The 57,671-nt window shown below is 69.2% G+C and carries 42 protein-coding genes (1 of these 42 only partly in view); 15 read left to right on the top strand and 27 right to left on the bottom strand.

The features are described from left to right. From IT371_02655 to IT371_02645, 3 genes are all read right to left on the bottom strand, one after another. Positions 1–1,169, bottom strand: the 5' portion of a protein-coding gene (locus tag IT371_02655) for a sigma 54-interacting transcriptional regulator (protein MCC6746528.1). It extends 523 nt beyond the left edge of the window; only the first 1,169 of its 1,692 coding nucleotides appear in the window; it begins with the start codon at positions 1,167–1,169; the stop codon falls past the left edge of the window. A 227-nt stretch (positions 1,170–1,396) separates the two neighbouring features. Continuing rightward, positions 1,397–2,821, bottom strand: coding sequence for an outer membrane protein transport protein (locus IT371_02650; protein MCC6746527.1), 1,425 nt, complete (start codon positions 2,819–2,821; stop codon positions 1,397–1,399). A gap of 36 nt (positions 2,822–2,857) precedes the next feature. Next, on the bottom strand, positions 2,858–6,271 hold the full coding sequence (locus IT371_02645; GenBank protein ID MCC6746526.1) for a hypothetical protein: 3,414 nt from the start codon (positions 6,269–6,271) through the stop codon (positions 2,858–2,860). 337 nt (positions 6,272–6,608) lie between these two features. Between IT371_02645 and IT371_02640 the strand changes: the two genes are divergently transcribed. Together IT371_02640 and IT371_02635 are read left to right on the top strand one after the other, a co-directional pair. Next, positions 6,609–8,360 carry a protein kinase gene (locus IT371_02640; GenBank protein MCC6746525.1) on the top strand — a complete coding sequence of 584 codons (1,752 nt, stop codon included), beginning with the start codon at positions 6,609–6,611 and terminating at the stop codon, positions 8,358–8,360. A gap of 36 nt (positions 8,361–8,396) precedes the next feature. Then, on the top strand, positions 8,397–9,977 hold the full coding sequence (locus IT371_02635; protein MCC6746524.1) for a protein kinase: 1,581 nt from the start codon (positions 8,397–8,399) through the stop codon (positions 9,975–9,977). Between the two features lie 30 nt (positions 9,978–10,007). Here the strand turns inward: IT371_02635 and IT371_02630 are convergent, their stop codons facing one another. Further along, positions 10,008–10,940, bottom strand: coding sequence for a hypothetical protein (locus IT371_02630; GenBank protein ID MCC6746523.1), 933 nt, complete (start codon positions 10,938–10,940; stop codon positions 10,008–10,010). A gap of 116 nt (positions 10,941–11,056) precedes the next feature. After that, positions 11,057–12,448 (bottom strand): hypothetical protein, encoded by a 1,392-nt coding sequence (locus IT371_02625; GenBank protein MCC6746522.1) that lies wholly within the window; start codon positions 12,446–12,448, stop codon positions 11,057–11,059. 360 nt (positions 12,449–12,808) lie between these two features. On the opposite strand from IT371_02625, the gene IT371_02620 reads away from it, so the two are divergent. Continuing rightward, a complete protein-coding gene (locus IT371_02620) occupies positions 12,809–13,486 on the top strand; it encodes a hypothetical protein (GenBank protein ID MCC6746521.1) in 678 nt (225 codons plus the stop codon). On the opposite strand, the gene IT371_02615 is transcribed toward IT371_02620, so the two are convergent. The 7 genes from IT371_02615 to IT371_02585 all read right to left on the bottom strand — a co-directional run bounded on the left by IT371_02615 (position 13,449) and on the right by IT371_02585 (position 20,714). Beyond that, complete coding sequence (locus IT371_02615) at positions 13,449–14,855, bottom strand: AI-2E family transporter (GenBank protein ID MCC6746520.1); 1,407 nt, start codon at positions 14,853–14,855, stop codon at positions 13,449–13,451. The genes IT371_02620 and IT371_02615 overlap by 38 nt on opposite strands. Then, entirely contained in the window at positions 14,852–16,036 is a 1,185-nt protein-coding gene (locus IT371_02610) for a tetratricopeptide repeat protein (protein MCC6746519.1), read from the bottom strand. Before IT371_02610 ends, IT371_02615 begins: the two co-directional genes overlap by 4 nt. Then, a complete protein-coding gene (locus IT371_02605) occupies positions 16,033–16,500 on the bottom strand; it encodes a LapA family protein (GenBank protein MCC6746518.1) in 468 nt (155 codons plus the stop codon). The genes IT371_02610 and IT371_02605 overlap by 4 nt, the downstream gene beginning before the upstream one ends. Then, complete coding sequence (locus IT371_02600; GenBank protein MCC6746517.1) at positions 16,497–17,024, bottom strand: HIT domain-containing protein; 528 nt, start codon at positions 17,022–17,024, stop codon at positions 16,497–16,499. Before IT371_02600 ends, IT371_02605 begins: the two co-directional genes overlap by 4 nt. Positions 17,025–17,102: 78 nt before the next feature. Further along, positions 17,103–18,899, bottom strand: a complete 1,797-nt coding sequence (locus IT371_02595; GenBank protein MCC6746516.1) for a 30S ribosomal protein S1 — start codon at positions 18,897–18,899, stop codon at positions 17,103–17,105. 127 nt (positions 18,900–19,026) lie between these two features. Further along, positions 19,027–19,692, bottom strand: a complete 666-nt coding sequence (locus IT371_02590; GenBank protein ID MCC6746515.1) for a phosphoribosylglycinamide formyltransferase — start codon at positions 19,690–19,692, stop codon at positions 19,027–19,029. Then, the gene (locus tag IT371_02585; protein ID MCC6746514.1) at positions 19,689–20,714 is read right to left on the bottom strand and encodes a phosphoribosylformylglycinamidine cyclo-ligase; all 1,026 of its coding nucleotides are present in this window, start codon (positions 20,712–20,714) and stop codon (positions 19,689–19,691) included. Before IT371_02585 ends, IT371_02590 begins: the two co-directional genes overlap by 4 nt. A 128-nt stretch (positions 20,715–20,842) precedes the next feature. Here IT371_02585 and IT371_02580 point away from each other — a divergent pair, with 128 nt between their 5' ends. The 4 genes from IT371_02580 (at position 20,843) to IT371_02565 (ending at position 25,649) form a co-directional block, all read left to right on the top strand. After that, positions 20,843–21,016, top strand: coding sequence for a Trm112 family protein (locus IT371_02580; protein MCC6746513.1), 174 nt, complete (start codon positions 20,843–20,845; stop codon positions 21,014–21,016). A gap of 118 nt (positions 21,017–21,134) precedes the next feature. After that, on the top strand, positions 21,135–23,204 hold the full coding sequence (locus tag IT371_02575; GenBank protein ID MCC6746512.1) for a (Fe-S)-binding protein: 2,070 nt from the start codon (positions 21,135–21,137) through the stop codon (positions 23,202–23,204). A gap of 88 nt (positions 23,205–23,292) precedes the next feature. Then, positions 23,293–23,877: a hypothetical protein gene (locus tag IT371_02570; GenBank protein ID MCC6746511.1), complete on the top strand. Its 585-nt coding sequence runs from the start codon at positions 23,293–23,295 to the stop codon at positions 23,875–23,877. Next, complete coding sequence (locus IT371_02565; GenBank protein ID MCC6746510.1) at positions 23,877–25,649, top strand: HEAT repeat domain-containing protein; 1,773 nt, start codon at positions 23,877–23,879, stop codon at positions 25,647–25,649. The genes IT371_02570 and IT371_02565 overlap by 1 nt, the downstream gene beginning before the upstream one ends. A 17-nt stretch (positions 25,650–25,666) precedes the next feature. On the opposite strand, the gene IT371_02560 is transcribed toward IT371_02565, so the two are convergent. The 3 genes from IT371_02560 to IT371_02550 all read right to left on the bottom strand — a co-directional run bounded on the left by IT371_02560 (position 25,667) and on the right by IT371_02550 (position 28,681). After that, on the bottom strand, positions 25,667–27,520 hold the full coding sequence (locus IT371_02560; protein MCC6746509.1) for a GMC family oxidoreductase: 1,854 nt from the start codon (positions 27,518–27,520) through the stop codon (positions 25,667–25,669). A 139-nt stretch (positions 27,521–27,659) separates the two neighbouring features. Continuing rightward, positions 27,660–28,196, bottom strand: a complete 537-nt coding sequence (locus IT371_02555; protein ID MCC6746508.1) for a hypothetical protein — start codon at positions 28,194–28,196, stop codon at positions 27,660–27,662. Positions 28,197–28,261: 65 nt separating this feature from the next. Continuing rightward, a complete protein-coding gene (locus tag IT371_02550; GenBank protein MCC6746507.1) occupies positions 28,262–28,681 on the bottom strand; it encodes a Smr/MutS family protein in 420 nt (139 codons plus the stop codon). Positions 28,682–29,015: 334 nt separating this feature from the next. Between IT371_02550 and IT371_02545 the strand changes: the two genes are divergently transcribed. Next, on the top strand, positions 29,016–29,546 hold the full coding sequence (locus IT371_02545) for a hypothetical protein (GenBank protein ID MCC6746506.1): 531 nt from the start codon (positions 29,016–29,018) through the stop codon (positions 29,544–29,546). 47 nt (positions 29,547–29,593) lie between these two features. Here IT371_02545 and IT371_02540 read toward each other — a convergent pair whose 3' ends face one another. Continuing rightward, positions 29,594–30,571 (bottom strand): hypothetical protein, encoded by a 978-nt coding sequence (locus IT371_02540; protein MCC6746505.1) that lies wholly within the window; start codon positions 30,569–30,571, stop codon positions 29,594–29,596. A 439-nt stretch (positions 30,572–31,010) separates the two neighbouring features. Between IT371_02540 and IT371_02535 the strand changes: the two genes are divergently transcribed. Next, complete coding sequence (locus IT371_02535) at positions 31,011–31,949, top strand: hypothetical protein (GenBank protein MCC6746504.1); 939 nt, start codon at positions 31,011–31,013, stop codon at positions 31,947–31,949. Positions 31,950–31,982: 33 nt separating this feature from the next. Here IT371_02535 and IT371_02530 read toward each other — a convergent pair whose 3' ends face one another. The 4 genes from IT371_02530 to IT371_02515 all read right to left on the bottom strand — a co-directional run bounded on the left by IT371_02530 (position 31,983) and on the right by IT371_02515 (position 40,880). Then, on the bottom strand, positions 31,983–32,801 hold the full coding sequence (locus IT371_02530; GenBank protein MCC6746503.1) for a hypothetical protein: 819 nt from the start codon (positions 32,799–32,801) through the stop codon (positions 31,983–31,985). Between the two features lie 71 nt (positions 32,802–32,872). Next, positions 32,873–38,812 carry a tetratricopeptide repeat protein gene (locus IT371_02525; GenBank protein ID MCC6746502.1) on the bottom strand — a complete coding sequence of 1,980 codons (5,940 nt, stop codon included), beginning with the start codon at positions 38,810–38,812 and terminating at the stop codon, positions 32,873–32,875. Positions 38,813–39,085: 273 nt separating this feature from the next. After that, positions 39,086–40,276, bottom strand: coding sequence for a serine/threonine protein kinase (locus IT371_02520; protein ID MCC6746501.1), 1,191 nt, complete (start codon positions 40,274–40,276; stop codon positions 39,086–39,088). Between the two features lie 73 nt (positions 40,277–40,349). Next, a complete protein-coding gene (locus tag IT371_02515) occupies positions 40,350–40,880 on the bottom strand; it encodes a PAS domain-containing protein (GenBank protein ID MCC6746500.1) in 531 nt (176 codons plus the stop codon). Between the two features lie 270 nt (positions 40,881–41,150). Between IT371_02515 and IT371_02510 the strand changes: the two genes are divergently transcribed. The 5 genes from IT371_02510 to IT371_02490 are packed head-to-tail and all read left to right on the top strand — an operon-like array spanning position 41,151 to position 46,955. Then, the gene (locus IT371_02510; protein MCC6746499.1) at positions 41,151–41,969 is read left to right on the top strand and encodes a hypothetical protein; all 819 of its coding nucleotides are present in this window, start codon (positions 41,151–41,153) and stop codon (positions 41,967–41,969) included. A gap of 48 nt (positions 41,970–42,017) precedes the next feature. Then, positions 42,018–43,127, top strand: coding sequence for a sn-glycerol-3-phosphate ABC transporter ATP-binding protein UgpC (gene ugpC / locus IT371_02505; GenBank protein MCC6746498.1), 1,110 nt, complete (start codon positions 42,018–42,020; stop codon positions 43,125–43,127). Then, the gene (locus tag IT371_02500) at positions 43,109–44,329 is read left to right on the top strand and encodes an extracellular solute-binding protein (GenBank protein ID MCC6746497.1); all 1,221 of its coding nucleotides are present in this window, start codon (positions 43,109–43,111) and stop codon (positions 44,327–44,329) included. Before ugpC ends, IT371_02500 begins: the two co-directional genes overlap by 19 nt. Next, entirely contained in the window at positions 44,326–46,101 is a 1,776-nt protein-coding gene (locus IT371_02495; GenBank protein MCC6746496.1) for a sugar ABC transporter permease, read from the top strand. The genes IT371_02500 and IT371_02495 overlap by 4 nt, the downstream gene beginning before the upstream one ends. Then, positions 46,098–46,955 (top strand): carbohydrate ABC transporter permease, encoded by an 858-nt coding sequence (locus IT371_02490; GenBank protein MCC6746495.1) that lies wholly within the window; start codon positions 46,098–46,100, stop codon positions 46,953–46,955. The genes IT371_02495 and IT371_02490 overlap by 4 nt, the downstream gene beginning before the upstream one ends. A 33-nt stretch (positions 46,956–46,988) precedes the next feature. On the opposite strand, the gene IT371_02485 is transcribed toward IT371_02490, so the two are convergent. Genes IT371_02485 through IT371_02460 form a run of 6 tightly spaced genes read right to left on the bottom strand, consistent with a single transcriptional unit; the run spans position 46,989 to position 53,697 of the window. Further along, positions 46,989–47,618 (bottom strand): deoxynucleoside kinase, encoded by a 630-nt coding sequence (locus tag IT371_02485; protein ID MCC6746494.1) that lies wholly within the window; start codon positions 47,616–47,618, stop codon positions 46,989–46,991. A gap of 4 nt (positions 47,619–47,622) precedes the next feature. Next, positions 47,623–48,627 carry an alpha/beta fold hydrolase gene (locus tag IT371_02480; GenBank protein ID MCC6746493.1) on the bottom strand — a complete coding sequence of 335 codons (1,005 nt, stop codon included), beginning with the start codon at positions 48,625–48,627 and terminating at the stop codon, positions 47,623–47,625. Between the two features lie 30 nt (positions 48,628–48,657). After that, positions 48,658–49,941 (bottom strand): histidine--tRNA ligase, encoded by a 1,284-nt coding sequence (locus IT371_02475; protein ID MCC6746492.1) that lies wholly within the window; start codon positions 49,939–49,941, stop codon positions 48,658–48,660. Position 49,942: 1 nt separating this feature from the next. Continuing rightward, complete coding sequence (locus IT371_02470) at positions 49,943–50,956, bottom strand: DNA integrity scanning protein DisA nucleotide-binding domain protein (protein MCC6746491.1); 1,014 nt, start codon at positions 50,954–50,956, stop codon at positions 49,943–49,945. Positions 50,957–50,968: 12 nt separating this feature from the next. Then, positions 50,969–53,218 carry a serine protein kinase PrkA gene (locus IT371_02465; GenBank protein MCC6746490.1) on the bottom strand — a complete coding sequence of 750 codons (2,250 nt, stop codon included), beginning with the start codon at positions 53,216–53,218 and terminating at the stop codon, positions 50,969–50,971. Beyond that, the gene (locus IT371_02460; GenBank protein ID MCC6746489.1) at positions 53,215–53,697 is read right to left on the bottom strand and encodes a hypothetical protein; all 483 of its coding nucleotides are present in this window, start codon (positions 53,695–53,697) and stop codon (positions 53,215–53,217) included. Before IT371_02460 ends, IT371_02465 begins: the two co-directional genes overlap by 4 nt. A gap of 125 nt (positions 53,698–53,822) precedes the next feature. Between IT371_02460 and IT371_02455 the strand changes: the two genes are divergently transcribed. Next, complete coding sequence (locus IT371_02455; protein ID MCC6746488.1) at positions 53,823–55,199, top strand: serine/threonine protein kinase; 1,377 nt, start codon at positions 53,823–53,825, stop codon at positions 55,197–55,199. A gap of 30 nt (positions 55,200–55,229) precedes the next feature. Here IT371_02455 and IT371_02450 read toward each other — a convergent pair whose 3' ends face one another. Next, a complete protein-coding gene (locus IT371_02450) occupies positions 55,230–57,560 on the bottom strand; it encodes a carboxypeptidase regulatory-like domain-containing protein (GenBank protein MCC6746487.1) in 2,331 nt (776 codons plus the stop codon). Between the last annotated feature and the right edge of the window lie 111 nt (positions 57,561–57,671).

Raw genomic sequence — 57,671 nt, 5'->3', positions numbered from 1 at the left:
CCCCGCTCGCACATCTCCTCGAGGTCCCGATGCGTCGCCGCAAGCACTCGCACGTCCACCTCGAGCTCCTTGGTCGAGCCGACGCGACTGAGGCGCTTGCTCTCGATGACGCGCAGCAACGCCGCCTGCGTGGCGAGAGAAAGCTCGCCCACCTCGTCGAGGAGCACGGTCCCCTTGTCCGCCTCCTCGAAGAGCCCCTTGCTCTGCGAGACCGCCCCCGTGAACGCCCCCTTCTCGTGGCCGAAGAGCACGCTCTCGATGAGCTGCTGCGGAATCGCGCCGCAGTTGATGCACCGTAGCGGCCCCCGCCGCCTGCGCCCGGCCTCGTGGATCATGCGCGCCACGACCTCCTTGCCCGTCCCCGTCTCGCCCTGGATCAGCACCGGAATCACGGAATCGCCGAGCCGCAGAGCGGTCTCCGCGACGCGCTTCATCTCAGGATCCAGCACCACGGGTCCGTCGCCCACCTGCTCTGCCGCGAGAGCGGGCGAGGCCACCTCGGCCAGGCGGACGGGCTGACTCGCCCTCGCCCCCTGGACCGCGAGCCGCGCCTGGGCGAGGAGCTCCTCGGCGGAGGCGGCCGACCCGGGGTAGAGGGCGAGGCCGCAGATCAAGGCCGGCTCTCGCTTGTCGCGTCGCTCGACGGTGGCCTGCGCCAGACGAACCGCCTCGGCCTGGCCCACCTCGGGAAGTGCGATGAGGACCGTCGAGGGCCCGTAGAGCGCGATGCGATCCACGGGACGAAGGAGCTGCCGGACGCGCGGGCACCAGACCGACAGATGTCCATCCTGTGGCTTGGCGGTCTGGACCATCAGGAGGGCCAGCCCCCGCCCGAAGGTGCGCGACCGAACGAGCTCGTCCTCGAGCGCCTGCATGAAGCGGTCGTGGCCCTCGATACCTAGCGGCTCGGACGCTGCCGGCGCCAGCACGTGCACCGATACCGTCACGCCCCCGAGGCTCACCTCGTCGTCGAGGCGAAGCTTCGCGCGATGGATCTTCTTGCCGTTGACCCGCGTGCCGTTGGTGGAGCCGAGGTCTTCCACCCAGACGGCGTCCTCGAGGAGCTCGAAGCGCGCGTGCTGGCGCGACAGACTGCCATCCCGAATCGGCAGGTCGGAGGGGCGCGACCTCCCGATCACCACCGGGTGGTCCGGCTCGAGCGGCACCATCTGCCCCCCATCGCGGTGGAAGACGAGCAGCGACACGCGCCGCGCGGGCTCCCGCTCGACGGTGTCGGTCCAGGTGAGCGTGTTTATCGTTACGCCTTCGTCGTCGCGGGGCACCCGACGGCCCTCCGAATCCTTGTCTGTGTGGGGGGACGACGGCCGCGCCGCGTCGCCCTGCGAAGGAGCTTACCATAGCGGCGGCGCCGCCGAAGCGCCCGCGACGCAGCCGCTCAGAAAGCCTTGCTCACCCCGAGCCCGAGGAGGTGCGACGCCGTCTCGTAGTGCCCGCCACCCACCCCCACCGCTCCGGCGGGACTGATGGGGTTGATCTGCAGCGCTCGGCTATCTCGATGATCCACCTCGCGAGACGGGACGAGCACGAACCCGTAGAGCGCATCCAGGCGAAAGCCGCGCAGCGTCAGGCTCGCACCCGCGGTGAAGAGCTGCTTGTTGTGGTCGAGCAGCAGCACGGAGGCGTACGCGTCCTCCACGGCGCCCCTCTCGAAGACGTACCCCGCGCGCACCGCCACCGGCGCCCGCGGGATGAAGTACTCCACCCCCAGCCGCACCGAAAGCGCGTCTCTCAGGTGCAGCACCTCCGCCATCTCGGGGACCTTGTAGCGCCCGATGCCCGGCACGTTGCTGATGTAGATGTCGTCCGGTACGAAGGAGAGCCGCTCGGTCATGGACCAGCTCTCCCAGTGCAGATCCAGCTCGAGGCGCAGCCGCGGGATGGGCCGCACCTCCACCCCCGCCCCCACCATGAGCGGGAAGGTGGCGGTGATGTGTCCGTCGGTGCCCTCCACCGAGGAACGCGAGTAGAGCGGGCTGGCCGGGAGTTGCACGTCCACGGCGCCGGCGGCGCGCACCCAGACGGGAAGCTGCACCGCGAGTCCCAGCTTCACCCTCGGGTGAGGCTGGTACTTCAGACCCACCTTCGCCGAGGGGTTCACGAACCCGAGCATCCGCGTCTGCGTCAGCGTGTCGAACTCGGGATCCTCCGGGCCGCTGCTCAGCGCGCCGTTGTAGCTCGTGGCGGCCTTGAGCGTGTAGAGCCCGACGACCTGATTTTGAAGGGAGATTCCAATTGCGAGCTGCGGCAGGAGCTGGAAAGCCACCGCCAGGTCGAGCTGAACGAAGAGCGTCCCCTTGTACGAGATGAGCGAGTACCTCTGCGGCGCGTCGGTGTGGGCGGTGTCCAGGCAGCCCACGGGCTGCGCCCCGGCCGGACACGCGTCGTAGCTCGGACGAGGAAAGGCCGGCAGCGCGGCGGTGGGCGCACTCAGCGAGGCGCCGATCCACAGCCGCTTGTGGAACGCCCGCATGGCGAAGGCCAGGGTCGGAATCGGCAGGAGCGGGCCTTCGTTCCGCACGCTCGGCAGGAGGTTTCCGCCCGAGTCGACGCGCGTGTACGTGGCGCTCTGCAGCACCAGCGTCCCGTCCACGAGGACGTGGACACCTCGCAGGCCGGCGATGGCCGCCGGGTTGTACCAGATGGCCCCCGCGTCATCGCCACCGGCGACGAAGGCCCCGCCGCGTCCGAGGCCCCTCACCCCGTGCCCGGGGAGAAAGAACCCCCCCGCCTGCGCGAGGCTCGGCCAGAGCGCCGCCAGGAAGGCGAGCCAGCGCGAACGTCGACCTATGAGGATGATCACGGGCTGGGCGGTCCTCGGCCGAGACGTACCGGGCGACTACTCCTCGGTGCACGGCCCTCCACACCGATTCTTCACCAGGTCGAAGAACTTCGCCAGCCCGGTCTCCTGACTCCCCACGAACTCCCTCGCCGCGCGGAACGCCTCGGCGAAGTCCTCCCCGCTGTACGAGGTCCCGCGGCCCGGTTGTTTCCGGTGCATTTCGGCGCACAGGTCGAGGAGCGTCTGCACCGGAGATTGCCCCGGAGCCTGCTCCTTGTAGGCGTTCCGCAGAAGCTGCGTGAAGACCCCCTTGCGGTCGAGCTCGACGGCGGGTCGCAGGAAGCGCAGCGCGGCCGGAATCAGGCCGGCCTCCGGCTGCGCGGCGCGACCGAGCCACCGCGCGACGGGGACGAGGTCCGCGTCGTCGAGCGCAAACTGAAACAGATCGGCGAGCGCCGTGAGCGAGGCGTTGAACGACTGGGTGCTGTTGATCTCGTCCACCAGGTACCGAAGCAGACCGTAGATGGCCCCGCGCGCCCGCGCGTCACGATGGACGATGCCCATGAGGTCCGCCGCGGCCGCCACCACGGGGCTGCTCAGCCAGCGTTCCAGGTCGGCCGGCAAGCTCTGGCCGAGCCACTGATGGAGGTCGCCCGTCTTGCCGTGCACCTTGAGCCGCCCGCGCAAGAAGTCGAGCAACACGGTCGCGGCAGGCACGATGCGCCGATTGCGGAACCGATACGTCCCGGACTGCTCCTCGACGGCCAGAAAGACGTCGAGGAGATTTTTCGTGGACTCCCGCCAGGCCTCGCGAATCGTCAGGTCACCGCGCTGCTCGGCCCGCGTGAAGGCCCTGTCCGCGGCTGACAGCGCGTCAGCGAGAAGATAGATAGCCGACACTCCCCCCGGCACGGGCGTCTTGCCGTCGGACATGTACGCGACGGCCTGGCCGCCCCGGTATTTCAACCCCGGAAGCCGTCGCGGGTCGGTCAGGTCGGCGAGGAGGTTGACCAGCACGGCGGTCCCCGACCGTCCCCCCGAAACGGTGAGGCCGTTGAGGATGGGGACGAAGCCCACGAGGGCTGGCCACAGGTCGGTCTGCTCGAGGATCTGCACGAACAGCGGCTCGTAGCGCACGAAGGCGCTCCCGAAGCTGAAGTTCCGCTGCGTGGGAGCCGTGAATTGATGGTCCTTGCTCTCCTTCGTCGCCCAGTGACGGTGGAGCAGGGCCAGACTGTCGACGAGGAGCTGCTCCGCGCCGTGGTCGGCGAAGGCCTGCACGAGCGGCCTGAAGGCGTCGAGGAACATGCACGGCTCGGTGGCGCTGCAAGAGAACCCGGGGTGCGGCACCTCCCAGGCCAGGAGCGACCCCTGGTGCTCGCGATTGAGGCGATGCCCGTCGATGCAGACCGCCGGATCCTGCGTGTCGCTCACCGCCAGGGGGGGCGGGTCGAGAAACATCATCCGATTGACGCCCCCGGGGGTGGGATGCACACCCCACCCCTGAACGCCGGTCATGATGCCGAGAACCCGGTCCTCTCCGACGGTGTTGATCACGCTGCGGAGCAGACTGGGCATCTTGTCGAGCTTCAGGTGGAAGGAGGCCTTGGAGGTATTCGTAAGATTCCCGTTGCCGTCGCGCTGCCGCGCGATGCTCTGCGTGTAGAAGAGCGCGCCGTTCTTCACCTCGAACAGGTCGCAGGCCTTGAAGGGACCGGCGAGGTCGACGCCGAGGACCGCCAGCTTCACCACCGCGCCGTCCTTGTTGCACATCTGCATGCCGTTCGAGTCATGCATGATGTGGAAGAGGCGCTGCATGATGCTCCGGTTGGTCGAGCTGTCGGGCTGTTTGCGGTCGACGAGGTCGCGGAACACCGGGTTCGCGACGGCCTGGGTGCTCGGATTGAGGATCTGCACGTCGCGGTACTTCATGTAGTTCGCGAGCATCGCGCCGACGGGGCGCACGCGGGGGTCCCCTAGCGCGCGCAAGATGTCCTGCATGAGTCCCGGCGTGTCCAGGATCTTGCGCAGCAGGAGCAGGAGCTCGTCGAAGACCATCGAGCCCGGCTCCAGCTTGGCCTCGGGGTGCTTGGACGCGATCTCCATCGCCTTGCGGAACTCCCGTACGAGTCGCGCGGTGGGGCCCTCGTAGGTGGAGAGCAGGGCGCGGCCGAGCTGGAGCGTGTCGTCCATCGACGAGGCACGCAGCACCTGAAGACCCGCGTGGGCCAGGTCGAGGAGGGGCGAGCTGTCGGTTGCGAAACCCCGATACGCCAGCATTTCGCTGTCCTCGCCCTTCTTCTGCACGTCGCGGCGCTCTCCGAGCACCGTCGCCAGCGCCATGAGCAACCGGACCGGGATGTCCTTGTCCGGATCCATGATCGAGACCGCATCCCGCGCCAGCGCGCCGATGAGCGTCGTGTCGAGGTCCAGGTACTCGAAGAGGGGCTTGCCGCCCGGGTCCACGGCCCGCCCCTGCGCGTCGCGCCCCGGCGCGCTGTCGGCCTGCCGGAGGTCGTGCTGGAACGGCTGCGGCGGCACCCCGGACGCGACCGAGAGCTGCCCGTGCACATCCAGGTCGGCCAGCCCGTCCTTGTCCGCATCCACGAAGGGCGGCGGGACAGCGGGGGCAGCCGGGTCGGATCGCACCTGCGCCACGCCCCGGTGGTCGCGGCGCACGATCCAGCGGGGCCGGCCGGTGCCGAAGGCGGCGTTCTGCGTGAAGAGCAGATCGAGGAGCACGCGGAGCGGTCGGTCCTTCGCGCCCGGATGGTACCGCGTCCCCGACGCCGGATCGTCCACGCGACGGAGCGTCCGCAGCTCGAGGCTCAGCCCCGCCATGAGGTCCCGGAAGGCCGGCTCCCCCTTCCCGCGCTCCCCGACGACGGCGAGCAGCGCGTTCAGGACCTCGCGGATGTTCGGGTAGCTCACGAGCTCGCGAACGGCGCCGAGCGCCACGGCCCGTGGCCGATAGCCCATGTGCTCGCTGAGGCGGGCGATCGCGCGCGTGAGTTCCTCGTCCTGCTCGGCGAGACGCAGCACGTCGGAGGTCTTTGCCACCAGGTCGGGGAACGCCCCGCTGTCGGTCAGGGGCAGGATGGAGACCATGTAGTCCTGCAGGTCGGACAGCTCGTCGCCGGGGAAGACGAGGTCGATCGCCTGCACGAAGGGACGGTGAGCCTCCATGAGGACGGCCACCTTGGGGTCGCTCTCGGCGGCCCATGGCGGCAGGAAGCGGGGCCCGTACCGGCACGCGAGGCGGTAGCGGCTTCCGGACACGTCCACCGGTCGGTCCGGATCCATGGTGCCCGCGGCCAGGCTGGAGGTGTAGGCCACGCGCTGGCACGCGATAGTGAAGAATTTCTGGCCGAAGGTGGTCTCGTCCGGAGAGGGGGCGGGGGCCCCTTCGAGCGGCGCGGCGCACGCGCCAACGGCGAGCGAGAGCAACATCGCGCCGGCGCGGCGTCGCACTGCGGCCGCCGGGTAACGTGCTGGGGCCTGCGGGAGTGCCCGCCGGCATGGGGAGCGTCTACGCGGGAGAGACATCGGCTCCGACGCAAAGCAAAGCAAGGGTCATGCCTCTCACAATCTAGCGTGGAGAGGGCGCTCCAGAAAGGGGCGAGCGGCGGATTGCTCCTCTACCCTTCACGCGTTCCGCTCGCGGGCCACGCAGCGCGCCGCGTCACACGGCAGGGTCTGGAGACCCCAGCGCACGGGGCACCTGCCCTTCGCCACGGACAGCCGCACGGGAGGCGTCGCCGGACGTCGCGATGCTTGCGCCAGAACTTCCCACGGCAATAATGGGGGGGTGCAGCCCATCCCCTTTGGCCGCTACCTCCTCCTGGAACAGCTTGCACAGGGCGGGATGGCCACCGTCTATCGGGCCGTCCTTCGCGGTGGTCCCGGCTTCCAGAAGCCAGCGGCGCTGAAGCGTGTCCTGCGCGCGCTGTCGGAGGACCCCGAGTTCGTGGCGCGCTTCGCCGATGAGGCGCGAATCGCGTCCACCCTCGCTCACGGCAACATCGTACAGGTCTTCGACTTCGGCAAAGTGGAGGGCGAGTACTTCCTGGCCATGGAGCTCGTGGATGGCCCGGACCTCGGTACGCTCGTCGAAGCCGCGCAGCGACGCGGTCAGCCGATCCCCATCCCAGCCGCCCTCTTCGTCTGCGCCGCTCTCGCGCGCGGTCTCGGAGCCGCCCACCGTCGCACCGACGAATGGGGGCAGCCCGCGCCGGTCGTGCACCGCGACGTGAGCCCTCAGAACGTCCTCGTCTCGCGCGCCGGCGAGGTGAAGGTAGCGGACTTCGGCATCGCGAAGGCGGCGGACAAGGTTCTGCGAACCCGCACGGGACTGGTGCTGGGGAAGTGCCGCTACATGGCTCCGGAGCAGGCTGCGGGCGAGGGGGTGACGCCGCGAACCGACGTCTTCGCGACCGGCTGCGTGCTGTTCGAGTTGCTGACGGACCGCCCGGTGTTCGAAGGAGAGGGCCCGGAGGCGATCCTGCGCGCCGTGGTGGGCCAGCCCATCCCCGTCGCGTCCACCGTGAATCCCGAGATCCCGCCCGAGCTGGACGAGATCCTGACGCGCGCCATGAACCGGGTCGCCGCCGCGCGGTATCCCGACGGGGACGCGCTTGCCCGCGACCTCGAGCGCCTCCTCCACACGATCGCGCCGGAGTACTCGCGCGACGACCTGTCCGCCCTGGTGACCGCCCTCGCCCCCGCCCGACGCGAGACCCGACGAACGGGCGAGGCCGAGCCGCGCCCCGCGGCCCCCGGTCCGACGCCGAGCGCAGAGGGACCCTCGCTCGACGCCCTCCGCGCGGGGTTCGGGCAGGCCCCTACGGTGCCGCAAGCCGTCCCCGAGCCGGCCACCCGCCCGATGCCCTCCTCCCCCCTTGCCAGCCTTGCGACCTCCACGGCCTCTCCGACCCACCCGCGTGCCGCGCCACCCCCGCCCTCGCCCACGGACGCGGCGCTTCTGCCCTTCGCCACCACGCGGCTCCTCGACCGCGGATCGGACGTCTCGCAGCCGAGCATGCCGAGCATGCCGAGCGTGCGCACCGGACCCGCGGCCATCCAAGCGGTCACGGAGCGCGCCGCGTTGGACGCCCCCCCTCGCCTCTCGCGAACGCTGCGCTGGGCCCTCCTCTCGGCGGCAGCCGCAGCCGGGCTCCTCGTCGGCGTGGCGCTCCGCCGCGGAATGGCGGCCCCCGACGACGCGGGGCACAGCGTATGGGTCCCGGGGACCAGCCTCGAGGGCGGACCGTGGCGGCTCCGCTTGCGAAGCGCTCAGCGCGGAAGAGGAGGACGTTCCTCGGGGTCGATGGTCTGGGTGGAGCTAGACGTAGAACACGCCAAGGGGACCGCTGGCGACGCCGGACGCTACTTCTTCCTCGGCCGGGCGGGCGACCCGGGAAAGAGTCCCCGCGTGTACCGCATCCCGAGCGGCCCCGGCGAGGCGTGGACCCTCGGATTCGACGGCGCGGCCGAAGCTACCCCGGCCCTCGAGTTCGTCCCGCCCGATGCGGCTCCGCTGCGTCGCCGCTTGCCCCTCTGACGCCTCGCGCCCCCGCATGAGCGACGCGCACACACCATGGCGGTAGGGTCGAGCCCGCAGATGCTGGTCTGCCCCACCTGCCAAAGCGCCTACGCGAGCGACGCACGGTATTGCCCCGAGGACGGCTCCCCACTGGAACGCTCCGACCCGTATCTCGGCCGCACGCTCCAGGGACAGATCGAGGTGCAACGCCTCTGCGGGCGAGGCGCGATGGGCAGCGTCTATCAGGCCTGGCAGCGCACGACCGAACGGCAGGTGGCGGTGAAGATCCTGCGCTCGGACCTCCTCGGGGACGAACGGATCGTCCGCCGCTTCATGCGCGAGGCCCGCGCGGTAGCTGCGCTCAACCACCCGAACATCATCACCGTGTTTCTCGTCGGGCACACGACCGAGGGCGTCCCCTTCATGGTGATGGAGTACGTGGACGGTCCCAGCCTCGAGGAGGTCTGCGCCCCCGCCGAGCCGCTACCGCTCCCGCGAGCGCTCGCCATCGGGCGCGAGATCGCCCTGGCGCTCGGTGAGGCGCACGCGCACGGCATCGTGCACCGTGACCTCAAGCCGGCGAACATCTTGCTCGCGCGGCGACGCGGGCTCCTAGAACAGGTGAAGGTGGTGGACTTCGGCATCGCCAAGATCCTGCGTGCTGCCGGCGACAGCCATCTAAGCCAGAGCGGCGCGCTCTTCGGCACGCCCTACTACATCTCCCCGGAGCAGGCCTCGGGGGCGAGCGTCGACCATCGCGCCGACCTGTACGCCCTCGGGGTCATTCTCTTTCGCATGGTCACCGGCCGACTGCCGTTCGCCCGCGGCACCGGCATGGAGGTGGTCGTGCAGCACCTCAAGGAGCCTCCGCCGCGCGCGGGCGAAATCGTCCCCCACCTGCCCCCTGCCCTGGATGCCGCGATTCTGCGCGCCCTCGAGAAGGATCCCGCGGCGCGCTGGCCGACCGCCGAAGCGCTGCACGCGACCCTTCTCGCGATCGAGCGCGACGTGGTCGCTTGCGGAGCTCCGACCACGCTGCGCCCCACCGCTCCGGGACCGCTCGCACCGGAGCCTCCCGCCCCCGAGATCGGTTCAGGCGTCGACGTACCGCCGTCGGCCGCCGTGACAGCTCCCTCCGTCGACGTCCCCGCGACGAAGCTCGCCCCTCCGCTCCCCCGCCCTCCACGTCGCGTGCGAAGGCGCGCCAGGCTGGCCGCGGTGAGCGCCATCGTGTCGGTAGCGATCGGGAGTGCGCTCGGAGGCGGCATCTGGCTCTTGCAGCGAGAACCCGCCGCCAGCCGGAGTGCGAAGGCGCGACCGGATGGCGGCGGCGCCCCGCGAGAGGCGGCGGCATCAGGTCGCGGCGACGCATCCTCGCCGGACGCGACGCCTGCCGCGAGCGCCGACAGAGAGGCTCCATCCCCGGAGGCCCCGCGCGCTCACGCGCCCACGCCGGGGGACGCTCAGGCGCTCCCCGCAAGAAAGGCCAAGCACCCGCCGCGCAAGGGTCGCGGCAAGATGCGCGCCCCCCGCAGTCGAACGGCGCCACCTCCCGAATCGGACCACGATCTGCCCGCACCGGAGGCCCCCGCGACCCGCCCCAAGGAGGACGATCTCTACGAGCCGGTGGACTGACGATCTGCGGCCCTGGCGTCGTCCACGGCGTCAGTTGGGCTGTGGAGAATAGCGCACCCAGCACACGGCCTGGGATCCGAGCGGGACGCATTCGTACTGCCCCCCTCGCGCCTCGTCCCTACAGCCATCGCTCTCCGTCGGAGCCCGCGGATTGCACCCCGTGGCGAGGCACATCGACAGCGCCTGAGAGCTGCCGAGGACCACGCAGGTGCTCCCGGTTGGGCACCCCCACGGCGCACCGTGATGACAGCCGATGACGGTGCAGTAGCCTCCCGCGGCCTCGAGCCCACCCGTGGCCACGTGCCGCTCGCCGAGACAAAACTGACCGCGTCCGCACTCCCCGCTGACGCGACACGAAGCGCCCACCTTTGCGTTCTCCGTGCCGCGGGGAAAGCAGAGGCCGAGGAGCGGGTCGCACACCGAGTCGGGCTTCACGTCGCTCCCATTGCCACACTGGCCGTCCCGCTGGCACGCGGCGAAGAGACAGACCGGCCGGTGCCCGTTGTAGAGGATCGACGCGGGGTCGCAGGCCAGCCGCGGGTGCAGGTCCTTGCACGGGTTCGAGGTGGACGAGGGAACGCAGGTGCGCAGGCAGAACGCTTGCGTCGTCGGGGGGCTCCCCGGCGGCGAGACCAGCACGCGCGTGCACGCCGTCCCCGTGGGGCAGTTGTCCTCGATCTGCGGCGTGGTCAGGTCCTCCACCGTGCACCCGGGGAGCGCGCAGACCCCCACCCCGAGCCCCACCGTGAGACAGACCGACTGGCCGCTGCATCCCGTCCCCGAGTCCAGATTGCAGGGGGTGCCCGGAGAGCCGCTCCAGCCCGCCTCGGTGATGCGGATGTCCGGAGGGAGAATGCCGTCCCGCCGGCCCGCCTCGAGCAAGCCCCCGTCCGCCGGCGCGGGGGCGCGGGGGCACCCGCTCAGGGCGAAGGCGCAGAGCGCGAGGCGCGCCATGGAACGCATGGTGGCGAGTGTACAACGGGGCGCGCGCTGGAACGAGGGCCGCGGGTCGCGGCGAGGGCAGGTGAAGGGAAGCAAGGGGCGACGGGCGCTCGGCCCGCCGCCCGCAGGACGCGGCGCTACGGCGTGCGCTTGTCCGTGCCCGAGGCCGTGTCGTCGAGGCAGAAACCCTCGGGGTCGGTCCCGGAGGCCTTCTTCGTGCCGTCGTAGATGCTCCGGCAGGCCATGTTGGTCGGGTTCTCCATCGTACCGCTCGTCGCGGGGTCGTCCGCGCCGATGCTGTCACAGCCGACGGTCGCCTTCGGACCGAAGAAGTCGCAGGTCACCGTCGGACCGAAATCGCAGACCGGGTCGGAGACGATCGGCTTGTTGTTGATCGACAGGGCGTTCCAGCCCCGGCACTCGTAGTCGCCGTACTTGTCGACCTTGCCGCCCGTCAGCACCTCCTTGCGGCAGGTGTCCGCCTTGGTGAGATCGCACTTCTTCATGCAGATACCGCCGTAGAAGAGGGTGTGGCAGGCCGCATCGGCCGGGCACGCGGCCTCCTTCAAGGTGGAACCGAAGGCGCAACCGGAGATGTTGCAGTAGCCGTTCCGCGCGTGCACCGTGCACACGCCCGGGTCACACTTGCCGCCCGTGCAACCGCCCGTGCAGCACTCGCCCGCCGTCTTGCAGGCCGCCCCGGCCTTCAGGAGCTTGGTCCGGTCGTACTCCATCTCGCAGCGCATGTTCCCGGCGCAATCCTTGTCGGAACCGCAAGGAGAGCCGATCTTCGCCGCCGCGTTGCCCTTCGAGTGCGGGGCGCAGAGACCGCTCGCCGTGTCGCACTTGCCGGGCTCGGTGCAGACCCCCGCCGTGCCCGTGTCGGTCAGCGGCTCGCAGGTCTCACCCGTGGCGCAGTCCTTCTTGGACGTGTCACAGGTCTTGCCGTTGGTGATGGGGCACTCGTCGTCCTTGGTGCAGCCGAAGCGCAGGCAGACGGCCTGGTCGGTGACGCGCGTGATCGACGAGCTGCGCGGATGGCAGGCGAAGGGCGACTGGCACTCGTTCTTGCCGAGCTGCGGAGCGCAGTTCTTCAGGCAGAGGCTGATCGTCTTGCCGCTCGTCAGCTCGATGCCGTAGCACGCGTTCTTCGGCCGGTCGGGGCAGCTGTCCTCGTTCGCGAGCGGGGTGGCCGGGTTGTCCGGCTTGCACTCGCAGGTACAGATTCCGCCCTGGGTCTGCGAGAGGAGGAGGCAGGTCGCGTTCTGGCCGCACTCCTGGCCCTTCTCGGTGCACTTCTTCCCGATCACAGCCGGATCGCAGGTGGCTGTGCCACCGTCCGCCTTGGGACCCGCCTCACCGCCGGGACCGCTGTCTCCCGGAATGACGCTCTCGCCGCCGCCACCGTCGAGCGTCGGGCCCCCCCCTTCCTTTTGGGAGCCGCCGTCCGCCGGCGTGGTGGAGCTTTTGCCGCAGGCGCCCAGCGTGGCTGCGCCCGCGAATGCGAAGACCAATGCCAACCGTCTCATGTTCCTAAGGCCTCCATCGGCGATGGGTTTCTGCAGGTCCAACACCTACAGTGCAAACCAAAGTGTGGACGCGCTTAACGCAGTCTTTGCGCGCCTGTCAAGGGGAAACGGGGTCAGTTCATGATTAACTGCCGGAGATTATTGGAGCTGGTCTCAGTCCAGCAAGCCTCGCGCCATCCCCTCGTGCGGCAAAATCTCCCATGATGTCACACATCCGTGCCGCGCCGGCCCTCGCAGAGCCTGACAGCGCTGTCAGGCCCTCTCTCCCCTTGAGAGACTCCTCACGGTGCCCCGCTCCGTCGCTCACGCCGCCAAACCGCACGGCGTGACAGGCGGCGCCGCGGGCGTTAGCCTCTCCCCATGCCCACGCGATGCGTTCTCCGGTCCGCGACACGCTATCGGTCGGCCGTCGCCCTCGGAATCCTGCCGTGGCTCCTCGGCCTCGAATCCCTCGCCGTCGGGCGCCCCCCTCCGCCCGTGCCGCGCGTCGCCCCCCCGATCCCCCGCCCCCCTCCTCGCACCGGGCGCGCCCTGCCCTCCGCGCGCCCGCTCCCCGCACAGCCGGGGGACCCCGCGCCGCTCGTCAGCGAGGAGTACGCGGACGCCGTCGTGGCGCTCGCCAAGGGGAAGCTGCGCGTCGTCCGGCTGCGCAAGGGCCGCCTCGCGAAGCCCGAGCACCTTCCCCGCTTCGTAGGTCGTTATCAGGTGCGGCTCTACGCCGAGAAGACCCTGCGGGACCTCGTGCGCTTCAACTTCCCCCTCACGGCGCCGGCAGGTGAACCCACGCTGCCGAACCTAGATCTCAACCGATCGATGGCGCGCGGGGTGAACGCCGAGGCTACGGTCCGCATCCCCATCGTGCCGGGGCTGACCCACCTGGAGATTCTGGACAGCCGGACCGCCGCCCGCGTCTCGTTCAGCCTGAAGGGGATCGCGCCGGCGCTCCCGCCGCTCGCACCCGCGGTCAGGAAGGGAGCCTTCGGGCTCGAGCCCACCGCGCCTACTCCTTCGAAGGCGCCTGCGCCTGCGGGACGCTGACCTCCTCGCCCCGCACCTTGGCCCGGATGTACACGAAGGTGGCCTGGATGGCCGACACGATGGGTACCGCCAGGAGCGCTCCCATCGGCCCGTAGGTCCGCTCGCCCGCCACGACCGCGAAGATCACGATCACCGGGTGGATCTTCGCCGCAGAGCCGATGATCTTCGGGTTCAGGACGTTCGCCTCGAGGAGGTGAATGCCGATGATCCAGCTCAGGATCAGGAAGCCGCGCGGAAGGTCCACCCCCTCCTTGCCCGACACCAGCGCCACCACCACGATGGGGATGCTGGAGAGGATCGAGCCGAAGATCGGGATCAGGCTCATCGTCCCGGCGAGCAGGGCGAGGAGGAAGGAGTACTTCACGCCGAAGACCTTGAGCCCGATCCAGGTCAAGACCGCGTTCACCACGCAGATGAGAAGCTGACCACGTATCGCCCCCGAGAGCCCCCGGTTGATTCGCGCGAGCACCTCGTCGAAGTCGTGGTGGTACTTCTTCGGCGCCAGCCCTCGGATCCCACCGAGGATGCGTGCCGTGTCGAGCAGCAGGAACGCGCTGATCATCAACACCAGGATGAAGGTGGTGATGGCGTGCAGGAGTCCCACCACGGCGCGCTGACCGAAGCGCAGGACCCGATTCATCCGCGACTCCGAATCGCGCACTGACTCCTGGATGAATCGATTGATCGCATCCTCGAAGCGGCCGGCGCCGAGGGATGGCGGGCGCCGGACCTCCCCTGGGCCGACGACCCACCGCCCGTCCTCGAGCCGCGACACCTCGAGGCGCATCTGCCGCACGTCGAGCTCGACCGTCCCGTCTGGAAGGCGCTTGACCGAAATGCGAGACGACGGCCCGTGCTCCTCGGGGGGCCGCGCGACGGCAGGCCCACCGAGCAGGTCACCTTCCAGGTTGGCCTGCAGCCAGCCCGCGACGCGGGGCACGTACTCGGTCTTGGCTTTCTCCCAGATCGCCGGCGCCTCCCGGACCAGCCGCCGGAGGTCCTGGCTCACCCTCGGCACGAAGGAGGTGAAAAAGAGCACGGCCAAGCCGAGCAGCACGAGGTAGAGCACGATGAGCCACGCGAAGCGCGGCAACGCTCGCCCCCCGATCTTCCACCGCCCGAGAAACGACAGCACGGGGGAGAGGACGTAGGTTACGAGCACCGCCAGCACGAACGGCAGAACCACCTGACGGAAGACCACCAGCACGAGGAGCACGAAGGCCAGAAAGCCCCAGAGACGCGCCGTCTCACGGAACCAGGCCCAGAAGCCGAGCCGTGCCGCGGCGGCCGCGGCGGCGGCGTTCGCGTCTCCTCGCCCGTCGGGCGCGGGGTGTTTTCCCGTCTGGTCGATCGGTCGTTCGTCGCTCACGCGCTCACCCGCTCTCCGGCGCGGCGTCCCCACGCGACCCCGGCCACCCCCCACCGCTTGCAGGAGGTGCACCGCCAGAACATCTCGGCTGCCGCGTGACCGCACGCCGCGCAGCGGTACCCGCGCTCGGCCCGTCCGAGCACCGCGAGCAACTCCTCGAGGTGCCGGCGCACCTCCTGGTGCGTCCCGCTCTTAAGCACGAGGCGCGCCGCCTCCCGGCGCGCAGGCACGAGCCCCGGGTGTTCTTCGACGAGCCGCTCGAGGCGCACGAGCGCCGTCGCCGCATCCTGGCCCGCGAGCAGTCGCGCTTGCGCCAGCCGCAGCTGGACGTCCCCCGGCCGCGCGGTGAGCAGGGTCTGCAGCGTCTTGCCCAGCTCGTCCGCGCTCCCCGCCCGCGCGTGCGCAGCCTCGAGGTGCGGCTGCAGGAACGCGATGAGCTCGGGCTTGAGCGTCAACGCCCGCCGGAAGGCCTTGGCCGCGCTCGCCGGACTCCCGCGCTCGAGCTGAAACTGCCCGAGCTCGAAGAGCGCGTGGATCGAGGTCCCATCCGCTGACAGGGCCCGCCGAAGCGCGCGCCTCGTACCGTTCAGGTCCTTCTTCGCCAGGTGCTCGTGGGCGAGCTGCGCCCAGAGGTGGGCTACCAGTGCCCCGCAGTCGGTCCCGGAGAGCTTCCCCACGCGCTTCTGCGCGAGCGCCGCCCGTTCCCACTCCCCCGTCTCCTCGTAGAGCGCCGCGAGCTCGCGCCAGGCGGGGGCGGCCTTCTTGTCGTGCGCCACCACCCACTCGAGCGCCTGGATCGCCCGCCGCGGAAAACCGGCGGCCCGGAAATCCAGCGCGAGCTGCTTGTGCACCCGTCGCCGCGTGGGCTGGTCGATGTCGCGGCGCACGAGGATCGACTGGTGCACCCGCACCGCCCGCTCGTGCTCCCCTCGCTGACGGAAGAGCGCGCCGAGGGCGAAGTACGCCTCGACGGTACGCGTGTTCTCCTGCAGGGCCTTCGTGATCTCACCGATCGCGGCGTCGGTGTTCCCCTCGACCGCCTCGGCCAGGCTCCGCGCGTAGGTCCGTCCTTCCTTCGCCGCCCGCTGCAGCGGCCGCCGGTCCGGGACGTAATAGCGGCCGAGCAGCGTCCCCACGACCAGCAAGAAGAACCCGACTCCGACCAGGAGCAAGAGGTTCATCGGCCGGCCCTCGCCTTGGGCTCGTCCTCGTCCAGCGCGAGGGACGACTCTTCGAAGGCGGCCTCGTCGCCGACGGACGCCGCCGCGCCACTCGCCGACGCCGGGAGATCCTCGAGGGGCGCAGGAGCCGTGATCGCCAGATTCCGCAGGTCCGAGAGCTCACCCTCGAGCTCGCGGATGTAGCGCTGGTCCCGGTTGCGATCCACCGCTCGGCGGATCCAGGACGGAACGAGCGCGAGCATTGTCAGCCCGCACCCCGCGCCCAGCGAGGCCAGCATGATGGCCCAGAGCGGAGACTCGTACTCCACCACGTAGAAGGGGTCCCCGAGACGCGCCTGCGCGGCAGGCACTCGGACCACCACCCACTGCGCGTTCTCCTTGAAGAAGAGCACCAGAACGCCCACGGAGAATACGACCATGATCACTGCCGCGACCAGCACCAGCGAACGCAGCGGCCGGCTCACGCGAGCTCCTCCTCCACCGTGGGAACGAGATCCCGCATGACGGGCACGAGCTGGTCGTAGCTATCCGCGAGCCCGATGCTCAGGACCTTCGTCTCGCCTACCACGGGCAGGAAGTTCGTGTCGCCGACCCAGCGCGGGACCAGGTGATAGTGGCAGTGCTCCGCTATCCCTGCGCCGGCCGCCTCGCCGAGGTTCATCCCCACGTTCACACCTTGCGGCCGGAGCGTCTCGCGGAGGGAACGAGTCGCTCGGCGCAACACCTCGGCCAGCACCCAGTAGTCGGGGGGGGAGAGCTCCGACGGGTCCGCCGCGTGAAGTCGCGGCACCGCCATCAGATGGCCACTGTTGTACGGGTATCGATTCAGGATCAGGAAGGCGCGTCTCCCGACCGACAGCAGCAGGTTCGCGCGATGCTGGTCCTCGTCCAGGGCGGGAAGAGCGCAGAAGATGCACCCCTCGGGCTTCGGGCCGGCCGGCTCACCGAGCAAGTAGCCCTTCCGCCAGGGGGCCCATAGGCGCTTCAAGGTCTTCGCTCCTCGAGGCGCCCATTATAGTGGGCTCCCCGCGGTGCGCGCGACATTTGCGGCGCCTGCGGCCAGCTCTTAGTCGTCGTCGCCGTCGCGGCGGCTCTTGCGGTCGCCCTTCTCGCCGCGACCGCCCTTGGCGGTCTTGAGCGCGAGGTCCGCGAGCTTGCCTTTGAACACGTCACCCAGAGTGGCGCGCTCGGCCCCGGCCGCGAAGCCCTGAACGTCCGCCAGCTCCTCGGCACGGGCCGCGGCGCGCATGCTGAGCGCGATCTTGCGCTCGCCTTCGTCGACCGTGATCACCTCCGCGCGAACGGTGTCGCCGGGGTTGACCATCTTGCGCGGATCCTCGACGCGCTCCTCGGAGAACTCGGAGACGTGGATCAGCCCCTCCACCCCCTTCTCGAGCTCGACGAACGCGCCGAAGTCGAGCACCTTCATCACCTTCACCTCCACCACCTTGCCGGGCGGGTACTCGACGGGGATACGCTCCCAGGGGTCGGGGATGGTCTGCTTGATGCCGAGCGAGATCTTGGGCTTGTCGCCCTCCATGTCGATGTTCAGGACCACCGCCTCGACCTCGTCCCCCTTCTGATAGAGCTCGGAGGGGTGCTTGATCCGCTGGGTCCAGGACAGGTCGGAGATGTGGACCAGACCGTCGATCCCCTCCTCGATCTCGACGAAGATGCCGAAGTCGGCGATGTTGCGCACCCGGCCCTTGACGATGGTGCCGAGCGGGTACTTCTCGGAGAGCAGCTCGTAGGGGTTCGGCTCGAGCTGCTTCATCCCCAGGCTGATGCGATTGTTCTTCGCGTCCACGTCGAGCACGATGGCTTCGACGGTATCCCCCACGGCCACGACCTTCGACGGGTGCTTCACGCGCCGCGTCCAGCTCATCTCCGAGACGTGGATGAGCCCCTCGATCCCCTGCTCGAGCTCCACGAACGCGCCGTAGTCCTTCAGGCTGACTACCTTGCCCCGCACCTGGCTGCCCGCCGCATACCGCGCCTCGGCGTTGAGCCACGGATCCTCGGAGATCTGCTTCAGCCCGAGGGAGACGCGCTCGGTCTCCGGGTTGTACTTGAGCACCTTGACGCGAACCTTGTCCCCCACCTGGAAGAGCTCCGAGGGATGGTTGACCCGCCCCCAGGACATGTCGGTGATGTGGAGCAGGCCGTCGATCCCGCCGAGGTCGATGAAGGCGCCGTACTCGGTGAGGTTCTTCACCACCCCCTCGACGATCTGGTCTTCCTTCAGCTTCTCGAGTGTGGCGGTCTTCAGCTCGGCGCGCTCCTTCTCGAGGAGCACGCGCCGGCTGAGCACGATGTTGCCGCGCTTCTTGTTGAACTTGATGACCTTGAACTTGTAGGTCTGGCTGATGAACGAGTCCAGGTTCCGGACCGGGCGCAGATCCACCTGCGACCCGGGGAGGAAGGCCTTCACACCGCCGCGGATGGTGACGGAGAGGCCGCCCTTCACGCGCTGCGTGATGGTCCCCTCGATCAACTCGTCGCGTTCGCACGCCGCGCTGATCTCGTCCCACACCTTCAGCTTGTCGGCCTTCTCCTTGCTGAGAACGATGAGACCATCCTCGTTCTCGCGGCTCTCGAGCAGCACCTCAACCTGATCCCCTGCCTTGACGTGGACCTGCCCATCGGTGCCGGTGAACTCGTCGAGAGGGATCTGTCCCTCCGACTTGAAGCCGATGTCGACGACTACGTGTTCCTTGCCGACGAGAATGACGCGGCCGGTGATGATGTCCCCTTCATTGAACTCATCACCGATGATGGTCTGCTCGAACAGTGCGGCAAAGGACTCGGTGTCGTCGGGCAGGCGGGCCACTCCCCGCTTGCTGTCGCTGGTGGTTTCGACCATTTGAACTTCGAAGCTCCTTCCTCGTTCGTCTCGATTTCTTCGGCTAAACCCCGGTAAGTCCTTGACTATTGAGGGCCTGCCGAAAATCGCTGGGAATCTACGCCCCTGCGGGGCCGATGTCAACTGCTCAGACCGACTCCCCCCAAGGAGGGTTCATCAGCGCCGCGTCGGCCGGGACGGCCGCGCCACGGACGAACACGCGACGTCCGGCCCGCTCCACGCGCCCCTCGGCGAGGAGCTGGAGCGCCCGGGGGTAAAGCCGGTGCTCCTGCGCCAGGATGCGGCGGGTGAGCGTCTCCTCGTCGTCACCGTCGAGAACGGGGACCACCGCCTGCGCGATGATCGGTCCGCTGTCGGTCCCCTCGTCGACGAAGTGGACGGTGCAGCCGCTCCACTTGGAACCGTACGCGAGAGCCTGGCGCTGGGCGTGAACCCCCGGAAACGCGGGGAGCAGCGCGGGATGGATGTTCACGACGCGGTCCGGAAAGGCGGAGAGGAAGCGCCCCGAGAGGATCCGCATGAAGCCCGCGAGCGCGATCCACTCGGCTCCCGTTCGGGCGAGCGCCTCGATGAGCGCCCCCTCGAAGGTAGCGCGGTCCGCGTAGTCGCGATGGGAGATCACGACGGTCGGCACGCCCGCGCGCCGAGCCCGCTCGAGCGCGTAGACGCCGGGGCGGTTGCTCACCACCACGCGGACCTCCGCGTCGAGACGTCCGTCGGCCACCGCGTCGAGAATGGCCTGGAGGTTCGTGCCGCTCCCGGACACCAGGACCCCGAGGCGCAACCGGCTCACGCGACGAACTCCACCGCCGAGCCGGTGCGCGGCACGAGCTCCCCGACGATCCACGAGGGGATCTCACCGAGGAGAGCCCGCGTCCGGTCGGCATCCTCCGGTGGCACGACGATCAGGAGGCCGAGACCCATGTTGAAGGTGCGGCGCAGCTCCTCCTCCGCCACGGGTCCTCGCTCGCCGATGAGGCGCATCACCCGCGGCACGGGCCACCTTTCCGGATAGAGCCGGAAGGCCAGCGTGTCGGGGATGACGCGCGGCGGATTCTCGACGAGCCCCCCGCCAGTGATGTGGGCGATCGCTCTCGGCTCCACCTGCTCGAGCAGCGCGCGGACGGGCTTGACGTAGATGCGCGTTGGCTCGAGGAGTTCGTCGGCCAGGCTTCGACCGAACTCGGGCACCACCGCGTCGAGGTCCGCCCCCTCCCCGACCAAGACGCGCCGCGCCAGGGAGTACCCGTTCGAGTGTAGCCCCGACGAGGCCACGCCCACCACGAGGTCCCCCGCCGCCGCCTTCCGCCCGTCGATGACCCGCGACGCCTCCACGACTCCCACGACGAACCCGGCCAGGTCGTACTCCCCTCCCGAGTAGAATCCCGGCAGCTCCGCCGTCTCGCCACCGAGCAGCGTGCAGCCGGCCTCCTCGCACCCCCGCAGGACCCCTTCCAGCACCCCCTGCGCGACCGGTAGCTCGAGCGTTCCGACTGCGAAGTAATCCAGGAAGAAGAGCGGCTCGGCTCCCACGCACAGCAGGTCGTTCACGTTCATGGCCACCAGGTCCACGCCGATCGTGGCGTGGCGCCCCGTCGCGAACGCGAGCTTCAGCTTCGTCCCCACCCCGTCGGTGCTCGCCACGAGGAGCGGCTCCTCGAGTCCCCGCGGCAAGCGGAACAGTCCCGCGAAGCCGCCGATCCCGGACACGAGCTCCGGCCGATGCGTGGCCCGTGCGCGACTGCCGATCCATCGGGCGAGCGCGTTCCCCGCATCCACGTCCACGCCAGATGTCTTATATGTTATTGATTTCATTTTGTTATTATGCGCTCTGGCGCGGTCGCACCATAGCCCGCGCGCATCGAGAGGTCAAGTCATCGGAACGCGCGCGCCCCCTTGCGGCGCCCCCTCCCGTCAGGCATGCTGCGCGACGGGAGAACACGATGCCCCTCGATCCAGACCTGATCCGAATCCTGCGGTGCCCGAAGTGCAAAGGGGAGCTCGAGCTCAAGAAAGACGAGAGCGCCTTCATCTGCCACGGGTGCAAGCTCACCTACCCCGTAGTGGACGAGATTCCCAACTTCCTGGTCAGCGAAGCGCAGCCCCTGCAGAAGTAGGGCGCGGGGCCCTCTGGCCGCCTCGGAGGACCGGAACTAGTCGTCCCTCCCGACCGGCCCGGGCGCGTTCCGCCAGCGCACCGCGGCAGCCGCCGCTTGGTCGCAGAGGATACGTCTCATGACGGCACGACAGATCGTCTTCATCGCCCTCCTTCTCATCGCCTCCGGACTCTTCGCCCGCACCGCACGACGCATGGTCGGCGCCCTGCGGCGAGGGCGGCCCACTCTCGCCGGCTTCCGCGACTGGGGGGGGCGCGTAGGGGACGTGCTCCTCTTCTTCTTCTTCCAGCGGTCCGTCGCGCGCGAAGGGCTCTCCTGGCATCATCTGCCTATTTTCTGGGGTTTTCTCATCATCACCGTGGGCACGGTGGAGATCGTCCTGAGCGGCGCGATCCCCTCCTTCTCCTTCGCGTGGCTCTTCGGAACCCGCGTGGACCACGGCTTCAAGACGGTGCTCGACCTGGCCAACCTCTGGGTGCTGGCCATGGTGACCTGGGGCTTCCTCCGACGGATCATCATCAAACCGCGGCTCATCCCCCTCAGCCTCGACGCCGCCCTCGTCCTCGGGCTCATCGGGCTGCTCTGCGTCTCGCACTTCGTCCACTACGCCTTCGGCGGCCACGAGGTGCAGCACCTGCCGATCAGCGCCTACGTGGCGCGCCTTGCGGGAGCCGGCAGCACCGCGGTGGGGCACACGGTCGCCGAGGTCGCGTGGTGGACGCACGTGCTGATCATCCTCTTCTTCCTGAACTACATCCCGCACTCCAAACACATCCACCTGCTCGGATCGCTGCCGAACATCCTGCTCCGGAACCGCGGGCAGCGTGGCGTTTTGCCAAAGCTGGACCTGGAGGACGAGAACCAGTGGGGCGTCAGTCGCTTCGACCAGTTCGACTGGAAGTCGCTCCTCGACACCTACGCCTGCACGGACTGCGCTCGCTGCAGCAACAACTGCCCCGCGATGGCCACGGACAAGCCGCTCAGCCCGATGCATCTCATCCACGACGTCCGCCACGAGATGCTGGCCCGCGGCGCGCTGCTGGCGAGGCTCTCGCCGTCCGTGAAGCCCGGGGTGGAGGCGAAGCCCGACGAGCCGAAGCCGAGCGCGCAGGACGAGGCGGTCCTGAAGGAGCTCGAGGCCCTGCCCTCGATGGTGGGCGGACGCATCAAGGACGAGACGCTCTGGTCGTGCACCACCTGCGGCGCCTGCGAGGCGGTCTGTCCGGTGTTCATCGAGCACCCGATGAAGATCCTCCAGATGCGCACCCACATCACGCTGGCCGAGGAGCACCGCGTCCCCGGCGAGCTCAAGCGCATGTTCCGTGGCATCGAGAACAATCAGAACCCGTGGGGGATCGGGTCCGACAAGCGCATGGACTGGGCCGAGGGGCTCGACGTGCCGGTCATGGCGGACAAGGGCGAGGCGGAGTACCTGGTGTGGATCGGCTGCGCCGGAAGCTTCGACGACAGCGCGAAGAAGATCTCCCGGGCCTGGGTCCAGCTCCTCAGCGAGGCCGGCGTGGATTTCGCCGTGCTCGGTCTCGAGGAGGGGTGCACCGGCGATGCGGCGCGCCGCGCGGGCAACGAATTCCTCTTTCAGATGATGGCCGAGGCGAACGTGGAGACGCTGAAGGGCTACAAGGTGAAGAAGATCCTCACCACCTGTCCCCACTGCTTCCACAGCTTCAAGAACGAGTACCCGGCCTTCGGCGGCACCTACGAGGTGACGCACCACTCTCAGTTTCTGGCGAAGCTGGTCGCCGAAGGGAAGCTGAAGCCTAGCCCCAAGGTGCAGGAGGCCGTGGCCTATCACGACGCGTGCTACCTCGGCCGGTGGAACAACGAGTACGAAAACCCCCGCGCCGTGGTCGCGGCGGCGACCGGAAAGCCGGCCATGGAGCTTCCGCGCCACCACGAGAAGAGCTTCTGCTGCGGCGCCGGCGGGGCGCACATGTGGATGGAGGAGCACGGCCCGCGCATGAACGTGAACCGCACGGAAGAGGCGGTGAAGACCGGCGCCAAGACCATCGCCACGGCCTGTCCCTTCTGCAACGTGATGCTCTCCGACGGCATAAAGGCGCTGAACCGCGACGACGACGTCCGCGTGGTGGATCTCGCGCAGCTGCTCGCCGAGGCGCTCCCGAAGTCCTCCGCACCTCCCGCCGGCGACGCCCCGGCGACCGAGTGAGCCGCCATAGGGTTAACCCTGCGCGTTCGTACGAGATCTCGGCGGCAGCGCCTTTGACTTCAGCGATCGGGACGGCTAGAGTGAGGCCATGCTCGGGGCCTGCCTGCTGAGGGTCGCACCCGCCACGCTCCTCGTGCTCACCGCCTGCGGCAGCGACGGAAAGCCCACGCCGGGGGTGCTGGACCCGTGCGAGTCCCCCATGGCCGGCGTCCTCGGCTGCGCAGCAGGACAGCGCGCAGGGATCACGGCGGCGCAACCGACGATCGAGGCCACCTGCCGGCGTCTCGAAGCCTGCGGGATCATCGGAGGGGCGTTCCTGCGACCCTCGGGCGACGAGTGCAAGGAAGATAGCCAGTGCGGCGTGGGCTCCTGCCTCCCCGACGACAAGGGCGTCCCCCGCTGCCGGTACCACTACCTCGACCACGCCTGGTGTGTCGCGCGACTGACCCTAGGGCGGAGCGACCCGTGTGGGGGAGACCGACGCTACGGAGCGGACGAGCTCGCGTCCATCGGGCGGTGCATCGACCAGCTGGCGTGCGGAAGTCTGGGGCTGCCGCTCGCGGCCAAGCTCGGCTCGGCCGAGAAGCGTCCGGCCCTCGACAAGTACACCTGCAACAACGGCAAGAGCATGTGGACCGCCACGGTCTGCGACAACGGACTGCTCGGGTACTGATGGGCGCGCGCGCCAGGCACCTCCTCGCCACGTGGCTCGTCGTTGGCCTCGCCCTCTCGAGCGGGAACGCGCGGGCCCAGGACGACGCGCGTCAGGAAAGCCTGCTCAGGCTGCTCAAGGCCCGTCCTCGCGGCATGTCGGCCGATACCTGGCGCGAACAACGTCGCGAGGCGGCCCGCGAGCTCGGACGGCTGAAAGAGAAGCGCGCCGTACCGACGTTGCTCGCCATCATCGCCAAGGAGCGGTTCGACGTCATCCTGGAGATCGCCATCGACGCCCTCGGCGAGATGGGAGACCGGCGCGCTGTCGAACCGTTGAAGGCCCTGCTCCACGACCCGGCTCTCGACGCGTACGTCCGCGACGCGGTCGCCGGAGCGCTCAAGAAACTGGGTGCGGGCGCCAAGCAACCGACCCCGGTGCCCCCCGAGCCAAAGACCGGCCCGAAGCCGACCGTCAAGCCCCCGCCGAAGGTGGGACAGCGCCCCGAGGAGTCCCCCGAGGCGAAGCCCGCCGAGACCGAGCCACCGAAGTCGCCCCCCTGCCGCGGGTGCGGGAGACCGGAAGCGCAGCGCCACGGCTTCGGCGAGCTCCCGCGACTGAATCTCTCACCGCTCGACAGGGAGCCTCTCGCGCGCCAGGAGCGCTTCGACATCGTGGCGGGCGGCGGACACCTCCGCTGGGACGGTGCCTCGGGGCAGGCCAGCGCGGGGGCCTTCGGACGAACGCGGTACTATCGCCAGCTGGAACGCCGCGCCTTCGGCTACTCCGTGGACGGCGCGGCCTCCGTGGCCTTCGATCTCGCCCGACCGCCCGCAGGGAACACCGCCTGGTCCTTCGCACACGACCTCGCCGTGAACCCCGAGGTGCGCTACTACCCCTTCCAGCGTGACCTCCCCCTCTTCTTCGTCCAGGCCGCGGCAGGCCTCGGCTACGGGCTGGGCCTGGCAGCGCTCCCGCTCGCTCCCGACAAACGCTTCTCCTTCGCGGCGCACGCGTCGGTCGGCGGAGGCCCGGGCTACGGGCGCATCGTCAACGTGGGTTCGCGCCTGCGCGCCAAGCGCCTCGAACGGGTGCTGCTCGGCGCAGGCCTGCTGAAGGGCCCGCTCTCGGCGCCCGCGACGAGCGCGCTCTCCCTCTCCTGGTACAAGCTGCGCAACCAGCTCGGCAGCTTCCGGCAGCTCGGACACACGCTCGAGCTGCTCCGCGAGCACGGCATGGTGCGGGACGCAGAACCCGACGCCGCGACCGTCTACCGCATGATCCGCATTCTGGACGACCCGCAGCTCGACGACCGGCCGGACGGCATGCTGTTTCGCCTGGGGTACGGCTACGCGCGGACCTTCGTCAAGGAAGGCCAGGACCGCGACATCGGCTTCCTATACGCCACGGGCGAATTCCGCCGGCAGCGGCAGACGACCCGCGCCTTTCAGGCAGAGCTCCGCTTCTACTGGAACATGATCGGCGAGGACGACCTGGCCCTCTCGGCCAAGGTTTCCTACGACTGGCTGCTCTACAACACGGCCTTCGACCCCCTCGGGATCCTGTCGGCGACCCTCACGGGCGGCTTCAGCAGCCAGCCGGGCCTCTCGCTCGGCGACCACGGCCTCGGCTACCGACTCCTCGGCGGAGCGAGCTACAGCCGCCACTTCACCCGAGGCTCACGCGTCGCGGCGTCGCTCTTGGGAGGCGTCGACAACGGGGGAGGACTCGTGCTCTTCACGCTGGAAGCGCAGTACGGAATCGCCGCCGGATCCTATCTCGCCGCGGAGTAGCACCGCTGGCAGCGCAGCTACCCGCGGTGGGCCCTCTCGGCCACGAACTCCGCCGCGCGACTCGCCAGAGCCATGATCGTGATCTGCGGGTTGACGGCGATCGACGAGGGCACCGACGCGCCGTCACACACGAAGAGGCCACGCACGTCGTGCGTCTCGTGGGTCGGCCCGACGACCGACCGGCGCGGATCTCGCCCCATGCGCGCCGTGCCCAGAGGATGGTACGCCGTGAGCTCCAGATCCCGGGCGCGAAGAGGCATGCGACGGAAACGCGCGATGTCACCGAGGTCCCGGATCTCGGGGGCGCCGGGGATCGGCGGGAAGATCGCCTCCGCACCCGCGGCGAGGTAGATGCGGAACAGGATCTCCAGGCCGCGGCGCAGGCGTGCCAGATCGTGGTCGTTAAGGTGGTAGGTCATGAGCGGCCGGCCGCCCGGTCCACTCCCCCACACACGGCCGCGGGACGTGTCCTCGACGAGAAAGCCGAAGCACCCCAGCCGGTCGTAAGCCTCCATCACCTGAGAATAGCGTCGGCCCACCTGCGTCAGCGCTCCCGCGCCGAGGTCGAGCGGCGCGAAGGCGCCCTCGAAGAGCAACCCCTCTCCGTGGAAGGCCTCGATCCCGTAGCCCTGAGGAATCGCCGCGTACCCCCGCACCGGCGTCGGGAAGAGCCCGAGCACCGCCGCCGCGGGGTGGATCGACAGGTTGCGCCCGAGCTCGCCGCTCTGGTTCGCCAGCCCTTGCCGCAGGAGCAGCGCCGGCGTCATGACCGCACCGGCGCAGATGACGACCGCCTTGGCCCGCACCCGGAGTGCGCGCCCGTCGGCGGTGGAGGCCACGACACCCACCGCCCGACTCCCCTCGAGGAGCACCTCGTCGACGCGTGCGTTGTAGTAGACCGACGCCCCGCTGCGCAACGCCACTGGAAGGTACGAGACGTCGGTGCTGCGCTTGGCCCCCGTGGGGCAGCCGAAACAGCACAGCCCCTGTCCGTCGCAGTCTGGGGCGTTCCTAAGCAACGGCCCATGTTCGGCGATGCCCAGCGCATCGCACCCCCGCGCGATGACGTCCGCCATCCCCCCGAGATACCGCGCGTCCGCCGGGGCGACCCCGAGCACGCGCTCGACCTTCGCGAAATACGGTTCCAGGCGCTCGGCGGTGAGCTCGGAGAGCCCGTACTCCCGCGACCATTTGTGCAGCACGCGCTCGGGCGTGCGGTAGCAGGTCCCCGAATTGATGGCCGTCGTCCCCCCCACGCACCGCCCCATGAGGACCGGGATGAAGCCGCTGCCGAGAGCGGGAGTCACTCCTCCTTCTCGGTAGAGGAGACGCTGCATCTCCACCGGTCGCCCGGTGTACTGGTGTCGCGCGTAGTGCCCCCCCTCCTCGAGGACCACGACGGCCTGACCCAGCTGCGCGAGCTCTGCCGCGACGACGGCCCCGCCCGCGCCGCTCCCGACCACCACGACGTCCGCCTCGAGCTCCTCGTCTGCCGCGAGCTCTGCCGCGTTCACCAGGCGCGGATGCCCACGCACACCCTCCTCGCGGACCTCCGCGGCGCGATACGTCGCGTCGATCAGCGCGAAGAGCCGCGGATCGTCGTACCGCGCGACCTTGAGCGGAGTCACCACGGCGCGCAGGAAGCTCCTCGCGGCGTAGCCGCCGCCGAGCAGCCCGTCGAGCAGTTCAGTGCGCTCGAGCTGCGGCAGCGACTCGAACGGTCGGCCGCGACGCAGGCGCGCCAGCGCGCCCAGCGCGTGGAGCAGCGCGGTGTACCCGTGTCGCGTGCTCGCCGGGCTGCCTGCGAGCCACGACTGCAGGCGGTCCACGACCCCCGGGTCGGCGGCACCGAAGCGCGCTCCTGCGGGCATGCTGCTCTCTGCCAACGCGTGTAGTCGACGACGAAGCGCGGGTGAGAAGCCCCAGGGTCGCGAAGTCATTTCTCTAAGGGTAGGCTACGGCGTCGCGCGCGGCAACGTGGCGCAGGCCCGACGGTGGACCGCGGAGAGCTCACGCATCTCTTCGCGGAGGCGGCAGGCAGAGCAAGCAGACCACTCGCTGGCCGCGGAGGACAGACTCGAGAGGACCGCTGGTCCGCACCACGTGCACGCCGCAGAAGACCTCGCCGCAGACCTCGCACCGGTACCCCGTCTCGCTCCGCACGAGGCGCCTCAAGCCGCGGCGGCGCTGCGGCACCGTCGTCCGCCAGCCACACATGCGGCACTCGTGGTCCAATTTCGGCCCAGGCGGGGGAGGAACGATGAGCGTCGGATCGGCCTCTCGCTCGCGCTGGAGCTGCTCGGCGAGCCGGATCGCAGCTTCCCCCTCCGCCCCTGCCACCTCGACCGACGGAGCGAGCCGCACCCCCGCGGACGATGGCGGCTTTGGCGCCCCCTGCGGCGGCTCCGGCGGCTGTCTCCCCGCCCAGACGCGCGTCGCGAGGTCCTCGGGCTCCACCATCCCGCTGACGGCCACCTCCTCCGCCGTCCGCGCCATGGAGGCGGGCGGTCCCTCGTCTCGGATGGTCGGGTCTGAGTCCTTTCCCACGGACACGTTCGCGCAGCCTCTCGCAGCGATGCGCTGCATTGTACCTCGATCGAGCGGGGACCGTCTCAGGTCCCGTCCGGGCGCACCTTGCGCAAGAGCACGTAGAGCGCCCCCGTGCCTCCGTCTTCCGGGCGGGCGGAGCACCAGGCGAGCACCCAGGGCGACGCCGGCCCGTGGGCGAGCGCGTCCATGACGGTCTCCTTGAGGACCGGGCCCCGCTGCGAGGAGTTGAGACCGCGCCCGTGCACGATCGAAACGCACCGCGCCCCCTCGGATCGCGCCTGCCGCAGGAACTGCTCCACGAGGCGCGCTGCTTCGTCGCGGGTCCGCCCGTGCAGGTCCACTCGCGCCGCGCGCGCGAACTCTCCGGCCTTGAGCCGCCGGAGGAGCTTCGGATCCACGCCTGGCCCGAGTCCTTGTACCTGTTCGCCGAGCACCCGGACCTCGAAACCTCCGGGGACGAACTCGACCGGCGTGGGCCGCACCGGGGAACCGCTGGCACGTCGGCGAGGAGGAACGTCCCCAGCTCGCGACGTAGCGGGCGTCACCCGCGTGCTCTCGGGCAAGGGTCTCACGTCCGCTACCGCCTCAGCGAAAGCCGAGACGTCGTCCGGCGAGCGCGAGTCCCCGACTCCCGGCTCGTCTCCGCCCGCCGGCCCAGAGGCGCCCTTGGTACGTCGTTCGTCCGAGGCCATGCTCCCCGTCCACCCTGCAGTATAGCCTCGCGGCCGCCTGCCGCGAGCGTGGCTCTCCCTCTCCCGGTCAAAGCTCCGGTCAAGGCACTAGAACAAGCCGCCGGGGTTCGATATGCTGAGCGCCATGAAACCCGCAGACATCTGCCAATTCGTCCTCGGTAGCAGCAAGCTCGCCCAGATCCTCGACGAGCTCACGAACCCGCAGATCAAGACGGTCCTGAAAGAGGGGAACGTGAAGGTGAAGATGCCGAGCGGCTTCGTACCCCAGCAGCGCCGTCGGCAGCTGTGGTCCGCGCGGATCCTCGAGTCGGTCGTGCAACAGAACCAGACGGCGGCGGCGGAGCTGCTCCAACAGTGGCTGCTGAACCACCGCCGACCGCTGCTCGTGGGATTCCTGGATCAGCTCGGCGTGTCGCACCGGAACGGCGAGACCGACCAGAGCTTCCTGCTCTCGGGTGCTGTGGTGAAGATCCGCGACGCTGCCGAGCGCCTGATGGTCGACTTCGACCGTGGGGAAGCCGCGGCGTACCTGAACTACATCGCGTACCAGCAGCGCGCGACGGTCTTCGACGGGTGGGAGCCGCTCGCGACCGCGGGCACGCCGCCTCCCGGAGCCACCCTGCCGACCGCCGAAACCCCGCCGGCCGCCACCTAGAGCCGGCGCGCCTCGGTCCACCGGACGACGGGCGCTCGCGGACCGTCCTATCGCAAGAGGAAGATGTTGAGCGACCGACCGGAGGCTCGGAACGCCCTCGCTCCACTGCGTACGTAGAAGAGGGCGATCACCTCCGTCCGCACCCCGGCCTGGATGTTGAACGTGAGCTGGGTGATCGAGTTGAAGACCATGTAGAGCCCGAGTCCCGCTCCGGCCTTCTTCTGTTCCACCTCGGCCTGCGCCCCCACGAAGGCCCGACGCAGATACCGGATGATGATGTCGCGATCCAGGCTGCCGAAGGGATCGGACACCGAGAGCGCCACGTAACGGCCGTCGCACGCGTAGCGGAAGTCCACCGCCTCCAGCGGGTCCAGAACCATCCGGTCCCGCCGGTCCACCTCCGAGTACTTCGGCTTTCCGTTGCCGTCCCGAGGGGCGCTGAAGATGGCGTTCATCAACAGCTCGTCCGCCACGAGAGAGATCGGCGGGACGATGGCACCGTAGCAGTCGATCTGGTTGAGAAACCCCTCCAGATCGGCCAGCGCGGCGGCCTTGTCGTCGGATCCTGCGATCCGCCGCTCGTGGACCTTCACCCCCCAGGTCGGGAGGTATTTCTCGATGCCGAAGATGTCGCGTCGGAAGAGCTTGTGGGTGGTGATGATGAGCTCGTGCTCGTCGATCAGATCGTGCGACGCCGAGAGTCCGCCGTGACGTGCCACCAAATTGTTCAGGCTCTGCTCCGTCACGAGGTCCAGGATGAAATGATTCTCCATGTCGTGCGATAGCAGCAACGCGATGGCATCCCGGTGGTCTCGGTAGAGCGCCTCGAGGAGCCAGCGGATCTCGTCCTCGTCGCCCTCGGCGTCGACGATGTACATCTGCCGCTCGGCGTTGAGCTCGCGGGCGATGTCGGATCGACTCGTCGGACAGTGGAAGACCTCGCACCCCGTGGACACGAGAGCGCGGGTGACGTGGCGCCTGACACTACGGTTCGAGGTGACGACGACGACTTTCCCGTAATCCACGGAATTCAATCCTTGCCGGTGTGCCGGTCGGGAATCAGTCGAGCCCCCAAAGGCTCCACTGCCCGTCGGCGTGCCCTGCCGGACACGTCCTCGCCGGAGTGTGACCCCGGACTTCGCGCGCGGGTCGCTCCGCTCGCATCGTGTCCCCCGAATGGCCCCCTCGTTTCGCTTCGCGTCGGGGCGCGCGCTGCGGTCCCACCCACGGCGTATTCCCCGCAGTATACCGCAGTTGCTGAAGACTTCCACTTTCTCCTCGGCCCCTGGCGGCCTGCTCCCACCACCCCACCCCGAAACGGGGCTCGACCGGCCTAGGGCCCGCTCCTGGCTTGCTGTCGCCGCGCCGCTGCCCCTATACTGTGGGCACTCCAACAAGTCGAGCTAGCCGGTGAGTGCCAAGGTCCTTGTTGCCGCGTCGGCGGCCAGTCGAGGTCGCGAACTCGTGCGAACGCTCTCCGCGATTCGCCGTGACGTAGACGTTGTGGTGGGGGATGAGCGGCCGCGCACCTTCAGCAACTACCGGTTGCTGATCTGCGACCTGGGTCCGCGGCTGCCGAGCCCTCAGCCCCTGCTCGCGCAGCTCCGCCCCGATGCCCACGCGGTCCTCATCGTCCCGCGACTCGACGTTGCCGTGGTGGCGCGCCACCTCCAGGACGAGCGCGTGAACCACCTCCTGTCCCAGCCGTCGGATGCCGAGGACCTGCTGAGCGTGGTCGACAAGCTCTCCACCGGGTCCATCTTCGGGATGGAGCGGTACCTCCCCTTCCAGGCCAACATTCACTACCAGCGCCTGGCGAGCTACCCGGGGCGATGCAAGGCGATCGAAGAGCTCGAGGCGCACCTCCAGAAGCGCCGGGTCCGAAGCACCCTGCGGCGGTCGGCGGTGCAGATCGCCGAAGAGCTGCTGATGAACGCCATGTACCAGGCGCCGATGGAAAACGGCCATCGCCTCTTCGCCGACGTCGAACCGCGGGCGCGCCTCCGTCGCAAGACTCCTCGGCCGGTGTCGCTGCGGTACGTCGCGGCCGACAAGAGGATCCACCTCTCGGTTCGCGACCGATTCGGTAGCTTCCGCCGCGCCGACCTGGCGAGCTACCTGCAGCGGTGCACGACCAGCCAGGTGCAGATCGAGGAGAAGAAGCTCGGAGCGGGCCTCGGCCTCTACCTGATCGCCTCCACCGCCTCCCGGATCATCATCAACGTGCTGCCGGGGAGCGTGACGGAGTTCATCACCGTCGTGGAGCCGCCGAGCGCGAACTCGACCATCCGCCTCTTCTCTTTCACCGCGCAGCGACCGCTGTCGATGAGCGAAGGCACCGGTGAGATCACGACTCCCATGCTCGACGACGAGCCGCACGGCGAGCTCGCGGCCGGTCTCTGATACAGCCGCTCGGCTCCCTGGTGCGGGATCTCACTACCGAGACCGCACCAGCACGAAGGCCAGCAGGCCGATCGCCGCGAGCAGCAGGCCGATCACCACGTAGAGCACCTTGCCTGGCGCCCCCTGCGGGGCGGAAGCCGGAGCCCTACCGTCTGCCGGCATCGAGATGTCTGTCAGCAGCCCCCGAAGATCTCGGCTGCTCGGAGCCGTGGGCATCGACGGAAAGGTGGAACTCGGTTGACTCGGCGTGGAGGTGGTGCCGGCCAGCGTGCCGACGGGGATAGAGGCCGCCCGCCGCCGGATGGCCCCCCGCTGATCCGCCGACAACCGGGCAATGACCTGCGCGACCTTTCCCTCAACCCTCGGCTTCTCGATGGCCGAGAGGAACGAAAAATAGGAACTCTCGATGTCGTCGAACTCCATCGTGTGATCGCATTGATCGCAGCGGCAGGTCGGCGCACGAAAGGGGAGCGACGCGCACGCCTCCTCGACGGAGATGAGCAGCATCTTGTCCGCCTCGCAGGCGCCGCAGAAATAGGGTGCGTAGAAGCTGACGATCGTGCCGCGCCCGATGAAGTTGTTGACCAGATTCACCTGCGACATCATCGCGGGCGAGTTCTCGATCAGATAGATCTTGCGTCCTGCACGGTCGAGATCGCCGAGCCACGTTACCCAGTCGCGAACTCCGCACGAGTTGATCCGCTCCACGTCCGCGCTGTTCACGATCACCGTGCTGCTCTGGACGCGCTTCGCCGCCTCCGCCAGATCGTTGTCCTCGTCGACGATACCGGCAAGCCGTACGTGGCTGAATCCCTCGACTTCGGTGACTTCGACGGCAAGCCGCGATCCCATGAGCCAGCCTCCGACCCCACCCTAGCCAGATCGTGATGTTGTTGTCTACTCGCCCCGCGGCCTGAGCGCCCTCAGCCGCCCGGCTGGGTCGACCAGGCCGCCAACTTGTGCTGGTGGAAGGTGTCCGAGAGGAAATACTGCACGAGGTACTGAAGCTCCGGCACACCGAGCAGGAGCCCCCCCTCGGCCGCCCAGCTCGGGGCGACGCCGAGCTGCAGAGCGAGGACTCTCGCCAGCGACGGGAGGTCCTCGGTCACGAGCAGCGCGATCTTCACGCACACGGATTCGACGGATGCGACCCAGTTGCGTGCCAGCTCGTCGATGGCGGAGAGCGCCACCCGGTGCTGCGTGAGGATGCGCGACAACCGCTTCTGGTCGCGTCGAGAGACGGCGTTCAAGAGCTCCCGCACCTCTGGCGGCATCTGGTGCTCGGGGAGCAACATCGACGCCACGACCCGTCCGAGCTCGAGCTTCGCCTCGGGAGCGAGCCCGAACGTGGGTCCGTGCCCGAGCCTCATAGCCGTCATGCCCAGCGCCAGGAGCGCGCGGAGCTCGGGGAGCGTCATGCTGTCCGCAAGCTGCGAGACCACCAGCGTCCGCCCTACGGAGCGCACGAGCGGCGTGGGCTCCGCCGAAACCGCGAGGTCCACTTCGAGTCCGAAGACCCCCCCGAGGTGTCGGCAGCTCAGAGCCAGCGGCGGGCGCACGGCGACCCCGGGGGGCGGGAGCTCGGGCCGATATCGCCGCTCGAACTCGGCGCTCAGCCCCTGCCAGAGTGCATCGAGCGGGGAGTTCGCCAGCTCCGCAGTGATTCGCTCCCAGCCGGGCTCGCCCAGCGGACGTTCGGGTACCACTGGCTCCGCCTCCGCGGCCCCTCCGCCCACCGCCAGCTGCACCACCTGCGAAGCGCGCCGCGCCATCTCCGGTCGCCCCGCGGCCTGCCACGCCTCCACGAGCAGGTCGTACGCCGGCAGGTAGTCGGGGCGCTCGGCTGTCGTCGCACGGAGCTCGTCCACCGCCTTGCTCGCCTCCCCCTTGGCGAGCAGGTACCGCGCCAGGTTGACGCGGTCATCGAGGTGCGGGTCGTGGAGCCGCACGGCCCGGCGCACGATGGTGATCGACCGGTCCAGATGCGAGCGACGCGCGTAGAACTCGGCTTGCGCCCGCAGCACGTCGGCGTCGCGTTCCTCGATCCCCTGCTCTGCCTGACGGAGCTCTCGTTCCGCGTCGACGAATTCCGAAACCTGGAAGGCCCGGCGCGCCAGCGCGATGTAAGGGTACGGCCAGCTCGGCGCGAGGTCGCAGGCTCGTCGCCAATTCGACACGGCGGTTTGGTGACTACCCGCCCGCGCCGCGGCCAGCCCGAGCGCGTGATAGCTCCTGGCGAGAACCGCCACGTCGGTGCCCTTGGCCGCCTGCTGGTCGCAGCCCCGCTGGAATTCCGCCAACGCCTCGACGGGCTGGCCGGCCAGCACCAGCACGCGTCCCAGGTGGATCCGCACGTCGTCGCGATTGGGCTGACGGTCGAGCACCGTTCGACATAGCTCGGCGGCCCGTCGATAGTCGCCTTCGACGTAGGTGTGGTAGTCGGCGATCCAGAGAGTCGCGTCGATCCACTCGGCGAAGTCCACCGCCGCGTTCTGGCACCGCTGCATGAGAGCCAGGGCATCGCCATCCCGCCCGATCTGCACGTAGAGATCGGCGAGCGGTCTGACGATCTGGACCTGATCCCCTCCGATCTCGAGCGCCCGTCCGTAAAGCTCGAGGGCGGCGTCCAGGTCCAGACGATGCTCCGCGAGGACGCCGGCTGCCGTAGAGAGGATGGCGCTGGCCTGCGAGTCCTCGCGCTTGCTGGCGTCTTTCAGCAGCTCCGTGAAGGCGCCCGCGAAGTCGAACGCGTCCGGGGCCTCGCGACACAGGGCCAGCAGGCCGAAGAGTGCGGCTGGCAGCCCGGGCCGGATCTCGAGCGCACGCAGCAGCGCCTCGACGGCCTCGCTGGACCGCTCCATCTTGCGCAGCACGTCGGCCCACTGGACGAAGAACTCGGCCCGCTGCGACCGACTCCCCCGGAGATGGCCGCGCCGGGCGTAGACCTCGCCCCACACCGTCGCCTCGGCGTAGTCCCCCTGGTTCGCGTAGGCCTCGAAGAGAGCGAGCGCCGCAGGCATGCACTTCGCGTGGGTCTGGATCGCCTGCTTGTAGTACTCCATGGCTCGCGCCCGGTCTCCGAGACGCGTGGCATAGATCTCGGCCAGCTGAGCCAGGACGTCGGCCTTCCCCTTCGGATCCGACCAGACCCGCGCCTCCATCGCCAGCGTCTCGGCGACCTTCTCCCACTCCTCGTGTCGCGCGTGGAGATCCCGCAGACTGTGCAGGGCGGGCAAGCAGGTGGTAGAGGTCTTAACGGCCTCGATGTAGTACCGAAAGGCCTCCTTCTCGTCGGCGTGCTGCGTCTCCATCACCGAGCCGCACTTGAAGTAGAGCAGCGCCCGTCTCGCGGGCTCCGACTCGAGCTGGATCTGGCGCCCCGTCACGTTCAGCAGGTCCTCCCAGCGCTCGAGCGACTCGTAGATCCGCGCGAGAGCCTCGAGGGCCAGCATGCTGGCCGGGTTGATGGAGAGCGCCCGCTGGTAGAGACGCACGGCCTGCTCGATGCTCGGGATCTTCTCGCAGATCGCCGCCGCCCGCAGGATGCAGTCCAGCTCCTCGGGCTTCGAGCTGACCATCTCCGCCCGTTCGAGCAGGAGCGTCACGAGGCGCTTGTAGTCGTTCTGCCGCTCGAGCCGCTTCTCCATCACAGAGAACGAGACGGCATCGGAGGGGTCCAGCGCGTGGACGCGCTCGTACAGCCGAACGGTCTCCGCCTCGTCTCCGAGCTGTCGCTGGGCGATCTGCGCCGCGCGACGCAGGTATTCGATCTGCTTCGGACGCTCGCCTACGCGCCCCGCGTGCCGTTCGTAGAGGGCGACGAGGCGCTGCCAGTGCCCCATCTGCCCGAGCAGCTCCTCCAGCCTACCGAGCGTCCCCTCGTCGTCGGGGCGCAGGTCGAGGAGCCGCGCAAAGCTCTCGACCGCCTCGGCCGTTGCGCCCAGTCGCCCCAGCTCGAGCTCCCCCTTTCGCGCCAGGAACTCGGCAATCCTGTCCGCGCCCTGCTCCTGCTTCTCCAGCGCCCGGATGCGCCGATCGAAGAGCTCGCAGAGGTCGCCGTAGCGCTGCTGCGATTCGTAGACCTGCTCGGCGAACTGGAGCGCCGTCTCGTCCTCCGGAAAGAGAGCCTGCAGGCGCGCCGCCACGCGCAATACGGACCGCTCGTCCTGGAGCTGGCCGTACAGGTCACCGAGCTTGAGCAGAATCGGAAGCGCATCCCCGCTCCCCTCGGCCAGCTGCAGCAGCCGCTCGAGTACCCGGGCGCGATCCGCGGGACGCCCCTCTCGCTCGAAGAGAGGGTCCAGAGCGCGCAGTGCCTCGAGGTGGCCGGGGTCCTGCTCCACGACCGCCTCGAAATGCTCGATGGCCTGCCGCGCGCGGCCAAGAGGCCCGGCCGAGAGGCGCCCGAGCTCCAGGTGCACCGCGGCGCGCTCCGCCGGAGCCGCCGACGCGAGCCGCTGACGCAGCACGGTCGCAAGCTCCGCCGCACGCCCTTCTCCTCGCAGGAGCTCGCCGAGCCGCTGAAGCGAGACGCCATCTCGCCCGTCCGCAGCCGACGCGCGCCGGTAGCACGCCTCCGCCGCCTTGGGATCTCCCAGCCGGTCGCGATACAGGTCCCCGGCCTGAATGGCTGCGGCGATCTGCTCCTCACGGTCACTTGCCCGCTCCGCGAGCCGCTCGCAGACCTTGGCCAGCTCGGCCCAGCGCCCCGTCGCCTCGTACGCCTTGCGGAGCGCCCGGAGCGCCGAATCGGAGTCCCACTGCTGGCTCAGGCGCTGGATGATCTCGTCCCACCGACCGAGCTTCATGCTCACGTAGGCGAGGTTCCGGATCGCGTCCTCGTTCATCTTGTCGATGCCGAGCACGCGGTGGCTCTGCTCGATGCACGCCTCGGCGTCCTCTGCCCGGTGGCTGCGCTCCCATTGCTTGCGGTGCAACCACGAGAGCTCGAGGTGCAGCTTCATCCGGTGATCGTCGGCGTCGGCTATCTGGAGCAGGCTGGTCAGCACCGGCGGCAGATCCTCGAGACGCCCCGTGCGCGCCAGCAGGTCTCGCAAGCCGTTCAGGGCCTCTGGGTGCAGCGGGTTGATGGACAGCGCCGCGCGATAGGACTGCTCCGCCGCGGCGGGATCCTTCAAGCGTCCGCGGTAGAGCTTGCCGCACGCGCAATGGAGCGCCGCCGCCTCGGACTGGTCTGAGGTCGTGGCTGCAGCCTCGGTCAACAGCCGGATCGCCTGGTCCACCTCTCCGACGCGCAGGTGGAGCGCGGCGACTTCCTTCAGACTCGCCAGATCGCCGCGGGAATCGCCGAGCACCCGTTGCAGCAGCTCGAGAGCCCTTCGCGGCCCCCCCGTCGTCCACGCCAGGTGCGCCACCCGGCGGAGCAGCTCGCGCTGGTCGTCGGCGGCAAGCCGCTGCGCCACCGCCTCTAGCGCAGTCAGGGCGTGGTCCCACTCGCGATTGCGAGTCCGCGCGATCGCCAGCGCCGTGAGAACTTCCGGCGTCTCCCCGTCGCTCCGGCGCGCGAGCTCCAGCGCCAGCAGCGCGGTGTCTCGCTTGCCCGCTTCGAGGAGCGCGACCCCCGAAGCGAAGGCGAAGAAGGCCCGCTCCTCCACCGTCGTTGCCCGGTCGGCGAGCAAGCCCCAGATGCGCGCGGCGGCCTGCTTGTCGCCTCGCTGTCGGTGAATGGCCAGCAGCAACCCACCGATTTCCACCACCAGCGGCGACTCCATCTGCGGGAGCTCGCTCTCGAAGCGACGCAGGACGCGCTGCGCCTGCCGCGGATCCTTGCTGGCCAGCAGGAGTGCGAGCTTCAACAGCAGACGGCGGTCCTCCGGTGGCTGACCGGCCGAGGCCGCCACCACGAGCAGAGCCAGCTCGGCCCACTGCCCGAGGCGAACCAGGCAGATGGTGCGGTAGAGCTGCGCCAGCTGGGCGTAGACGTCGCTCTCGCCCCCTTGGGGCAGCGCCTCCAGCGCCTCCGCCCACGCGTCGCCGGCCATGAAGAGCTCCGCCGCGCGCAGCCGCAGCACATCCGCGAGGGGGCGCGCACACCGCGGCACCTCCCGCAGGTAGAGGCGCGCCAGCTCCGTACGCTGCGACGAGTGGCCTCGCCGTTCGACGATCCACAGGAGGTGGTGCCAGGCCGCCGCAGCGAGCGTGCTCGAGAGGCGAAGGTGGTCCACCTGACCTGGCGATCGGCCGACGTGGCAGAGCAGGTCGGTGGCAGCGGCCTGCGCCAGCAGATCCTTGTGCGCGGCGAGCGCCTCCTGCCGGAGCCGCAGGGCCGGGGCGGCCGCAGCGTCGTCTCCGCGGGCAAACGCCGCCTCGAGCAGCGCGTCTCCCACGAACAGCGGCGCCACGCCGGCGAGGGCTCCGAGAAGCTGCTCCCGCTCGGCCGCTCGATCGAGTCGGTCTCCGACGAGGTGTGCCCTCGCGAGCTGCGCCGCGGGACCGTCCTCTCCCATGACCCGCACCAGGTCTTCCCACCGCCCCTCGGCGGCGAGGAGGAGCTGAAGCGCCTGCCGGGCGCCAGCGGTAACGTGCGCCCAGTCTCCCGCGTCCCGGAGGAGCGAGGCACTCTCGTCCCCCGTGAGCGTGCGGAAGAGCCCGACGTCGGCGAGAAGCCCAGACCGCTCTCGCTCCGGTGTTACGTCGAGCTGCTCGGCGTGCCACCGGTCGAAGAGCTCCCCGGAGCGACACGCGACGGCGAGCTGGTAGAGAGCCCAGAGTGCGAGCGGGGCATTCGGCTCGACCAGTGCGCGAAGGTGTTCGGCCGCGCCGGCGGCGTCGTCGAGGACCTCCAGACACACCACCGCGAGTTCGAGCCGCCGCTGGTCGGTGAGGTTGGGGGCGGACGCCAAGGCGGGAAGGAGCGCCTTCCAGCCCACACCCTGCGTCGCATCATGGCCTGCGGGAAGCTCCGGGAGCCCTAGCTCTCCCCACTCTTCCCCTTCGGCATCCCTCGTCTGTAACACCATCGCAGCGTCGATCGCCTCCGGACAGAAGCTCGTGGCAAGAAGTTGTAGGCCGGGTCAAGGTCCGCCGAAACCGCCCTCATTGTAGTGAGATATCGAGGTCCAGGCAATTCGGAGATTGCGCCGCCGTCTCTCGCGCGCGCGAGCCGAGGGCTTCACCTACCGAAGGATCACCAGGACGACCGCAAAGAGGAGGAGCGCCACCGCCAGCCCGAGTAGCCCCCAGACCCACTTGGGAGTCCTCGGGGCGGGCTTCTCGACGCCCCCCATCGTAGACTCGAGCGTCGCTGCGTCGATGGATATCTCCACGAACTCGCCGTAGTCCTCGTCGACGCTCGGGTTGACCTTCTCGTGCTTCTGCCGGTCCGCCTCGACGGAGAGGTACGGCTCCACGGACTCCTGCTCCTTCGACCACTCCTCGTAGCAGAGCTCGCGCACCAGGTCTCGAAGCTCGCCCCGAGTGAAGTTGAAGCGCCCCAGCATCTCGCGGATCGCACCGGCCATCTCGTCTGCCGTCTGGTAACGCTCCTCGGGGGCCTTGTGGAGCCCCTTGAGCACCAGCGCGTCAACGTCCGGGGACACGCGCGGGTTCACGAGCGAGGGAGGCCGCACCTCCGCCTTGCGCACCATGTCCATCAGCTGGAATTCGCTGTCGGCCCGGAAGAGCTTCTCCGCGGTGAGCATCTCGTGCAGCACGATGGCCGCGGCGAAGATGTCCGACCGTCGATCGAGCGGCAACCCACGAACCTGCTCGGGCGACATGTGGCTGATCTTGCCCTTCAGGACCCCGATCTCGCTGCTCAGGCCCGACGCCGCCTTCGCGATGCCGAAGTCGAGGAGCTTCACGTCACCGTCGAAAGAGATGCGCACGTTCGAGGGGCTGACGTCTCGATTCACGAGGTTGAGCGAGCGTCCCTTGGCATCCGCCAGCTCGTGCGCGTAGTGCAGGCCCTCGCAGATCCGGAGCGCGACGTGCAGCGCATGCGGGACCGGCAGCCGCCGCGAGCTCCCTCCGCGACAGCGCCGCAGAAGCAACGACAGGTCCACGCCAGGGATGTATTCCATGCAGATGAAGTAGATCCCGTGGATGCGGCCGATCTCGTAGGTCTTGACGATCGCGTCGTGGTTGAGCTGGATCGCGAGCTTCCCCTCGCGGATGAACATGTCCACGAAGCTCTTCTGCCCGCCCAGTCCCTGCTTGATGCACTTGATGGCCACCAGTCGGCGCTGTCCGCGCGGGCGCCCCAGGTACACGTCCGCCATCCCGCCGCTGCCGACGCGTCCGAGAAGCTGATATTTCCCGAAGTCCACCGGATCGACCGGGAAGGTCTCGGGCAAGCCGTCGGGCAAGCTGCCAGCGCCTTTCATCGGGGGTAGGTTACCATGTTGCCGTCATCTGAGCGGAGCCCTCGAGCACGGCACCCTAGAGGAAGAGGTCGGTCTTGGCGCGCAGCAGCGCCCGCTGCGTCTCGCCCAGGCGCCGGCTCACCTCGAGCAGGCGCTTCGTGCGACGCTGGAGCTCCTCCTCGAGCTTCTTCAGCTCCCGGGCGCTCGCATCCACCTGCTGCTGGTACTTCGACTGGACGATGGCCTCGTCGGTCACGTTCCGCTGGACCTCCATCGCGCCGATGACCTGTCCCTCGTCGCTCCGGATCGGAATCCCGCTCAGGATGAAGCGGAGGTCGCCCTCTTCTCCAGCCACGCGGCCGGTGATCTCGTCGAGCCGCACCTGTCGCCCCGTCTTCCAGCACTCGTGCGCGATACACTTGTCCTTGCAGATCGAGAGCTGCAGCACCTCGTAGCACTTCTTCGTCTTGAGGTTGCGGGCCAGCGCCCGGGGCAGCATGGCGTGAAACGCGCGGTTGAAATCGACGATGTTCCGGTCGGTGTCGACGATGAAGTAGCTATCGATGATCACCTCGGCGAGCTGCTGCAGTGTCTTGGGAAGGTTCATGGCTGGCCCTTGACGATCAAGCTAACACGTCCCGTCTCTCGTGGGCTCCTCTCAACGAGCCGAGCCGCGCTGCAGTGGGGCTTCGCCCGTCGTTGACTTTGGCAACGGGCGCTCCGGCCGGGCCTCGGCGCCGTCGTTGCCATGTGCAACGGAGTCGCGCCATTCACCCGCATCCCGACTGTGAATTCAAAGATATGCGCGACTCGCCCCCCTGGCAAGCTTCTTGCCCCTGAGGTGCGCGGTCCACCGCCCCCTCAGGAGGAGCACGTCATGAGCCGCTGGATGGCCGCTTTCGGCACCCTGATCCTGCTTTGCGCGACGTCCCAGGCGTTCGACCCCAAGCATCTCGTCTTCAAGGATCCCTCGGGCGACGACAAGGGCCCGGGCAAGTACTCCTACCCCACCGACGCGGCATACAAGGCGGGCTCCTTCGACCTGCTCGAGCTGTCGATCCACGACAAGGGAGCCGACCTCGAGTTCCGCGCGCGGCTCGCCACCAAGATCGACGACCCCTGGAACAGCAAGAGCTGGGGGGGCAACGGCTTTTCGCTGCAGATGATCCAGGTCTACGTCGACACCAAGAAGGGGGGCTTTCTCGCCACGCTCCCCGGCATCAACGTGAAGTTCGCCAAGGGCGAAGGTTGGGACAAGGTGGTCTTCCTCAGTCCCCAGCCCCGCGCCAAGATCCTCGCCGAGGTGAAGACGAAGGCCACCAAGATGCTCGGCGCCGTCGTGGTGCCCAGGCGAACGAGCGTCGCCGGCAAGGAGATCGTGGCCCTCGTCGCCAAGTCCGACCTCGGCACGCCCGACAAGTCGTGGGGCTTCCAGGCCGTCGTGCAATCGAACGAGGGGTACGCCGAGACGGACAGCGTGCTGGCACGCAAGGTAAACGAGTACCCGGGGCAACACCGCTTCGGCGGTGGAAACGACCACGACTGCGACCCCCACGCCATCGACATCCTGGCCTCGCCGGCGAAGGGGGGCGACGACGAGAAGCAGACCCAGTTCAAGGAGCTCGCCGGTTTCACGTGCACGGCGAGCGGAGACGGCCAGAAGGCTACCATCCACATGGTCTACCCGGGCCGCTAGCACGAGCCCGCTCTGTTCCGGGCGCCACGAGGCTCCCTGCGGCGCACCATGGCGTCAGTATCCCTCCACCAGGTCACGAAGAACTTTGGCCGCACCGAGGTCGTGCGCGGCATTTCGCTCGAGATCGCCGACGGCGAGATGCTCGTGCTCGTCGGCCCCTCGGGCTGCGGCAAGTCCACCACCCTGCGCATGATCGCGGGACTCGAGTCGGTCAGCGGGGGAGAGATTCGCATCGGGGACCGCCGCGTGAACGACGTCGCGCCGAAGGACCGCGACATCGCCATGGTCTTTCAGAGCTACGCGCTCTATCCCCACATGACCGTGCGCCAGAACATGGAGTTCGCGCTGAAGCTCCGCGGCGTCGATCCCACCGACCGCCGGGGGCGCGTGGAGGCGGTGGCGCAGACTCTCGGCATCGAGATGCTGCTCGAGCGAAAACCTCGGGAGCTCAGCGGCGGACAGCGCCAGCGCGTGGCCATGGGGCGCGCCATCGTGCGCCGACCGTCGGTCTTCCTCTTCGACGAACCGCTCTCGAACCTCGACGCGAAGCTGCGCTCGCAGATGCGTGTCGAGCTTGCCCGCCTGCACGCCCAGCTCCGAACCACCTCGGTGTACGTGACCCACGACCAGCTCGAGGCCATGACCCTCGCCGATCGGATCGTGGTCATGCGCGACGGAATCGTGCAGCAGGTCGGGACGCCGCTCGAGCTCTACGACGCTCCGGCGAATCGCTTCGTGGCCGGCTTCATCGGCACCCCGGCGATGAACTTCATCGACGGCGAGCTGGCCGACGACGGCGACCGGGTCGCCTTTCGCGCCCGGGGGGTCCACGTGCAGCTCGAGGGGGCCGCTCCGCCGGATGCGAGCTCGCGTTCTAGATCGGCCGTTCTAGGAGTGCGCCCCTCCGATCTCGACCCGCTGCGCGGACCCGTCAACGGCGAGGCGGCCCTCCCGGCGCGCATCTCGGTGCGCGAACCGCTCGGCGCCGAGGTCTACCTGCACCTCGACACGCCGTGCGGGACGCTCGTGGCCCGAGTCGACGGCCACTCGCCGCTCCGGGAGGGTGACGAGGTGCACGTGGCGATTCCGGCGGCCACGGTGCACATCTTCGACAGCCAGTCGGGGCGGAGCCTGCGGACGTGCGCGCCGCCATCCTGACCGCGATCCTCCTGCAGGTTTTCGGCGGCACCGCGTCGGCCAAGCCCCTGGTGCTCTGGCACGCCTATCGGGCGGGCGAGCGTGCGGCCCTGGAGGAGACGGTCCGCCACTGGAACGCCGGAGCGCGCCGGCAACACCCCCCGATCGAGCTGCTCGCGGTCCCCTACGACGCCTTCCCGGACAAGATCGGCGCGGCCATACCGCGCGGTCACGGCCCCGACCTCTTCATCTTCGCCCACGACCGCGTGGGGGACTGGGCCGAATCGCGCATCGTGGAGCCCCTCGACTTCTGGATGACCGAGGCGCACGCGGACCAGTTCCTCTTCAAGGCCCTCGACGCGCTCTGCTACGGCGACTCCCTCTACGGCCTTCCGCTGGCCTTCAAGAGCACCGCCCTCTACTACAATCGAACGCTCGTCCCCGTCCCGCCCCGGACGACCGACGAGCTCCTGGCCCTCGGCCGCCGCCTCACCGACCGCTCGGCGGGTCGCTTCGGCCTGGTCTACGACAACACCAAGCTCTACTTCCACGCCCCGTGGCTAACCGGCTTCGGCGGGACGCTCTTCGACGCCAAAGGGTCCCTGCAGGTGGCGACGGCCAGCGCGGTCGCCGCAGTGGTCTTCGCGCGGCGACTCGGGGGGCCGTCGGGGATCGTCCCACCCGAGCCGTCGGCGACCCTTGCCACCTCTCTCTTCGCCAGCGGCAAGGCGGCGATGGCCATCTCCGGCCCCTGGATGCTCGGCGAGCTGCCCGCTCAGCTGGACTTCGCCGTCGTGCCTCTTCCGACGGTCAGCTCCTCGCGGCGGCGAGCCGCCCCCTTCGTCGGCGCCGAGGGGCTCATGCTCTCGGCACGGAGCGGGCAGAAGGACGCGGCCTTCGCGGCGATGACCTTTCTCACGAGCGCCCCGATGGCCCTCATCCGCGCGCTCAAGGCGCGCCAGCCGGTGGCCACCGCCGCCGCCTGGCGCGATCCCCGCATCGCACGCGATGCGGTGCTCACGGCGTTTCGCGAGCAACTCCAGTACGCGGTGGTCATGCCCGGCACTCCCGAGATGCGCCTCGTCTGGTCCCCCTACGACAGCGCGCTCCAGAAGGCCGTCGGCCTCGGGGCCGATCCGCTCTCCGCGCTCAAGGAAGCCGAGGCCGAGATCCGCCGCTACCTCGCCTCGCGCGCGAAACCCGCCCCGTCGGTGCAGCGATGAGCATGGGCCGCACCTGGGGCGGGGCAGCAGCCACGAGCGTCCTCTCCACCGCGCTCCTCGCCCTCGCCAGCGCGGGGCTGTACCTCCACCAGAGGAACGAGGGGGAGCGCCGCATCGCCGAACTCCCCGCTCGGACCGCCGCGCGTTGGCTCGCCCGCGAGACGGCGCGCGCACCATCCCCGACAGCCGCCCAGGCCGCCGTCGCTCGCCTGGGCCGGAGCGTGCGGGGCGTAGAGCTGGCCACGGTCGTCGCCGAACCTCGCTCGCAGAAGTACCGCTTCCTGCGGAGCCGCCGCTATCTGGCTCACCACGACGTCGGTCGTGCAGGCCAGCCCCTGGACCCGAAGCACCCTCTCGACCGCGCGCTCTTCAACCTGGCGGCGCAGGTCCGTCAGTCGGGCCCGCAGCTCGCCCTGCTCCACGAAGCCGGCCGCCCCCTCCGAATCCAGGCCGCCGAGCCGGTCTCGCTCGGGGTCCAGGCCCACGGCGCCACGGTGATCGTCGAACTCGCCCCACCGGCCCCGCCTCCATCCCCTCCGCCCGGAGCGTGGCCCCTCCTCGTCGCACTGCTCGGGTGCCTCGGCCTCGGCCTCTTCCCGGGCGTCCTGCTGCGCTCTCCCCTCGCGCGCTACGCGCCGCTCGCGGTCGGCCTCGTGGGCTACGCCCTGGTGGCCGCGGAGCGACTCCACTCCCTCGCCGGACACCAGCTCGGTGAGCTCGCGCGGCACCGGCGGCTCCTCGCCACCGTGCTCCCCGGAGCGAGCGCCCATAGCTCGCTCGCTCTCGCTCCCCGATGGCCCCTCTGGGTCGCCACCGCCGTCGGACTGCTGGTGCTGGCTCTCGCCTTCGTCGGCCTCGGGCGCCGCGCGGTGTCCACACTCAAGCGCCATCGCCTCCCTTATGGGCTGCTCCTTCCGGCTGGCCTCGGCATGCTGGTGCTCGTCTTCGTCCCCTTCGGCTACGGCCTGGCCCTCGGGTTCTTCGATCACGCTCACGGCCGCTACACCTTCGTCGGCCTGCAGAACTTTGCCGAGATCCTGAGCGGTGGCGGCCGCCCCCTCTCCCATCCGCTCAACTTCTACTTCATCCTCGGAGTCACCTTCCTCTGGACGGGGGCGAACGTGGTCCTGCACGTGACGCTCGGCCTCGGGCTCGCGCTCCTCTTGAAGGACCCGCTGCTCCGCTTCCGCGGCGTCTACCGCGCGCTCCTCATCCTCCCCTGGGCCATGCCCAACTTCATCACCGCCCTCATCTGGAAGGGCATGTTCCACCACCAGTACGGGGCCATCAACCACGCTCTCGGCTTCCTCGGCGTCGAGAACGTGAGCTGGTTCTCGAGCTTCACCACGGCTTTCTGCGCCAACGTGGCCACCAATACCTGGCTCGGCTTTCCGTTCATGATGGTCGTATCGCTCGGCGCCCTCCAGAGCATCCCGCACGAGGTCTACGAGGCCGCCGCGGTCGACGGAGCGAGCCGGACCCAGGTCCTCTTCCGGATCACTCTCCCGCTCCTGAAGCCCGCCCTCTTCCCGGCGATCGTCATCGGTTCGATCTGGACCTTCAACATGTTCAACATCATCTATCTCGTGAGCAACGGCGCCCCCGGGGGTGCCACCAACATCCTCATCACCGAGGCGTACCGCTGGGCCTTCGAGCGCGGCGACCGCTACGGTCTCGCCTCCGCCTACGCCCTCATCATCTTCGTGGTCCTCCTGGGTCTCACCCTTCTCGCCAATCGCGTCTCGCGCGTGACCGAGGAGCGCTCCTCATGACGCCGACCGCACCGCGTCCCGCGCGCCGGATCGCGCTCCACCTCTTTCTCATCGCCTTCATCGGCCTCACCCTCCTCCCGGTCGCGCTCGTGGTGCGAAAGGCCGTGACCCCCGGCCAAGAGTTCGAGCTCACGATCAATCCGATTCCCCGTCAGGTCACGCTCGACCACTTCCGCGCGGTCCTCGGCCGGAAGGCCACCGACGGCACCTGGCTCTTCGGCCGGCAGCTCCTGAACAGCGCCGTGGTAGCGACCGCCACCACGATTTTGGGGCTCTTCTTCGCCTGCACCGCCGCCTACGCCTTCTCGCGCTTTCGCTTTCCCGGCCGTGCGCTGGGGCTCCTCGTCTTCCTCGTGGTCCAGATGTTCCCCGCGACGCTGCTCCTCATCCCGATGTACGTGATCCTGGCCCAGCTCGGGCTCCTCAACAGCATGCTGGGCCTCGTGATGATCTATTCCACCACCGCCCTTCCCTTCTGCGTCTGGATGCTGAAGGGTTACTTCGACACCATCCCCAAGGAGCTCGAGGAGGCCGCGCTCATCGATGGGGCGGGCCGCATCGCGGTCTTCTACCGGGTGGTCCTGCCGCTGGCGCGCCCGGCCCTCGCCGTCACGGCCCTCTTCTCCTTCATGACCGCCTGGAACGAGTACATCATGGCCGCCACCTTCCTGAATCGCGAGGAGACCTACACCCTCCCCGTGCTCATCAAGGGTTTCGTCGGCGAGCACGGCTCGGTCGAGTGGGGGTCGTTCGCCGCGGGCGCGGTCATCGTCTCCGCGCCGGTGGTCGCGCTCTTCTACGCCCTGCAGCGCTACCTGGTGGCTGGCCTCACGGCTGGCGGGGTGAAAGGGTAGCCTCGTTCTAGAACGCGCCCTCCCCTGCCCGTCTCAGCCGAGGTGCTGCTCGATGCGGTGCAGGAGGTCCAGGCGGTCCACGAGATCCGTCACGTAGTCCAGCTTGTCGGTCTGCAGGATCAGCACCGGGGACTTGTCGTAGCGCGAGAACCACTCCTCGTAGAGCTGGTTCAGGCGTCGCACGTAGGCCAGCGGCACCGACTGCTCCTCGGGACGCCCCCGCAGCTTGATGCGCTGGCTGATCGTCCGCAGGTCGGTGCGCAGGTAGATCATCAGGTCGGGGGGCCTGAGCGCGCGAACGATGCTCGCGTAGAGGTCCGTGTAGACCCCGTAGTCGCGCCTGGACATCTTGCGCGTCTTGAAGAGGTTGTAGGCGAAGATCTCCGCGTCCTCGTAGATCGTGCGATCGAGGACCACCGCCGTGCGGTCCCGCGCCCGCTCCAGCTCCTGGTGGATGCGGAGCTTGCCCGCCAGGAAGCAGACCTGGCTGTGGAAGGCCCACCGGGGCATGTCCTCGTAGAAGTCCTTCAGGTACGGGTTCTGCTCGTTCGGTTCGTAGAAGGGCTGGAGCTTGTAGTGCGAGCAAAGGAACTTGACGAGCGAGCTCTTGCCGGTCCCCATGTTCCCCGCCACGGCGAGGTATTTGCGTCCGGCGCTCGGCATCTCGCTACGCGTGAGTTTCGATCCAGCCGGCCACGTGAGGGTAGACCTCTTCTCTCGCCCGCGTGCCGAGGACCAGATCGATGTGGCCGTAGTCCACACTGAAGCCGTGTTCGCGCGAGCAGACCAGGAACCGCTTGTCCGTCGACGCGACCGACTCGAAGATCGAGCGGAGGTCGTTGACCGGCGTGAGAACGTCGCCCCCGCCGGCGATGATGAGCAGAGGAGAGCGGATGCGATCGAGGTGCTCCCAGTAGCCGAGGAGCCCGTCGGTCCGGGCGAAGCCCCCTACCCCTCCATACCACTCGGCGAACTGCTTGAGCAGGGGAGCCGGCAGGTCGTGCAGGATCCGCGGCCCGTACTGGCGCAGGTGCGCGGCCTCCATGTTCGCCACGTTCGCGCCCAGAATACCTACCGACCTCAGCGCCATCTCGGGGAAGACGGCCGTCAGATACCCTACCGAACGATAGGGCAACCACCGAACCACCTTGAGCAACGGTCGGAGCCGGTACAGCTGGTCGACCAGCGGGTGCTTGACTCCCGTGAAGGCCGGCGAGCCGATCGTCACCACCGACTTGAACAGCCGATGGTCGAAGTGAATCATCGCAGCGTAGGCCAGCATGCCCCCCATGCTGTGGCCAACCCAGTGCAGGTGGGGCGAGCCCGACTTATCCAGCACGCGCCGGATGACCGCCGGGACGTCCTTCTGCACGTAATCGTCGAAGTCGAAGAGCCGCCTGCGACGCACCGGCCAGTTGGCGGGCCGGGAGCGTCCGGCGCCGCGCAGCTCGACGATCCACACGTCGTGACCACGATCGTGCAGGTAGCGAGCCAGGCTGATCTCGTCGACCGGGGCGTCCATGTTGAAGCGGTTCGCCCCGAGCCCGTGCACCAGCAGCACCGGACCCCAGCGCGAGGTCCGGTACGGCGTCCGGTAGCGGTAGAGCGCGAGCGCCCACCCGTCGCGCGTCTTCACGCGCTGCATCGTCGGTCGTTGTCTGCGTCGGATCATGCGTACGGCCACTTCGTGCCCGCGGGGGCGCTAGGAGGTTCGCAGGAGCCCATCGATTCGCGCCGCGAGCTCCACCACCGGAACCTCCTCCTGCGTGGAGGTCGCCATCCGCCGAACCGTCACCACCTCGCGTTGCAGTTCGTCCTCTCCGACCAGCACCACCACCGAACACCCGACACGGTCCGCACGCTTCATCTGGCTCTTGACGCTCATCCCGCGGTGGTCGAGCTCGACCGCGATCCCGCGGCTGCGCAGGGCCTGGACCATGGGTAGGGCGGCCCGCCGCGCCGGCTCGCCCCGGGTAACGAAGACCACTTGCGCGAGCGATGCGAGCGCCGGACGGTCCTCCGGCAGGGCCAGCAGCAGCCGCTCGAGCCCCATGGCGAAGCCCACCGCCGGGGTTGGCGGCCCCCCGAGCTGCCCGACGAGCCCGTCGTATCGCCCTCCGCCGGCCAGCGTGTTCTGCGAGCCGAGCTGCCCACCGTGGCTCACCAGCTCGAACGTCGTGCGGCTGTAGTAGTCGAGCCCACGCACCAGACGGGCGTCCACCTCGCAGGCCACCTCCAGCGCACGCAGATCCGCGAGCACCCCCTGCCAGTGGGCGGCGCACCCTTCACACGCGTGCTCGACGGGGCTCGGGGCTTCGAGCGAGAGCGCGCGACAGCGCTCCTGCTTGCAGTCCAGGACGCGCAGCGGATTGTGTCCGAAGCGCCGCTGGCAGTCCTCGCAGAGCAGCTCGCGGCGCGGCTCCAGAAAGGCCACGAGTCCCGCGCGGTAGGCGGGGCGGCATTCGGCGCACCCGAGGGTGTTCACCTTCAGCTCGAGCTCCTCGAGGCCGAACGCGCGCGCCAGGTCGACCACCAGCGCCATGACCTCCGCGTCGGCGCCGGGGTCCGCGACCCCGAAGACCTCGACACCGAGCTGGTGAAACTGGCGGTACCGGCCACGCTGCCACCGCTCGTGGCGAAACATCGGGCCCAGGTAGTACCAGCGACTCACCGGGTCGGCCTTGTGGATCGCGTGCTCCACGTAGGCCCGCACCGCCCCCGCCGTCCCCTCGGGCCGCATGGTGATCGATCGTTCGTCGCGGTCGGTGAAGGTATACATCTCCTTCTCCACGATGTCGGTCGCGTCACCGATCGACCGGGAGAAGAGCGTGGTGTACTCCACCACCGGGGTACGAACCTCGACGTACCCGTAGCGCCGGAGCACCTCGTGCCCGATGCGCTCCACCTCCCGCAGCCTCAGACTGTCGGGGGGCAGGAGGTCGTACATCCCTTTGACGGATTGCAGGCGCTCCGAGTCGTCTTTCATGTCACTTCTTCAGCCGCACGTCGCGCCCGCGCGCATCGCGGGGCACGGGGTCCTTGGCCTCCCGCCCGTCCGGCCCGTCCTTATCTCCGCCGTCGGAAGGCTCCTCCGGGTTCGGGGCTCGACGCGAGCGCTGCTCCGGATGGATCTCGAGCACGCACTTCCCGCCCTGGAAGACGCGGGTCACGCCGCTCGTCTCGGAGACCACCATCGCGATCGAGTTCGTCACCTGGGAGATCCCCGCGGCCGCCATGTGCCGCGCCCCCAGCCCGAGCGGAACCTTCACGTCCGCTCCCTCGTCGAACTTGAGGTATCGTCCGGCGGCCAGCACCACGCCGTCCTCGCGCACGACGAAAGCGCCGTCGAGCACGGCGAAGTTCTTCACCGCGTCGCGCACCTCGGGGTTGAGAACGTTCTTCTCCGCCTCGGAGTAGCCCTGGAAGGGGTTCAGCGTGAGCTGTCGCGACTTCTCGAGCACCTTCGCCGTGTCGCCGACGACGATCAAGGTGCCAATGGGATGTCCCTCCCAGCCGTCGCGCCCAATCTCCACCGCCAGGTCGATGAGCGACTCCAGGATCGCCGACGGGATCCTGTCCGTTCCCACCACGCCGAACCCGGTATCGACGCTCCCGCGCTCGTCGCTCCCCCCGATCGTCACGAGCATCAGCGTATCCGGATAGCTCGCCGGCCCGCGACCGATGAGCCCGAGCACGACGTCACCGTCCTTGAACAGTCCCTTGGCGATCCCGCTCACCAGCGCGATCTTGAAGCGCTCGGGCCGGGCGATGTCGTAGATCGGGAGCGCCAGCGTCTCGACCCCCATCGCCTGCACGACCTGCCGCTGGGTCTCGCTGGTGATGGCCTGCACGAGTTTCTTCCGCGCCACCGACTTCGAGCGCACAAGCTCCTCGGGCAGGGGCAGGTCTCCGATGTAGAGAAGGTGGTGGAACTCGCGCTTCGCAACCATCGCCGCCGCGGACCGCAGGAGCTCGACCTGGATGGGGGTGATGATTTCCATGCGCACAAACGCCTATTCGAGGTAGCGCCGACGGATGAGCATCGTGACCACCTCGCGCGCGCAGACCTCGCAGTACCGGTAGCGTTCCTTCAGCCGAGCGATGGTCTGGTCGGCGAGCGCCCGGTCCTCCGGTGGGAGTGAAGCGCCCTCGTCGGAGAGCGCGAGCAGCGCGTCGTGCAGGAGCTTGCGCACCCGCTTGTGCTGCTGCTCGTAGTAGCCGTCGCGCAGCCGGGAGAAGTACTCGGGGAAGATGACCGCGTAGTCCGGCATCGCCTTCGGGTGGTCGACGGACCAGGCACCGATCTTGGTCATCACGTTCTGCCGAAACTCCTCGAGGTCGCCGGCCACGCCGAGTCCCTTCTCCACCTCGACCATGAACTTGACGTCCGGGTTCTCGAAGCGCCCCGTCATCGGATTGCGCAGCTGCTCCTTGCGGACGTGGTGCGTCACCTGCATCACGTACCGTCCGAACAGCTCGGCGTAGCTCGCCTCCTCGACGAGGCCCATGGCCCAGCGCAGCTCGTCGTCGGCTTGCTCGAGGTACACCTGCCGCGCCACCTCGAGGAACCCCTTGTGGTCGTGGAACCCATGCCCCTCGACCTCCTCGCGCAGGAAGTCGTAGACCGAGGTCTCCTGTACCAGCCGCCCGATCTCCTGCAGCACTGCTTCGGGCGACAGGCAGCCGTAGCCGGGGTTCTGGGCGGCGTTCATGATCAAGGTCTTTACCTCGCGCGGGGACGCGCCCGTGCTCCCCTCGTACACCACGTCGGCATCCGTCTCGGCGTAGACCTGCGGGATCCCCGCCCGGAGGGTCTTGGCCAGTTCCTCGCGCAGGCCGGCCGGCAACAGCCCCTCACCGTAGAGGCCCGCCTTGTCCTTCGGGGTCAGCTTGGCCACGAGATCCCGAAGGTCCGACTCGTAGTGCGACAGCTCCGGCCGGCGCATACGCGTGAGCACGGCCCAGAGCGAGGCGACGAGCGTGGCGTGCGGAGCGATGTGCTTGCCCACCTGGCCCTCGCGAATCTGTTCCTCGTAGATCTGTCGCTCGCGCGTGTAGTCCAGCAGGTACGGCACGCGGACGAGCTCCATCCGCCCCTTGAAGGACATCCAGTCAGGGCTCTCCATGAACGCGTTCAGGTGCCCTTCGTTCGCGCTGCCGATGAAGACCAGGTCCAGGAACAAATTGAACTGGTCGAGAGCCACTCGGCTGTCCTCGACCGCCGTGAGGAGGTATTTGTACGCCTCGATCGGCCGCTTCAGCAGGTCCGCGAAGTCCACGATGCCGCGGTTGGCATGTACCAGCTCTCCGTCGAGTTCGAAGAGCGACACGCTCTGCAGGGCGGTGGGCAGCGACCCCAGGCTGCGGTCGGCCGTGATCTGCCGCGTCCTCGCGTCCACGGCAAACTGCGGTTCGACCCGCGCCGACCCGACTCGATAGCGCCGCGAGACGTAGAACCGCTCCACCTGCACGTGACGAAGCACCTGAAGGTAGTCCCCTTCGTAGGTGCTGAGCAGCGACTCGTAGATCAGCTTGCACTTGTGGCAGAGGTTCCCCTTGACGAGGTACTGCGAGACGGCGAAACCGTCCCGGTCCTTGGAGATCGCTCCCCCGAGCCACTGTTCGAAGAGCTGTAGCCGCTGCTCCTTCGGGATGAGCAGGAACGGGTGATCCCGGAGCTCGCAGTGGAGTCTCGCGTCGACGGCAGCATCCTCGAGATGGGCGTAGCTGTCCCGCACGTCCACGGGCCGGCGCACGCCGCCGAAGCCGATCCCCGAGCGAACGACGCGCTGGCTGGGGAAGATCCAGTTGAACCGGTAGAGAGCCCCCTCCGGGACCGTGCTGTAGTGCTCCATCGCCCTCGACAACATCTCGGCGATCGTGGATTTCGCGCTGCCGTTCGGCCCGTGGAGCAGGATGAAGCGATCGACGCGGCGCTGCCTCACGAAGTTGCGCAGGATGCGGTAGATGGCCCCCTGCACCTCCTCCTGGCCGATGAGGCGACCCTCGCCGTGGTCCCAGGGGGCGTCGAAGAGGCGGTAGCGCGTGACCGGCCCGCGCGGGTGGCGCACCGTCTCGACACCGTAGTGGTCGAACATATCTCGCAGGTACTGCGCCGCCCCGCGAAGCTGTCGCGTGGGCTCGGCCTCTGCAAGGGTCAGGTATTCGCCGAAGGTCAGCACGCGCTTGTTCGCGTCGAAGTGCTCCTGCACGCTCCTGCCGATACCCTCCAGCCGATCTAGCGCTTGCGTCCCGTCGGTCATTGAACCTTCGCCACCCATTGCAGCTCTTCGCTCTTCAACTCGCACTGTTTGTCCGTGCAAACGCTGAACTTGAACGTGGCCTTGAAGGCATGCGCCCCCGCAGCGCCGAGCTTGACGCTGGGCTTGAACTGCGCCTCCGTCTTGTCGAAGCGCGCCGCATCCTTGCCGACCAGTTCGAGGCGCGCTGGCGTCGCCGCGGCGGGACCCGTCACCGTGAGTTTGATCGGATACTCGAGGTTCACCTTATAGCCGCCCTTCGGGAGCAGCCGCACCGTGGCCACTGCGGCCTGGCCCACCGCCGTTGCCGCCGGCGGGTCCAGCTTCACCTCGTACATCGCCGAGGCCGTCTCCTTCGCCCCTCCGCCGCCAGCGGGTACAACCGGCGCGGCCACGGCTCCCGGGGCGCTGGAGGGCGAGGCGCTGGTCTTCTCACAGCCTGCGGCGAACGCCAGCAGGACCAGTGCGGGGGATATCCTCACGGGGGTGATCTCCTATGGAATTCTCGGGCGTCAGAGTCTACCACAGCGACACGGCTCGGTGACGACGGCGTCGGGTGCGCAGTTTACACGACTGGCGACGCCACGGTAGCATTTCATGGACCGCAATGTACCTGGCGCAACAACTGGGCCGCTACCACTTGCTGGACCGCATCGCGTTCGGCGGGATGGCGGAGATCTTCCGGGCGAAGACCTTCGACTCGAAGGGAAACGAGCACCTCGTCGCCATCAAACGCGTTCTGCGGCATCTGGCGGAGGACGACGATTTCCTGCAAATGCTCGTCGACGAGGCCAAGCTCACGATCCTCCTCGAGCACGCGAACATCGCGCGAGTGTACGAGTTCGTCCGTGCCGAGGACGAGTTCTTCATCGCCATGGAGTACGTGGACGGCAAGGATCTCCGGTCGCTCATCGACCGCTGCCGCTCCGACGAACGCTGGCTCCCGCCGGAGGACTGCGCGTACGCCATGATTCGCGTCCTGGATGCCCTGCACTCCGCCCACGAGAAACGGGACGGAGCCGGAGTGCCGCTGGACATCGTGCATCGGGACGTCAGCCCATCGAACGTGATCGTCTCCTACCAGGGGCAGGTGAAGCTCTGTGACTTCGGCATCGCGAAGGCCACGCTGAACCGCGTCCGCACCCGGACCGGCGTCATCAAGGGCAAGGTGCGCTACATGAGTCCCGAGCAGGCCCTGGGCAAGCCGCTCGACCGTCGAAGCGACGTCTTCAGCGCCGGCTCGGTCCTGTACGAGCTCGTCACCAAACAATGTCCCTTTCAGGCCGACAACGAGATGGAGCTCATCTTCCGGGTCCGCGATGCGAAGTTCACTTCGCCGCGGCGGTACAACCCGGAGCTGCCGCAGGCCCTCGAGCCGATCTTGCGCAAGGCCCTCGCTCGATCGCCGTCCAGCCGCTACCAGACGGCGGAAGAGTTCGGGCAGGCGCTCCGGGGCTATCTGAAGGAGGCCGCCCCCGCCTACCGCCCCGTCCGCCTCGGGCGCTTCGTGCGGGACCTCTTCGCGGCGGACATAGAGGAGGACCTTCGGCGACTCGAGGAGTACGTCGTGGGACGCGGCGATCCGGTGGCGGTGGGTCAGAACCTGCTCGCCGAGGTGCTCGGCGAGGGAGCGCCCTACACGCGCTTCACCCCCGTGGCGCCACGCCCGGACGAGCTGCCCGAGGCCAAGACCAAGCTCCTGCCCCGCGTTCCCCCCCCCGAGACGCGGCTCCCCGAGGGAGCGAACCTGCACGAGCTCCGGACGCAGATCCTGGATCCCGCCGAACGGGGCCAGCGGGTCCATCGCCGGAAGGCCCGACCGCGCCCGGGTGCGCTGCACGAGGAGGAGCGGCAGCGTCCGACGGAGGTGCGCACCAATCAGCTCCCGCCCGACAGGCCGCCGCTGGATCCGGTGCCGACGCCGGCACCGGGGGACCCCTCCTTTCACGACGCGCCGACGCGCATCATTCGCCGCGACGGGTAGCGCGCCGGCTACCCCGGCGCCGCGCCCGTGCTAGCGGACGGGTGCTTCGAGCCGAACCGCGGTCGTCGTCTGCCCGCCTCGCACGACAACGGGTTCCGAGGAGAGCTCGCCGCCCCCGGGCAAGGCCACGCGCACGACGTGGGTGCCTTCCGGCACCGCGGAAACCACGAAGCTCCCGTCCCCACGCGTGGTGCCGGACAGCTCCCCCACCACGACCCGCGCTCCGCGGAGCGGAAAACCCCGGCCATCTCGCACCGAGCCCACGATCGTCCCGGCCCGGGAGAGAGCCACGCGCAGCTCGGGCGTGACACCCTCGCGGTCCGGGTGACGCACCGTCACCTCCTCGACGGCGGTCCCGTAGCCCGACGCGGAGATGCGCAGCCGGTAGGTTCCCGGCGGGAGATGGAGAGCGACCTGACCGTGGTCGCCCGCTACGGTCTTCCGCAGGAGTGGACCGCGCACCTCGACCTGGAAGCGCCGAAGGAGCGCCCCAGACCCATGGTCCACCACGCGCCCGTCGAGCCGGCCGAGGGGCAGGAGCTCGAGCTGCACATCCTCGCCTGGGGCAGCGCTTCCGAGGGCACCTCCGTAACGGGGATGCGTGGCCTCCAGCTCCACGCGTCCCTCGCCGAGGCCCTCGAGGGAAAACCGACCGCCGGTCCCGGTTCGGGCCTGCTGGCGCTTCCCCCCCTGCCGGGCCGCGACGAATGCGCCGGCAACCGGCTGACGCCGGGGATCCAAGACCGTCCCCGTCACCCGCGCTGCGGGCTCGGGCGGGGTGGGCGCAACGGGTTCGCGGCCGCTCCGAGGCGGAGTGAGCTCCACGCGCAAATAGGACCGCCCCCCTTCGGCCAGCACGACCCACGCGCTGTGTTGGTGGCCGAACGCCGGGTGCTCCACCACGAGTCGCGTCCTGCCGGGCGGCAACCCACGCAGCGCGAAGGCCCCCGAGTCCGCGCTCATCGCAGTCCACGCCGGCAGCCCCGGGGTCTCTTCCGGGAGGCGCACGCCAACCTCTCCGAGCGGGATGCGCGGAACGGGCCCCGGAACGACGCCCAGCTCTCCGACAGCGCGCGGAGCTCGCGGGGCGCGCGCCACCTGCCCCCGACCTTCGTCCCGCACCGCGCGAAGGAGAGCGTTCTTCACGGGTCGTCCCGCGCCGTCCACGACGAGGCCGGACAGCTCTGCGCCGGTCCGAAGCGTCACGTCGGTGTCCACCTTGCAGGGAACTTCGACGGCGTGGCCGCTCAGAGGCAGAAACCCGGGGGCCCACACGTCGAGCCGGTAGCTCCCGCGCACGACGGGCTCCAGCGAGAACCGGCCTGCGCGATCCGTGACGGCGCGAGCGCGCCAGAGTTGCGGAGCGCGGGACGCCAGCACGACCTGGGCGCCGGCGACGGGTCCACCGCCGGTCGTGACGCGGCCGGTGACGCGCTCCCCCTCGAGGAGAGGGAGCTCGACCACCCGGTGCGACCCCGGCCCCACCTCGACGCCCACCGCCGGGGCGCTCGCCTGCCACGGGGGAGTCACCGTATGGGCCCGGAGGTCGTAGAGCCCCGCCGGCAGCTCCTTGAACTGAAATACCCCGTCGGCGGCGACCGAGGCCTCGGCACTCTCGCCGCCGAGCCCGTCCGCCCTCACCCGCACGGCCCCCGAGCGACCGAGGACCCGGCCAGAGAGGAAGAAGAGGGGCAGAAGCCGCAAGACGGGTGTTCCGACAGCCGGCACTGCGGCCAGACGCGCCACGCCCCGATACCCCTTCGCGGTGGCGGCCAGCACCACCGGCCCTTCGGGGACCTGGGGGATGCGAAACCACCCGCTCTGGTCGGTGGTCGACTCGAGGCGCGGCAGGCACGGCAGTGCCGGCAGGCCGAGGGTCCCGGTCGGCCGCACGCGTACCGTAGCCCCGAAGAGGGGTCGCGCCCCCGCCCCGAGGACCCGCCCCGTCACCGCCGAGAGTGGCCTCATTCCAAGACCCACCCGAGAGGTCGCCCCAGCCGCGACCGTCGCCAGCGTCGGTGTCACCCCCACGCCGGGCGCCATCGCCCACAGAACGTATGCGCTCGCGGAGAGAGCATCGAACCGGAATCGCCCCCCCGCGCCGACCGGAGCCGAAGCCAGCCCCGAGCACCCGTTCCCTGCCACGGAGACCAGGAAGACGCGCGCTGGTCCGCCCGCCGCCACGCCGGAGAGGGTCCCTTCGACGCGTCCCCGGGCCTCGCCCCCGGCGCCCGCGCGAGCCCCGTCGAAGCCGCCCCCGTCCCCCTTCGGCCGCACCGAGCCCACGGGGCCTCCTCCAGCCCCGGTGCAGGCCGAGCACGCCGCCACCGCGACCGCGACCGGGCCCAAGCCGCGGATCATCCTTGCGACATCCTTCCGGCTGTGTTAGCTACGGCCACTCCTAGAGCGAGCCGGTGCGTGGTGCGCCGGCGTATCCGTGCTGGATCGCCTGGGACATCGTTGACGAGCTGG

The organism is Deltaproteobacteria bacterium, from assembly GCA_020848905.1.
Classification (GTDB): domain Bacteria; phylum Myxococcota_A; class Polyangia.
The sequence above is the reverse complement of the archived record's forward strand: the minus strand, read 5'-3'. Positions and strand labels throughout refer to the sequence as shown.

Coding starts and splice junctions, on each gene's coding strand:
- IT371_02635 (MCC6746524.1), top strand. CDS start 8,397: ATGGCGGTAGGGTCGAGCCCGCAGATGCTGGTCTGCCCCACCTGCCAA.
- IT371_02630 (MCC6746523.1), bottom strand. CDS start 10,940: ATGCGTTCCATGGCGCGCCTCGCGCTCTGCGCCTTCGCCCTGAGCGGG.
- IT371_02625 (MCC6746522.1), bottom strand. CDS start 12,448: ATGAGACGGTTGGCATTGGTCTTCGCATTCGCGGGCGCAGCCACGCTG.
- IT371_02620 (MCC6746521.1), top strand. CDS start 12,809: ATGCCCACGCGATGCGTTCTCCGGTCCGCGACACGCTATCGGTCGGCC.
- IT371_02610 (MCC6746519.1), bottom strand. CDS start 16,036: ATGAACCTCTTGCTCCTGGTCGGAGTCGGGTTCTTCTTGCTGGTCGTG.
- IT371_02595 (MCC6746516.1), bottom strand. CDS start 18,899: ATGGTCGAAACCACCAGCGACAGCAAGCGGGGAGTGGCCCGCCTGCCC.
- IT371_02585 (MCC6746514.1), bottom strand. CDS start 20,714: ATGAAATCAATAACATATAAGACATCTGGCGTGGACGTGGATGCGGGG.
- IT371_02580 (MCC6746513.1), top strand. CDS start 20,843: ATGCCCCTCGATCCAGACCTGATCCGAATCCTGCGGTGCCCGAAGTGC.
- IT371_02575 (MCC6746512.1), top strand. CDS start 21,135: ATGACGGCACGACAGATCGTCTTCATCGCCCTCCTTCTCATCGCCTCC.
- IT371_02570 (MCC6746511.1), top strand. CDS start 23,293: ATGCTCGGGGCCTGCCTGCTGAGGGTCGCACCCGCCACGCTCCTCGTG.
- IT371_02565 (MCC6746510.1), top strand. CDS start 23,877: ATGGGCGCGCGCGCCAGGCACCTCCTCGCCACGTGGCTCGTCGTTGGC.
- IT371_02560 (MCC6746509.1), bottom strand. CDS start 27,520: ATGCCCGCAGGAGCGCGCTTCGGTGCCGCCGACCCGGGGGTCGTGGAC.
- IT371_02545 (MCC6746506.1), top strand. CDS start 29,016: ATGAAACCCGCAGACATCTGCCAATTCGTCCTCGGTAGCAGCAAGCTC.
- IT371_02530 (MCC6746503.1), bottom strand. CDS start 32,801: ATGGGATCGCGGCTTGCCGTCGAAGTCACCGAAGTCGAGGGATTCAGC.
- IT371_02515 (MCC6746500.1), bottom strand. CDS start 40,880: ATGAACCTTCCCAAGACACTGCAGCAGCTCGCCGAGGTGATCATCGAT.
- IT371_02510 (MCC6746499.1), top strand. CDS start 41,151: ATGAGCCGCTGGATGGCCGCTTTCGGCACCCTGATCCTGCTTTGCGCG.
- ugpC (MCC6746498.1), top strand. CDS start 42,018: ATGGCGTCAGTATCCCTCCACCAGGTCACGAAGAACTTTGGCCGCACC.
- IT371_02495 (MCC6746496.1), top strand. CDS start 44,326: ATGAGCATGGGCCGCACCTGGGGCGGGGCAGCAGCCACGAGCGTCCTC.
- IT371_02490 (MCC6746495.1), top strand. CDS start 46,098: ATGACGCCGACCGCACCGCGTCCCGCGCGCCGGATCGCGCTCCACCTC.
- IT371_02485 (MCC6746494.1), bottom strand. CDS start 47,618: ATGCCGAGCGCCGGACGCAAATACCTCGCCGTGGCGGGGAACATGGGG.
- IT371_02480 (MCC6746493.1), bottom strand. CDS start 48,627: ATGATCCGACGCAGACAACGACCGACGATGCAGCGCGTGAAGACGCGC.
- IT371_02475 (MCC6746492.1), bottom strand. CDS start 49,941: ATGAAAGACGACTCGGAGCGCCTGCAATCCGTCAAAGGGATGTACGAC.
- IT371_02470 (MCC6746491.1), bottom strand. CDS start 50,956: ATGGAAATCATCACCCCCATCCAGGTCGAGCTCCTGCGGTCCGCGGCG.
- IT371_02465 (MCC6746490.1), bottom strand. CDS start 53,218: ATGACCGACGGGACGCAAGCGCTAGATCGGCTGGAGGGTATCGGCAGG.
- IT371_02455 (MCC6746488.1), top strand. CDS start 53,823: ATGTACCTGGCGCAACAACTGGGCCGCTACCACTTGCTGGACCGCATC.
- IT371_02450 (MCC6746487.1), bottom strand. CDS start 57,560: ATGATCCGCGGCTTGGGCCCGGTCGCGGTCGCGGTGGCGGCGTGCTCG.